Source organism: Butyrivibrio sp. AE2032 (genome assembly GCF_000702965.1).
Genome location: NZ_JNLF01000005.1, coordinates 970,172 through 1,027,842, shown reverse-complemented (window position 1 = coordinate 1,027,842; position 57,671 = coordinate 970,172). Strand labels below are relative to the sequence as shown.

General features: G+C 49.4%; 49 protein-coding genes and 1 other RNA gene (2 of these 50 running past the window's edge). 25 read left to right on the top strand and 25 right to left on the bottom strand.

The window, feature by feature from the left end; translation table 11 throughout:
* From BO18_RS22400 to guaA, 3 genes are all read right to left on the bottom strand, one after another.
* Positions 1-983 carry the 5' portion of an IS1182 family transposase gene (locus BO18_RS22400; RefSeq protein WP_034448571.1) on the bottom strand. 562 nt of this gene lie to the left of the window's left edge, so 983 of the gene's 1,545 nt are visible here — the first part of the coding sequence; its start codon is at positions 981-983; its stop codon lies beyond the left edge, outside the window.
* Between the two features lie 196 nt (positions 984-1,179).
* Entirely contained in the window at positions 1,180-2,124 is a 945-nt protein-coding gene (locus tag BO18_RS22395; RefSeq protein ID WP_034449791.1) for an NAD(P)H-binding protein, read from the bottom strand.
* Positions 2,125-2,468: 344 nt separating this feature from the next.
* Entirely contained in the window at positions 2,469-3,449 is a 981-nt protein-coding gene (gene guaA / locus BO18_RS22390) for a glutamine-hydrolyzing GMP synthase (RefSeq protein ID WP_081861203.1), read from the bottom strand.
* Between the two features lie 125 nt (positions 3,450-3,574).
* On the opposite strand from guaA, the gene pyk reads away from it, so the two are divergent.
* Positions 3,575-4,990: a pyruvate kinase gene (gene pyk, locus BO18_RS22385; RefSeq protein ID WP_034449789.1), complete on the top strand. Its 1,416-nt coding sequence runs from the start codon at positions 3,575-3,577 to the stop codon at positions 4,988-4,990.
* A gap of 37 nt (positions 4,991-5,027) precedes the next feature.
* On the opposite strand, the gene BO18_RS22380 is transcribed toward pyk, so the two are convergent.
* Positions 5,028-6,575: a hypothetical protein gene (locus tag BO18_RS22380; RefSeq protein ID WP_034449787.1), complete on the bottom strand. Its 1,548-nt coding sequence runs from the start codon at positions 6,573-6,575 to the stop codon at positions 5,028-5,030.
* 204 nt (positions 6,576-6,779) lie between these two features.
* Between BO18_RS22380 and BO18_RS22375 the strand changes: the two genes are divergently transcribed.
* The 11 genes from BO18_RS22375 (at position 6,780) to BO18_RS22315 (ending at position 18,440) form a co-directional block, all read left to right on the top strand.
* Entirely contained in the window at positions 6,780-7,943 is a 1,164-nt protein-coding gene (locus tag BO18_RS22375) for a carbohydrate ABC transporter permease (RefSeq protein WP_081861202.1), read from the top strand.
* Positions 7,944-7,945: 2 nt separating this feature from the next.
* Complete coding sequence (locus BO18_RS22370) at positions 7,946-9,001, top strand: carbohydrate ABC transporter permease (protein WP_081861201.1); 1,056 nt, start codon at positions 7,946-7,948, stop codon at positions 8,999-9,001.
* A gap of 53 nt (positions 9,002-9,054) precedes the next feature.
* Positions 9,055-10,872, top strand: coding sequence for a hypothetical protein (locus BO18_RS33355; RefSeq protein ID WP_051689060.1), 1,818 nt, complete (start codon positions 9,055-9,057; stop codon positions 10,870-10,872).
* A 21-nt stretch (positions 10,873-10,893) separates the two neighbouring features.
* The gene (locus BO18_RS22350; RefSeq protein ID WP_034449781.1) at positions 10,894-12,237 is read left to right on the top strand and encodes an ABC transporter permease; all 1,344 of its coding nucleotides are present in this window, start codon (positions 10,894-10,896) and stop codon (positions 12,235-12,237) included.
* A 74-nt stretch (positions 12,238-12,311) separates the two neighbouring features.
* Positions 12,312-13,331 carry a transglutaminase domain-containing protein gene (locus BO18_RS22345; RefSeq protein WP_034449779.1) on the top strand — a complete coding sequence of 340 codons (1,020 nt, stop codon included), beginning with the start codon at positions 12,312-12,314 and terminating at the stop codon, positions 13,329-13,331.
* 100 nt (positions 13,332-13,431) lie between these two features.
* Positions 13,432-15,186, top strand: coding sequence for an indolepyruvate ferredoxin oxidoreductase subunit alpha (gene iorA / locus BO18_RS22340; protein WP_034449778.1), 1,755 nt, complete (start codon positions 13,432-13,434; stop codon positions 15,184-15,186).
* Positions 15,180-15,755: an indolepyruvate oxidoreductase subunit beta gene (locus BO18_RS22335; protein ID WP_034449777.1), complete on the top strand. Its 576-nt coding sequence runs from the start codon at positions 15,180-15,182 to the stop codon at positions 15,753-15,755. Before iorA ends, BO18_RS22335 begins: the two co-directional genes overlap by 7 nt.
* Positions 15,756-15,758: 3 nt before the next feature.
* Positions 15,759-16,172: a PaaI family thioesterase gene (locus tag BO18_RS22330; RefSeq protein ID WP_034449775.1), complete on the top strand. Its 414-nt coding sequence runs from the start codon at positions 15,759-15,761 to the stop codon at positions 16,170-16,172.
* Positions 16,173-16,199: 27 nt separating this feature from the next.
* Positions 16,200-17,501 carry a phenylacetate--CoA ligase family protein gene (locus BO18_RS22325; RefSeq protein ID WP_034449774.1) on the top strand — a complete coding sequence of 434 codons (1,302 nt, stop codon included), beginning with the start codon at positions 16,200-16,202 and terminating at the stop codon, positions 17,499-17,501.
* Between the two features lie 18 nt (positions 17,502-17,519).
* Positions 17,520-17,942: a hypothetical protein gene (locus tag BO18_RS22320; RefSeq protein WP_034449772.1), complete on the top strand. Its 423-nt coding sequence runs from the start codon at positions 17,520-17,522 to the stop codon at positions 17,940-17,942.
* A 183-nt stretch (positions 17,943-18,125) separates the two neighbouring features.
* Positions 18,126-18,440 (top strand): hypothetical protein, encoded by a 315-nt coding sequence (locus BO18_RS22315; RefSeq protein WP_034449770.1) that lies wholly within the window; start codon positions 18,126-18,128, stop codon positions 18,438-18,440.
* Between the two features lie 333 nt (positions 18,441-18,773).
* On the opposite strand, the gene BO18_RS22310 is transcribed toward BO18_RS22315, so the two are convergent.
* The 3 genes from BO18_RS22310 to BO18_RS22300 all read right to left on the bottom strand — a co-directional run bounded on the left by BO18_RS22310 (position 18,774) and on the right by BO18_RS22300 (position 23,629).
* Positions 18,774-20,087, bottom strand: a complete 1,314-nt coding sequence (locus BO18_RS22310; RefSeq protein WP_034442651.1) for an IS4 family transposase — start codon at positions 20,085-20,087, stop codon at positions 18,774-18,776.
* A gap of 232 nt (positions 20,088-20,319) precedes the next feature.
* Positions 20,320-21,885 carry a sodium:solute symporter family protein gene (locus BO18_RS22305; protein WP_034451599.1) on the bottom strand — a complete coding sequence of 522 codons (1,566 nt, stop codon included), beginning with the start codon at positions 21,883-21,885 and terminating at the stop codon, positions 20,320-20,322.
* Between the two features lie 106 nt (positions 21,886-21,991).
* A complete protein-coding gene (locus tag BO18_RS22300) occupies positions 21,992-23,629 on the bottom strand; it encodes a class I adenylate-forming enzyme family protein (RefSeq protein ID WP_034449768.1) in 1,638 nt (545 codons plus the stop codon).
* 156 nt (positions 23,630-23,785) lie between these two features.
* On the opposite strand from BO18_RS22300, the gene BO18_RS22295 reads away from it, so the two are divergent.
* The 3 genes from BO18_RS22295 (at position 23,786) to BO18_RS22285 (ending at position 28,438) form a co-directional block, all read left to right on the top strand.
* Positions 23,786-25,528: an ABC transporter ATP-binding protein gene (locus BO18_RS22295; RefSeq protein ID WP_034449766.1), complete on the top strand. Its 1,743-nt coding sequence runs from the start codon at positions 23,786-23,788 to the stop codon at positions 25,526-25,528.
* The gene (locus BO18_RS22290) at positions 25,521-27,497 is read left to right on the top strand and encodes an ABC transporter ATP-binding protein (protein ID WP_330379618.1); all 1,977 of its coding nucleotides are present in this window, start codon (positions 25,521-25,523) and stop codon (positions 27,495-27,497) included. Before BO18_RS22295 ends, BO18_RS22290 begins: the two co-directional genes overlap by 8 nt.
* Before the next feature lie 62 nt (positions 27,498-27,559).
* Positions 27,560-28,438: a hypothetical protein gene (locus tag BO18_RS22285; RefSeq protein ID WP_034449765.1), complete on the top strand. Its 879-nt coding sequence runs from the start codon at positions 27,560-27,562 to the stop codon at positions 28,436-28,438.
* Positions 28,439-28,504: 66 nt separating this feature from the next.
* On the opposite strand, the gene scfB is transcribed toward BO18_RS22285, so the two are convergent.
* Genes scfB through BO18_RS22270 form a run of 3 tightly spaced genes read right to left on the bottom strand, consistent with a single transcriptional unit; the run spans position 28,505 to position 31,543 of the window.
* Positions 28,505-29,902 (bottom strand): thioether cross-link-forming SCIFF peptide maturase, encoded by a 1,398-nt coding sequence (scfB, locus tag BO18_RS22280; protein ID WP_242856600.1) that lies wholly within the window; start codon positions 29,900-29,902, stop codon positions 28,505-28,507.
* A 51-nt stretch (positions 29,903-29,953) separates the two neighbouring features.
* Positions 29,954-30,100: a six-cysteine ranthipeptide SCIFF gene (gene scfA / locus BO18_RS22275; RefSeq protein WP_034449761.1), complete on the bottom strand. Its 147-nt coding sequence runs from the start codon at positions 30,098-30,100 to the stop codon at positions 29,954-29,956.
* Between the two features lie 57 nt (positions 30,101-30,157).
* Positions 30,158-31,543: a DegT/DnrJ/EryC1/StrS family aminotransferase gene (locus tag BO18_RS22270; RefSeq protein ID WP_034449759.1), complete on the bottom strand. Its 1,386-nt coding sequence runs from the start codon at positions 31,541-31,543 to the stop codon at positions 30,158-30,160.
* 114 nt (positions 31,544-31,657) lie between these two features.
* Here BO18_RS22270 and BO18_RS22265 point away from each other — a divergent pair, with 114 nt between their 5' ends.
* The 5 genes from BO18_RS22265 (at position 31,658) to BO18_RS22250 (ending at position 38,558) form a co-directional block, all read left to right on the top strand.
* Positions 31,658-32,023: a BlaI/MecI/CopY family transcriptional regulator gene (locus BO18_RS22265; RefSeq protein ID WP_034449757.1), complete on the top strand. Its 366-nt coding sequence runs from the start codon at positions 31,658-31,660 to the stop codon at positions 32,021-32,023.
* 51 nt (positions 32,024-32,074) lie between these two features.
* On the top strand, positions 32,075-34,543 hold the full coding sequence (locus BO18_RS22260) for a M56 family metallopeptidase (RefSeq protein ID WP_034449755.1): 2,469 nt from the start codon (positions 32,075-32,077) through the stop codon (positions 34,541-34,543).
* Between the two features lie 197 nt (positions 34,544-34,740).
* Positions 34,741-34,950: a transposase gene (locus tag BO18_RS35745; RefSeq protein WP_242856599.1), complete on the top strand. Its 210-nt coding sequence runs from the start codon at positions 34,741-34,743 to the stop codon at positions 34,948-34,950.
* Positions 34,865-35,980, top strand: coding sequence for an IS256 family transposase (locus BO18_RS22255; protein WP_330379675.1), 1,116 nt, complete (start codon positions 34,865-34,867; stop codon positions 35,978-35,980). The genes BO18_RS35745 and BO18_RS22255 overlap by 86 nt, the downstream gene beginning before the upstream one ends.
* 625 nt (positions 35,981-36,605) lie before the next feature.
* Entirely contained in the window at positions 36,606-38,558 is a 1,953-nt protein-coding gene (locus BO18_RS22250; protein WP_034449753.1) for a hypothetical protein, read from the top strand.
* A 174-nt stretch (positions 38,559-38,732) separates the two neighbouring features.
* Here BO18_RS22250 and BO18_RS33350 read toward each other — a convergent pair whose 3' ends face one another.
* Positions 38,733-39,578 (bottom strand): zinc ribbon domain-containing protein, encoded by an 846-nt coding sequence (locus BO18_RS33350; protein ID WP_051689059.1) that lies wholly within the window; start codon positions 39,576-39,578, stop codon positions 38,733-38,735.
* A 345-nt stretch (positions 39,579-39,923) separates the two neighbouring features.
* On the opposite strand from BO18_RS33350, the gene BO18_RS22240 reads away from it, so the two are divergent.
* Genes BO18_RS22240 through BO18_RS22230 form a run of 3 tightly spaced genes read left to right on the top strand, consistent with a single transcriptional unit; the run spans position 39,924 to position 44,402 of the window.
* Entirely contained in the window at positions 39,924-40,193 is a 270-nt protein-coding gene (locus tag BO18_RS22240) for a hypothetical protein (RefSeq protein WP_034449751.1), read from the top strand.
* Complete coding sequence (locus tag BO18_RS22235) at positions 40,190-43,132, top strand: CapA family protein (protein WP_034449750.1); 2,943 nt, start codon at positions 40,190-40,192, stop codon at positions 43,130-43,132. The genes BO18_RS22240 and BO18_RS22235 overlap by 4 nt, the downstream gene beginning before the upstream one ends.
* A gap of 16 nt (positions 43,133-43,148) precedes the next feature.
* Positions 43,149-44,402: an NAD(P)/FAD-dependent oxidoreductase gene (locus BO18_RS22230; RefSeq protein ID WP_185752548.1), complete on the top strand. Its 1,254-nt coding sequence runs from the start codon at positions 43,149-43,151 to the stop codon at positions 44,400-44,402.
* Between the two features lie 16 nt (positions 44,403-44,418).
* On the opposite strand, the gene BO18_RS35035 is transcribed toward BO18_RS22230, so the two are convergent.
* From BO18_RS35035 to BO18_RS22195, 9 genes are all read right to left on the bottom strand, one after another.
* On the bottom strand, positions 44,419-44,592 hold the full coding sequence (locus BO18_RS35035; RefSeq protein ID WP_185752547.1) for a DUF6472 family protein: 174 nt from the start codon (positions 44,590-44,592) through the stop codon (positions 44,419-44,421).
* Positions 44,593-44,621: 29 nt separating this feature from the next.
* On the bottom strand, positions 44,622-44,933 hold the full coding sequence (locus tag BO18_RS22225) for an FtsB family cell division protein (RefSeq protein ID WP_034449746.1): 312 nt from the start codon (positions 44,931-44,933) through the stop codon (positions 44,622-44,624).
* 136 nt (positions 44,934-45,069) lie between these two features.
* The gene (locus BO18_RS22220; protein WP_034449745.1) at positions 45,070-45,312 is read right to left on the bottom strand and encodes an RNA-binding S4 domain-containing protein; all 243 of its coding nucleotides are present in this window, start codon (positions 45,310-45,312) and stop codon (positions 45,070-45,072) included.
* Positions 45,302-45,925, bottom strand: a complete 624-nt coding sequence (recR, locus tag BO18_RS22215) for a recombination mediator RecR (RefSeq protein WP_034449743.1) — start codon at positions 45,923-45,925, stop codon at positions 45,302-45,304. Before recR ends, BO18_RS22220 begins: the two co-directional genes overlap by 11 nt.
* Positions 45,926-45,927: 2 nt before the next feature.
* Positions 45,928-46,266 carry a YbaB/EbfC family nucleoid-associated protein gene (locus BO18_RS22210; RefSeq protein WP_034449741.1) on the bottom strand — a complete coding sequence of 113 codons (339 nt, stop codon included), beginning with the start codon at positions 46,264-46,266 and terminating at the stop codon, positions 45,928-45,930.
* Between the two features lie 47 nt (positions 46,267-46,313).
* Positions 46,314-48,635 carry a DNA polymerase III subunit gamma/tau gene (dnaX, locus tag BO18_RS33345; RefSeq protein WP_051689058.1) on the bottom strand — a complete coding sequence of 774 codons (2,322 nt, stop codon included), beginning with the start codon at positions 48,633-48,635 and terminating at the stop codon, positions 46,314-46,316.
* A 63-nt stretch (positions 48,636-48,698) separates the two neighbouring features.
* Positions 48,699-48,799: signal recognition particle sRNA small type (gene ffs / locus BO18_RS34070), an RNA gene on the bottom strand.
* Between the two features lie 96 nt (positions 48,800-48,895).
* A complete protein-coding gene (locus tag BO18_RS22200; RefSeq protein ID WP_034449738.1) occupies positions 48,896-50,140 on the bottom strand; it encodes a serine hydrolase in 1,245 nt (414 codons plus the stop codon).
* 6 nt (positions 50,141-50,146) lie between these two features.
* The gene (locus BO18_RS22195) at positions 50,147-51,820 is read right to left on the bottom strand and encodes a formate--tetrahydrofolate ligase (RefSeq protein ID WP_034449737.1); all 1,674 of its coding nucleotides are present in this window, start codon (positions 51,818-51,820) and stop codon (positions 50,147-50,149) included.
* A gap of 284 nt (positions 51,821-52,104) precedes the next feature.
* Here BO18_RS22195 and BO18_RS22190 point away from each other — a divergent pair, with 284 nt between their 5' ends.
* A complete protein-coding gene (locus tag BO18_RS22190) occupies positions 52,105-52,371 on the top strand; it encodes a Veg family protein (RefSeq protein ID WP_051689057.1) in 267 nt (88 codons plus the stop codon).
* Between the two features lie 155 nt (positions 52,372-52,526).
* Positions 52,527-53,477 (top strand): 4-(cytidine 5'-diphospho)-2-C-methyl-D-erythritol kinase, encoded by a 951-nt coding sequence (gene ispE, locus BO18_RS22185; RefSeq protein ID WP_034449735.1) that lies wholly within the window; start codon positions 52,527-52,529, stop codon positions 53,475-53,477.
* On the opposite strand, the gene BO18_RS22180 is transcribed toward ispE, so the two are convergent.
* The 5 genes in view from BO18_RS22180 to argC are tightly spaced (at most 12 nt apart) and all read right to left on the bottom strand, a layout consistent with a single transcriptional unit that may run on beyond the window.
* Positions 53,474-54,007 carry a GNAT family N-acetyltransferase gene (locus BO18_RS22180; protein ID WP_034449734.1) on the bottom strand — a complete coding sequence of 178 codons (534 nt, stop codon included), beginning with the start codon at positions 54,005-54,007 and terminating at the stop codon, positions 53,474-53,476. The genes ispE and BO18_RS22180 overlap by 4 nt on opposite strands.
* Positions 54,008-54,931 carry an ornithine carbamoyltransferase gene (gene argF / locus BO18_RS22175; protein ID WP_034449732.1) on the bottom strand — a complete coding sequence of 308 codons (924 nt, stop codon included), beginning with the start codon at positions 54,929-54,931 and terminating at the stop codon, positions 54,008-54,010. It abuts the gene before it with no gap.
* Positions 54,932-54,943: 12 nt separating this feature from the next.
* Positions 54,944-56,317, bottom strand: a complete 1,374-nt coding sequence (locus BO18_RS22170) for an acetylornithine transaminase (protein ID WP_066738423.1) — start codon at positions 56,315-56,317, stop codon at positions 54,944-54,946.
* Complete coding sequence (argB, locus tag BO18_RS22165) at positions 56,301-57,245, bottom strand: acetylglutamate kinase (RefSeq protein WP_330379616.1); 945 nt, start codon at positions 57,243-57,245, stop codon at positions 56,301-56,303. The genes BO18_RS22170 and argB overlap by 17 nt, the downstream gene beginning before the upstream one ends.
* A gap of 2 nt (positions 57,246-57,247) precedes the next feature.
* Positions 57,248-57,671, bottom strand: the final stretch of a protein-coding gene (gene argC / locus BO18_RS22160; RefSeq protein WP_034449730.1) for an N-acetyl-gamma-glutamyl-phosphate reductase. It continues 653 nt past the right edge of the window; the window shows 424 of its 1,077 coding nt (coding positions 654-1,077); the start codon falls outside the window, past its right edge; it ends in the stop codon at positions 57,248-57,250.

The following is a 57,671-nucleotide window of genomic DNA, read 5'->3' as shown; positions in this document are numbered from 1 at the left end:
AGATAGTCGTAATTCTCTTCGCTCTCGTAGCCTGCATCGGCAATCAGATTGCCGAAGTTCCTGCCGTAGTTTCTGTTAAGCTTGTCCAGAAAAGGAATAAGAGTACGCATATCTGCTCGTTCAGCTGATACATCTATTCCAACTATGTATTCGCTCTCAACGGCTGCCTGGATATTATATCCCGGCTTTAACTGACCGTTACGCATATAGTCTTCTTTCATGTGCATAAAGGTTGCATCTTTATCTGTCTTGGAATAACTGTTTCTGCCTTTAAAGGTGGCCCGGGCAGTCTCGTACTTTTGTTGTCTGGTCTTAAAGTCTTCTATTGTTTCTATCTGTTTTTGTAATTCTGTCTTTCTCTTGCCTGAGCCATAAACAAATTCAGTTCCCTGGCAGTCTGCTATCAGCACAAGATCACTCAGCACTTTCTGAAGATACTGAGCCGTGATGTATTCGGGAACAACAGTGATGCCCAATTCTTCTTTGAGATATTTGGTTGCCTTTATCTGGAGCTTTGCTTCGCTCTTTTCAATAAAACCACGCCATACAAAGGAATACTTGTTGGCATTGGCTTCTATCTTTGTTCCGTCTATAAACAGGTTCTCAAATTGTATCTCGTCAGCTTCAGCCAACAGATTAACCAGCTGAGTAAGCAGGCCTTCTACACAATGCGTTAGATGCTTTTGGCGGAATCTTGCTATGGTATTGTGGTCAGGAACATTTTCTCCTCTGAGCAGATACATAAACGCCAGATTTAACTTACAGGCCTTTTCTATCTCTCGCGAAGAATAGATATGCTGCGAATATGCATATACCATTATCTTGAACAGAGTCTTCGGTTCGACTGCAGGATTTCGTCCTTCGGACGAGTAGGTCAGGTACAATTCTTTGTAATCTATCTCCTCTAAAACCTGATCTATGAGTCGCACTGAATCGTCTACGGGAATTAAACATTCGGTTTGAATTGGAAGTGACAGTTGAATATAGCTCCCGTTTTTGCTATAGTCAGACTGTAATGTTAGAGTTTTTTTCACAATTCAATTCTAACAATAAACGGGCCCTTCGGGACCCGTTTTCTTTTGAAATAGTTAGGGGCTATCTCGTTTTGTTTTGAGACAGCCCCTTTCTTAGTTTATGACTCATTAATGAGAGTAATAATGTTTGCACGTGTTTTCAGCTTTAAGCGTCTTTAGAGTGACGGTCTCCGACCTGGAAGTCGTCAGCATGTTCGAACATGTAAAGTACGGTGATAGGTTCCTGACCGGTCAGCTTCTGGAAATCATCCGTCTTGATCGCCATCTTGCCTTCACGTATAGCCTGTGCGAATGTTACCATTCCGTCTGAAGAATAAGGTGCCTCGCTGCCTTCCTTGAAGACACCGTCCGTCGTTCTCGGTACGCCCATTGCATCGAAAACCCGGTAGTTTTCTTCATCTGTAAGTTCCTTGTAAGATACGTTGTTGCCTGTAGCCTGGTTGCCGTATTCGATGAATTTTGAGATGGTCATAAGCTCAGGTCCGTTGATGTTGAGAACAGCGTGATTATATTCGCCACCGCGATGGAGTGCATAAGCCAAAGCCTTAGCGCAGTCTTTTCGCGATATATAAGCCATAAGACCGTCGCCCTGGCTGTTCTTCAGGACGCTGTCCATATGGACGAATGTGAAGTAGTTGGTGATCATTGCTTCCGCATACTGCGAGTTGCGCAGGAAGATGAAATCCAGTCCCTGCTCTCTGATATAGAGCTCTGTGTAGATGTGGTCCTTTTTCTCTACTGAAGGGTTTGTCTCGTCATCAGCATTTACGAGCGATGTGTAGATGATCTGCTTAACACCTGCTTCTTTGGCTGCATCAACTACATTGCGGTGAGCATTCTGTCTCTTCGCGCCTACAAAAGGCATAGAGATGAGAGCAAGTCTCTCAGCTCCTGCAAATGCTTCTGCAAGGCCTTCTTTGTGATTGAAATTCGTGACTCTGGTCTCGATCCCGATGTCCGCATAAGGCTTAAGCGCATCAGGATTATATCCGCAGAAAATAAGGTTTTCCTTATTCTCAAGTTCCATCAAGATCTTGGCTGCTTCAGCTCCAAGATTGCCATCAACTCCGGTAAGTAAAAGTTTGCCCATGATGCACCTCCTGAAAAGAATTAAAGCTCATGCTTATGATCACATTATACCTTGTTCTGAACATATAGGACCAGTTTACCTGGGTCTAAGTGAATATTATGAGAAAACTGATTACATGAAGGACTGCCCTTATCACCAATAGTTTATTTAGTTAAAATTTTATCGACCAAGGAACACCCTTGATCAAGGTAATTATACCATCCCGGGTAAAACACTCTAAGCTAAAAAGAAGCTCCTGAATTACCAGGAGCTTCCTTAGTTTTTGTCTCATTGAAAAGAGTAATATTGTTTGCGAGCGACTTCCGCACAAGCGAAGCGCGGAGGACCTTAGCGAGCAAATAATATTACTCGTACTCTACCGTTGCTGTCGGCTTCGGAGTGTAATCGTAAAGTACACGGTTGATGCCGGGAACCTCGTGGGTGATACGGTCTGTGATGCGGCACATGAGATCGTAATCGATGGGCTCTACTGTAACCTGGACAACATCGACCGTGTTGATGGCGCGTACGATGCAGAGCCACTCGAATGCTCTCTTGCCGTCCTTGATGCCCGTGGACTTGAAGTCGGGAACGACAGTGAAGTACTGCCATACCTTGCCTGCAAGGCCGGCCTTTTCGAATTCTTCTCTGAGGATGGCGTCAGATTCCCTGACTGCTTCGAGTCTGTCTCTTGTGATGGCGCCGGGGCATCTTACTCCCAAGCCGGGACCCGGGAAGGGCTGACGGAATACCATTTTGTCGGGGAGACCCAATGCGGAACCTACTACACGGACCTCGTCCTTGTAGAGATACTTAACGGGTTCAACGAGCTCGAAATCGAGTTCCGGAGGAAGTCCGCCTACATTGTGGTGAGCCTTGATGCCCTGTTCGCTCTCAAGGATGTCGGGATAGATGGTGCCCTGTGCGAGGAATGCGATGCCGTCGAGTTTTGCAGCTTCTTCAGCAAAGACCTTGATGAATTCTTCGCCGATGATGTGGCGCTTCTGCTCGGGATCCGTTACGCCTGCGAGGAGATCTAAGAATCTGTCGACTGCATCAACGTAGATGAGATTTGCGCCGAGCTCGTCTCTGAAGACCTTGCATACCATCTCAGGCTCACCCTTTCTGAGGAGACCGTGGTTGACGTGTACGCAGACCAGGTTGGTTCCTATGGCCTTGATCAGGAGTGCTGCGACTACCGAGGAGTCAACACCGCCCGAAAGAGCGAGAAGGACCTTCTTGTCGCCGACCTGTTCTTTTATCGCTGCGATCTGGTCGGCAATGAATGCGTCAGCCATTTCTTTTGTAGTGATTCTTTTCAGGGATTCCGGTCTTACGTCTGCCATATGCAAAGCCTCCGATGTAAAATATATTGACTCAAACATTTTACAATATTGTGCAGAAGTTTGGGACAGCAAATGATACAATCAGGCAGAACTTTTTGAGATACATTAAGGAGATTTATTAATATATGCGCAAAACCAAGATCATATGTACGATAGGACCTGCTTCCGACAACGAAGAGACACTGACAAAGATGTGCGAAGCGGGAATGAATGTCGCAAGACTGAATTTCTCACACGGTACGCATGAGCAGCATCAGGAGAAGATCGATCTGATCAAGAAGGTCAGGGCAAAGCTCAACCTTCCGATAGCGATCATGCTCGATACCAAGGGACCTGAGTACAGGATCAAGACCTTTAAGGACCATAAGGTCGAATTAAAGGACGGTGCCGAGTTCATCCTCACGACAGATGATATCGAGGGAGACGAGACACGCGTTTCCGTCACATACAAGATGCTCCCGAGTCAGCTTAACAAGGGAGACAGGGTCCTCATAAACAACGGCCTGGTCATCCTTGAAGTAAAGGAGATCAAGGGCGCGGACGTCATCTGCAATGTCATCGTCGGCGGAACATTGTCCGACCAGAAGTCCATGAACTTCCCCAACAAGGTAATGCAGGGTGGTTTCCTGAGCGAACAGGATAAGAAGGATCTTATCTTCGGCATCAAGAATGATATCGATTTTGTCGCGGCCTCCTTTGTCTCACGCAAAGAAGACATGATCGAGATGCGCGAATTCCTTGACGCTAACGGCGGATCCGACATTGAGGTCATCGCGAAGATCGAGAACCGTGCGGGTGTAGACAATATCGATGAGATCTCCGCATACTGTGCCGGCATCATGATCGCGAGAGGCGATCTCGGCGTTGAGATCCCGTTTGTTGAGGTCCCCAGCGTTCAGAAGAGGCTCATCAAGCGTTGCAGGCTCTTAGGTCGCCGCGTTATCACCGCGACCGAGATGCTCGAGTCCATGATCAACAACCCGAGACCGACGAGAGCCGAGATCTCCGACGTTGCAAATGCAGTATACGACGGCTCGTCCGCCATCATGCTCTCCGGAGAGTCCGCTGCCGGCAAGTATCCTGTCGAGGCCGTAAAGACCATGTCACAGGTTGCCGAATTTACGGAAAACCACATTAACTACAAAGAGCGTTTCGCAAAGCAGGAGTTTAAGATCCGCAATAATCTCGATGCCATCTCACACGCAACATGCCAGATGGCCATAGACGTGGGAGCAAAGGCGATAGTCGTTCATTCGAGGAGCGGAGTTACGGCGAGGATGGTATCGCGTTTCAGATGCCCGATCGACATCATCGGCATGACAACATCCGAGAGGATATGGAGAAGGCTGAATCTCAGCTGGGGCGTTATCCCGATCCTGAACGAGGAATTCAATTCAACGGATGTAATGTTCTATCACGGCATGAACGTTGCCAAGGAAGTCCTGTCCCTTAAGACTGACGATAACGTCGTAATGACAGGCGGACTTATCAACGGAAAGGCCGGAAACACCAATACCATCAAGGTGGAGACGGTCAGCTGATAACGGACCGGCATTTTAAGAAAACAACTGATTTATATCAGTCATACAAGCACTCGACGACAAGCCAACGGGTGCTTATTTCCTCCTTGTAGATCGAAGTGACGGTGTTGTCATAGACCACCCTGTATCTGTCTGAAGCGGCGTAAAGATCATCGGCGAACCATTCGTCGGTCGTACCAGGCAGAAGATCTAAAACGAGCGCGTCGCAGCCGTATTTGCCGACGAATTCATCCATGTCTTCGATGTTGTCGATCATCATCTGCCCGGAGATATAGTCCGTGCCGGAGAAACTGGCCATGTAAAGATCGGAACGGTTGTCTATGTGTACGGGGATCCCGTAGAAGGCGAGCCACGTTCCCGTGTTGAAGGAGTTGTATATCCTCTTGTAGCCGTTCTGCTTGACGCACCCGATGACGCCTTCGTCATATGCCGCTATGGCGCTGGCCGTAGACATTGTGTTGGTCGGGATGAACTTTATGACAGAAAAGACTGATATGAATGCGAAGTAGAATACGCAGAACGCTGAGAGTATGTAGAATGACGCGTTGCTGAACTTTATCTTTTCGAGATTGATGCGGAAGATATTCTGGTTGAACCAGGTAAGGAGGCTCTGGATCTCTTCCGTGCAGAGAGCCAGCAGGAAAAGGGCAGTGAAGTTCATGAAGCGGCAGTATTTGCAGGAAATGACTATGAACATGCAGAAGATGCAGAGCCTGGTTATGGCATTCTTGTCGAAGGCCTTTACTCTGCCGTCAACGGCAAATGCGACTATCACGAGAAGCAGTACGGCTATCTCCCATATGGCAAATGTCTTCGGAGCCCACTCGATGTTATATGCCCAGACATCCTTGCCGTCTGACTGGACGAGGGCATATGCCCATACCTTGATGCCCAGAGGATTGAGGAGTGAACAGACGAATGCGCCTGCGGCTGCCGCAAGGTATATGAGCGCTGTTTTGAACTGCCTGAAGATGAGCTCGATAACTATGAATACCGCAAATACAGCAAAAAGGAGCGGTACCATGCCTCCGTGGATCCAGGCGAGAGCGAAAGCCGCTCCGCAGAAGGAAAGCGATTTGAACAGTATCTTCTTTTCGGAGAGCATCACATAGACCACGAGCAGGAACGCGAGTTCCGAGAAAAGATGGGGTCTTGCGTTGTAGTTGGGGAACGAAAGGAGTCTTGCGACCACCGCGACCGCCACGATTATCAGGGGATGGACCTTTGCCGAGTGTTTTTTGAAGATGATCCCTGCTATGGCATAGTTGAAGCCTGCACAGACTCCGATGACGCCCGCAAGTCCCAAGAGCTTATAGGCGATGCCGACTATGTAATACCAGCCGATCTCGTGGGGCCACCAGTTGAGGCCTTCATGCCAGCTGTATATCTCCTCCGGAATGAACCTGCCGCTCGCAAGGCAGTCCAGACCTATCTTTATCTGGATGGCTGCATCGCCCACATAGTTGCCGATCATGTCGGTGTAGAGAAAAGGGCAGTATATCAGTACAACCGCACAGATAAGGAAGATGTTCCGGGCATTGAGCGGCCTTCCGTTTCTGTAATCGAGAGCATTCTCGTGCTTCATAACGTCTCCATAAAGCGAAATCTTTACCAAAATTATACTCTTTGGAGCGTTATAAAGGATATACTTACTGTAAAAGACCGCAAACCCTTTATTTGATGCCGTTTTGATGCCGATTTGCCTCAATTTGCACCAAAATCAGGATTAGATATAATGTAGCGCGATAGTATAATTCGATTGAGGTGTGGGGAACACTGTTTACTTTGTATGGATAATAGGACTGAAAATCAAAACCGCATAGAAGACAAAGGGGAAGTCACCGGCATAAGACCGGGGTCTGAGGTTGCAAAGACTGAGAAGGCCAAGCCCGCAAAGACAGCCGTCAGGCTGCCTGTAAAGACTCTTTCCGAAGAGGAGAGGGACGCTGCCCTTATCAACAGACCGAAGGCCAAGGATGTTACACCCCTGGCAAGCAAGAAGCTCGCTCCGAAGGATATTCCCGTTTTCGAGGATACTCCCGAGAGGCGTGAGAAACTCGAACTCCGCAAGAAGAGGCATTTCAAGAGGAAGCTCCGCGACTGGGGCATCTTTACGGGTTACCTGACACCGAGTTTTGTCGGCGTGCTCGTTTTCTTCTTCCTGCCGCTGCTCATGCTGCTCAAGACTTCATTCCAGAAGTCTCCAACGAATTCCGATTTCGTCGGATTCCGCAACTATGAGAGAGTTCTTACCAACGATGCCTTCATTTCCGCATCGCAGAATACGCTTACTTTCGCGCTCATTTCCGTGCCGCTGGCAGTCGTTCTCGCACTGCTCGTCGCGCTCCTGCTCAATTCGGGACTTCCGGGAAAGAGCCTTTTCAGAAGTTTCCTGTTAAACCCCATGATGGTGCCTGTAGCATCAGTCGTGCTTATCTGGCAGGTATTCTTCAGCTATAACGGCGTCGTAAACGGCATCACTGCCCAGCTTTTCGATAATGCCGAAAAGATAGACTGGCTCAAATCGTCCTACGCGCAGATAGTAATAATGCTTTTGTTCCTATGGAAGAACTTAGGTTACAACATGGTGTTGTTCCTGGCTGCCCTCAACAGCATCCCGCATGAGATACTTGAGTCTGCCTCGATAGACGGCGCCGGCCCGGTCAAGAGATTCTTCGCGATCAAGCTCCATTATCTGTCACCGACGATATTCTTCGTAGGCATAATGTCGCTTATCAACTCATTTAAGATATTCAGAGAGGTCTATCTGCTTACGGGCGACTATCCGTTCGATAACCTCTACATGCTCCAGCACTTCATGAACAACTCGTTCACGCACCTCGATTACAGCAAGCTTTCCGCAGGTGCGATCGTAATGTGCATAGTAATGATAATAATCGTAGGCGGTCTGTTCTTCGCAGAATCCAAGTTCGATAAGGATGTGGAGGAATGACGATGGACGAGATCAAGCGTACACAAAGAAGAAGAGCAGCAACTCTGGCGCGCCGCAACATCTATGTTGAGACAAAGCAGCCCGAGACATTCATCACATCACTCAATCCCGAGGCAAGGGAAGCTTTTTTCGCTTCAGAGAAAAAGAGGATCGCCCTTAACCTCAGGAAGCGCAGGATAACGAAAGGGATAATCACCGGTATCGGAGTCGCTGTCGCCATATTCATCTCGGCACTGGCACTCGTCCCGATCTTTTTTACTTTCCTTAATTCGTTCATGTCTTCCGAAGAGATCGTATCGAATTACCAGGTCGTATTCCAGAGCATGTCCGGACACGCGACCCAGGGCGCCACATACATGTCCAGGACACCTGTCCTGAAGCTCATACCTGAGGAAGTCACGATAAGCCAGTACACGACACTGCTCTTCATGAATCCGGAGTATCTGTTCAAGTACTGGAACTCGATCATACTGACGCTCCCCATCGTTGCGGGACAGATGATCGTAGCCTGCCTTGCTTCTTATTCATTTGCAAGATACAGAAGGAAGAGGAGAGAGGTGCTGTTCTTCTCGTACATCATCCTCATGCTCATGCCGTTCCAGGTAACGCTCGTTCCGAACTACATGATCTCGGACGCGCTCGGTATCCTTGATACCATCTGGGCGATCATACTGCCGGGTATTTTCTCGACTTTCGCGATCTTCCTTCTCACCAAATACATGCGCCAGATCCCGTCGGGATATATCGAGGCGGCAACGCTCGACGGCGCGTCGGAATGGCAGATATTCACGAACATCGCGCTGCCTTTGTGCAAGAACGCGATATTCGCTCTGACGATATTGCTCTTCATCGATTACTGGAACATGGTCGAGCAGCCGCTCGTTCTCCTGACCGATGTGGACAAACAACCGTTGTCGGTATTCCTTTCACAGATAAACGAACCGGAACTGGGAATCGCATTTGCGGCATCGAGCGTCTACATGATCCCGCCGCTGCTGATCTTCTTCTGGGGTGAGGATTATCTCGTCGAGGGAATCTCAAGGTCGGGAATCAAATAAATAAACAATATGCGCAGGGAAGCACATACGTAAGATACGGAGGAACAAAGAAGATGGCAAAGGGTAGCACTAGAAGAGCCAAGGTCGTAAAAGCGATGATCGCTTTTGTATTGATCCTTGCATTGCTGACATTCTTCTCGAACACGATAATGAACCTGACGATACCGAAGGTTATGGGAACATATGCCTCCAGAGGCAATCTCTCATATTCCAATTCCGCCAGAGGTACGATAGAGGTCGAAAACCAGACGGAAGTCAAAGGTCTTGAAGGCAGGACCGTCGATCAGGTAATGGTTACCAACTACGACCAGGTGGAGAAGGGAGACGTGCTCCTGACACTGAAGTCGCTGGAGGATTCCGAGGCACTTGAGTCAAAGAGGGAAAGCCTTAAGGAACTCGAGAGAGAAGCGGAATATGAGGCAAGATCGCCTTCAGACACCACGGATTTCTCACCTTACCGCGATGCCATTAACTCCGCCAAGACTTCCCTGTCTGAAGCAAAGGACACGCTTTCACAGGTACAGAACAAGTCCGCCGTTGAGAACGAGAACAGAAAGATAATCGATGAAGAGTCCGCAAAGGCAGTATCCCTTGAAGCATCGGTAAAGGCTGCAGCTGAAACAGTCGAAGACATTCAGAAGCAGATCGACGCGATTGATGCTGCGATCGCACCTCTTCAGTCACAGATAGATGTTTATGTCGCATTGGGCACTCCCACTCCGACACCTTCTCCCGCACCCGGAGAAACAACTCCTCCGGTTACGAACACCGAAAACACCGGTGATACGGGTGATGCAGGTGATGCCGGAGATGCAGGCGACACGGGCGATTCAGGTGATTCCACAACTCCTCCGCCGTATGTTCCCAATCTCGATGCGGACGGATTAGACAAGAATTCACCCACATATGAGATGGATAAGCTCATGTATAAGATCGCTCAGTACGAAGAGCAGAAGGAAGCCCTTGAATCGCAGCTCGAATCAGCTCAGGCACGCCTTACCGAGGCATCAGCAGAGCTCGCAGAGTGCCAGGGCAAGATCAACGAGGCACAGCAGGCCATCGATGCACTCGGACAGCTTCCTTCGGAGTCTGCTGCGCAGAATGCCGTAACTTCCGCCCAGAATGCAGTAAATTCAGCCCAGAAGTCATATAACGACGCACAGACACAGGCAGGCATTACTGCTGATAAGAATAAAGACGCCATTGCAGACCGTAATGCAAAGATCGAAAAACTGAAGAAAGAGATCGAGGAGCTCGAGAAGGCATCCAAGATCAAGGAGATCACGGCCCCGGTTGCAGGTTATATTTACAATTTCTCCGTCATGTCCGGTGATGAACTCACCGCAAAGACGATCGTCACATATATCCTTCCCGTTACGGACAGGATCTGCTCGGTAACGTTCAGCTTCACGGCTTCCGCGGCACAGAACATCTGGGTCGGAATGCCGCTCGAGGTAACATCAGGATTCATCGAAGGATGCACGGTATCCTCCATGAAGCCCGATCCGAACGATCCTAGAAACACGAGACTCGTCAAGTGCATCGTCGACGGCTCTGATGCATGGCCCGGAGAGGAAGTTACCGTTAACGCCGGAAGAGGCAACGACAACTACAAGTGCGTCGTTCCGAGCAGCGCGGTCAGCGAAGACAACAGCGGATCCTTCGTATATGTTATCATCGGTTCCTCCACTCCACTCGGCGATAAGTATGTCGTAAAGAGAGTAGACGTAACCGTTGAGGCAACTGACGGTGCGGCATCAGCCATCAAAGGTGAAGGTCTTGATAAGTACGATGTCATGATCGTAGTCAGGGCAGAGAAGCCGCTCGAAGACGGACAGAGAGTAAGACTCGAAGACTATACCGCCAAGTAAGCCCCGTAAGGAAAGACAGAAATGCGAGTAGTAGAAAAGACAAAAGAGATCTGGAGCAAAGAAAAGGAGAATACCAGGAAGAACTTCCTGAAGCTCATCCTTGCAGTTCCGTTCTGGATCATATTGGGAGCGCTGGTCCTGATCGGGATAGGCGTCGGAAGAACGATCTTCCTGAGCGGCTCAAGACCCGACCAGCATGTCGCAGAGATCTGGCAGAGCAACTCTGAAGTATCGTTCAGGCACATGAGCGTCTATGCCGGCGGCATAAGGGCTTCAGGTGACACTTCGCCCATGACGTACATAGCAGGCGGCAAGTCGATCCATTATGCTGATATACCGATCATCAGGAAATCTCTTCAGAGTACGGCCGATACCGGTTCCGGCGCTTCAGGCAAGAATCTGGGCTATGTCGAAGGCAAGCTCAGAGGCTGGGAGGACTGCTATTCCTCCACGGTAATGGCTACAGTCTCCGCCATGGAGTTCAAAGACGGTAAGGAAGTAACGACAGGTACCGCCAATGCGCAGCTTGTTGCCGTAGGCGGAAACTACAAGGCATTCCACCCCTACAGATACATGTCAGGCGGATTTCTTCCCGAGATCCCCGTGGATATGAACCAGATAGTCATCAATGACGTTCTCGCCTGGAAGTTCTACCGTTCATACGATGTTGTCGGAAACAAGATCATCATAAACAACCAGATGTTCACCATCATCGGCGTTGTTGAGGAGAAGAATACCAAGGTTGCTGAACTTGCAGGTGAGCAGGAAAACCGCGCGTTCATCTATTTCGGCGCACTCGGCACCATATTCGGCAGCAAGAACAGTTCCGGCAGCGATGAATTCGGCGATTACGGTAACTACGGTGATTACGGCGGCTATGGCGACTACGGAAACTATGGTGACTACAGCGGCAGCGGTTCGGGCACGACGGATTCCGAGGCGGACTATGCGATCCAGTGTTATGAAGCAATGCTTCCCGAGCTCGTAAAGGGCGTAGCGGTAACGGACTTCAAGAATGCGCTTCCGTCATATTCGCTCACGAATCCCCAGGTATATGTATCGAACGATACCGGCAGATTCGGCGTTTTCAGGATCCTCGATACGATGTTCCCGTTGGGCGAGACCGACAGGGCGAGGATGGGATATGAGTTCCCTTATTGGGAGAGAGCCGCACAGCTCACAGAGGACAGGCTCTTCTACGATTATATGATCACCGCTTTCGGCATCCTTCTGTTGTTTGCCGGCATCGTCATGATCGCTCTCAAGTTCCGTGCCAAGAAGACCGTTGATCCCGATGATCTCAAAGCAGATGACATCGAAGACATGAATGAGAAGGCCGAAAAGGAACTGATACTCAAGGCCTGAACATTACGGATAGAATAATCCTGATTTTTTACTTATAATTCCCTTTAGGCGTCATGCCTGAAGGGAATTGTTTTATGCGGAAGATAATGGCTGAACTGATATCCGTTGTTTTGGCACTGGCATTTGTTTTTGCATCTGCCGGCTGTTCCGCCCGTGAATACGACTATAAGCTGGAGACGACAAATGCTTCGGCGGCGAATACCGCGGCATATCAGTCAGAAGCCGTTCTTTATTCCCGAAAAGAATTCGACAGCAGGAGATATCCTTATTTCGCCATGCTGAGCGAGACGGAGAAGGATGTCTATTCTCTGATCTACGAAGAGCTTTCCCAAGGAAACAGGAAGTTCGAATGTCCTGTGAATGCGGACTCCGACCAGCTTTCAAAGGCGGTTGACGCAATGCTTAATGACCATCCCGAGATATTCTGGCTGGATAACAATTACGGGTTTACATACGATCCGGCAGACGGCTCCATCAAGGAAATAACGTTCAAGTTCTTTGACTTCGCAGATACGCCCGAAAAGCTCGAAAAGGCGAGGGCTGAGTTCAATTCCGCGACGGATTCCCTGGTTGCCGGAGCGCTTACTTATTCAACGATTGCCGAACGCGAACTGTATTTCCACGATTATATCTGTGAAAACACCGAATACGACGAGGAAGCGCCGTACAATCAGAGTGCTTATTCCGCACTTGTGCTTCACAGGTCTGTCTGCGCCGGATATGCCAGGTGCTTCCAGTATCTTATGCAAAAGACGGGTGCGGCCTGTTATTACGTATCCGGCAGAACCGAAGGCCTCGTCACCGATACGGGAGAGGAAGGTGACGGTATGAGCAACGGCCGCCATTCGTGGAACATAGTCCTCATTGACGGTGAATTCTACAATATCGACTGCCTGTGGGACGATACGGCAAGCGATGTTTACGGCAACCTGATATATCCTTTCTTCAATCTGAGCGATGAAGCTCTGATACATCACGCGCGTTCAGGGATGTCCGTATCTCTTCCGGACTGCAACGGCACCGATTTCAAGTATTCCAACAGGTTCGGCGATACCGTCGAAGCGGACGAACTCGTGTTTACCGACGCGGCATGAAATCCCCCGAAAACTCCATGTGCTTATTTAAAGAAGAGTATTTTTAGCGTATAATTAACAGATTGATTATAAACATATTCATTTTGTAGGAGATGTAAAAATGAAAGAACTAATGCTTGGAAACAAGGCTATCGCAAGAGGTCTCTATGAGGCCGGCGTGGCAGTTGCAAGTTCGTACCCCGGCACTCCCAGTACTGAGACTACCGAAGAGGCTGCCAAGTACGATGAGATCTACTGCGAATGGGCACCCAACGAGAAGGTCGCAATGGAGACCGCTTTCGGTGCAAGCAGGGCAGGCAAGAGATCTTACTGCGCCATGAAGCACGTAGGACTTAACGTCGCTGCCGACCCGCTCTTCACAATGAGCTACACCGGTGTCAATGCCGGAATGGTCATCCTCGTAGCTGACGATCCCGGAATGCACTCTTCCCAGAATGAGCAGGATTCAAGGCACTACGCTATCGCTGCAAAGATGCCTATGTTAGAGCCCGCCGATTCCCAGGAAGCAAAGGACTTCGTGATCGAGGCATACGATATTTCCGAGCAGTTCGATACTCCCGTACTCATCAAGATGTGCACGAGAGTTGCTCACTCCCAGTCCGTAGTTGAGACAGGCGAGAGGATCGAAGTTGCCGTCAAGCCTTACGAAAAGGATGCAGGCAAGTACGTAATGGTTCCCGCAAATGCAAAGAGACGTCATCCCATCGTTGAGGAGAGGACAAGAAAACTCGTGGCATTTGCCGAGGAGTCTTCTCTTAACCGCGTTGAGGAAGGTTCTGATACATCAATGGGTATCATCACTTCCTCCACTTCATATCAGTACGTTAAGGAAGTATTCGGAGACAAGTATCCGGTATTGAAGATCGGACTTATCAATCCGCTTCCCGAGCAGAAGATCAGGGACTTCGCCGCAAAGGTAGATAAGCTCGTTGTAGTTGAGGAACTTGACCCCATCATCGAGACACACTGCAAGACATTGGGTCTTGAAGTTACAGGCAAAGACATTTTCCCTTTGATCGACGAGTTCTCCCAGGGCCTCATCGCTGCTAAGCTCGGACTTCCTGAAAAGCCCGCATGCAAGCCCATCGAAGGACTTCCCGGAAGACCGCCGGCAATGTGCGCAGGCTGCCCTCACAGAGGAATGTTCTACGTTCTTTCCAAGCTCAAGCTCACGGTCATGGGCGATATCGGATGCTATACATTGGGTGCCACCCCTCCGCTCTGCGCTATCGATACGACAGAGTGCATGGGTGCGTCCATCAGCTCACTCCACGGATTCAATAAGGCTCTTGGCGCTGATGCTGAGAAGAAGACTGTTGCCGTTATCGGTGACTCCACCTTCATGCATTCAGGCATGACAGGCCTTGCAAACATCGCATATAACCAGACAAATTCAACTGTCATCATCCTTGATAACTCCATCACGGGCATGACGGGACACCAGCAGAATCCCACGACAGGCTTCAACCTCCGTGGCGATCCGGCAGGCAAGATCGATTTGGAAGCTCTCGTCCGCGCAATGGGTATCAACAGAGTACGAGTAGTCGATCCTTATAACCTCGCTGAGGCTGAAGCAGCAGTCAAGGAAGAGCTCGCAGCTGAAGAGCCTTCCGTAATCATCTCCAGAAGACCGTGCGCTCTCCTCAAGAAGGTAAAGCGCGGAGAGCCTATCCAGGTTAACCCCGACAAGTGCAAGTCCTGCAAGGCATGCATGAAGCTCGGATGTCCTGCGATCTCCTTCAAGGACGGACACGCAAAGGTAGACGTAACACAGTGCTTCGGCTGCAAGGTATGCAGCGAGCTCTGCAAGTTCGGAGCTTTCGAGACATTGAACGGGGAGGCAATCACATGGTAACAAGCATAATGATAGTAGGCGTCGGCGGACAGGGTTCGCTCCTCGCAAGTAAGTTATTGGGTAGAGCCGCTATGGACAAGGGCTACGACGTAAAGGTCTCCGAGGTTCACGGCATGAGCCAGAGAGGCGGAAGCGTAGTTACTTACGTCAAGTTCGGTGACAAGGTAAATTCCCCCATCATCGACAAGGGCGAAGCTGACTACATCATCTCTTTCGAGCTTCTGGAAGCTGCAAGATATGTTCAGTTCCTAAAACCCGGCGGACAGATCGTCACTAACTCACAGCAGATCGATCCCATGCCCGTAATCGCAGGCACGGCAGAATATCCGTCTGATCTTATCGCAAAGATGGAAGCTGCAGGAGCCAAGGTAGACGCCATCGACGCTCTCACGATCGCCGAGCAGGCCGGTTCATCAAAGGCAACGAACATCGTGCTCATGGGTGTCTTCTCAAAGTACATCTCCGAGATCAGCAAGGAGGAGTGGATCAAGGCCGTTGAAGCTTCTGTTCCCGCCAAATTCCTTGAGCTCAACATGAAGGCCTTCGAAATGGGCCTCGCAGCAGAGTGATATATGGCTAACAGTCTAGAAGAAGTAAGAAAGTTTTTCGAGGGCGACAAATACGCCACCGAAGCAACCGGAATAGTTATCGAAAAGGCTGAGAAGGGCCACAGCGTAGTGAGCCTTGAGCCCGACGGAAGACACCTTAACGCTGTCGGAGGTCTCATGGGCGCAGTCTATTACACAATGGCCGACTTCGCGTTCGCCGTTGCAGAGAACTGCATTCTGGATTCCGATACGATCACGGTAACCCAGGCTACGCAGATGAATTTTTTAAGGTCCTGGCACGGCGGCAAAGTCACATGTACAGCCGACATCGTCAAGGACGGAAGATATATCTGTTTATACGAGGTAAAGGCCTTCGACAAGAACGGCACTGAACTCGCACTTATCATCGTTAACGGTTTTAAGACCGCACGAAAATAAACATCCCGCTTAAGGAGGGACCATTTTATGATTTGGAACGAAGCAAAGGAGTGCATGTCGCGTGACGAACTTGAAGCGCTTCAGAGCGCAAGACTCGTCAAGCAGGTAAACCGCGTTTATCACAACGTTGAGTATTACCGCAAGAAAATGCAGGCAGCCGGTTTGGAACCCGGCGATATCAAAGGTATCGAAGACCTTGATAAACTTCCGTTTACCACTTACGCAGATCTTAGAGACACATACCCCTTTGGTTTGGCTGCAGCACCCAGATCAGAACTGGTCCGTGTTCACGCATCATCCGGTACTACCGGAAAGCCCAAGATCGCCGTCTACACAAGACGCGATATCGATATCTGGGCTGAGTGCGTTGCAAGATGTCTTTCAATGGCAGGGATCACCAAGGATGACATCATCCAGGTAGGTTACGGCTACGGCCTCTTCACAGGCGGTCTCGGAGCCCACTACGGTGCAGAGTACCTCGGCGCTCTTGTTCTCCCTATGTCCACAGGCAACACACAGAAACTCATCGACATGATGATCGACTGTGATGTTACATCAATTGCCTGCACACCTTCTTATCTCCTGCACGTTGCGGAAGACCTTGAGAAGGCTGGTCTTGTAGATAAGATCAAACTCAAGTCCGCTATCTGCGGCGCTGAGCCCTGGACGGACGAGATGCGTGACCAGATGGAGTCAAGACTTCACATAAAGGCATACGACATCTACGGCCTCACAGAGATGATGGGCCCCGGCGTTGCATGCGACTGCGAATATCACAAGGGTCTCCATATCTGGGAAGACCACTTCCTTCCCGAGATCATCGATCCCGCCACACAGAAGCAGCTTCCCAAGGGTTCTGACGGTGAGCTCGTTATCACCAACCTCACCAAGGAAGGCATGCCTCTCATACGTTACAGGACCAAGGATCTCACATCCATCGAATACGACAAGTGCGAATGCGGACGTACGATGGCAAGGATCCAGCGCTTCAGAGGAAGATCCGACGACATGCTCATCATCCGCGGCGTAAACGTTTTCCCTTCACAGGTCGAGGCAGCACTCCTCACGGTAGAGGGAACCACTCCTCACTATATGCTCGTAGTAGACCGTGTCGACAACACCGACACTCTGGAAGTCCAGGTTGAGGTCGCCGAGAATGTCTTTACGGACGAGATCAAGTCTTTGGAGAAACTCTCCAAGGCAGTACACGACAAGCTCAAGATGGCCATCGGTCTCAATGCAAAGGTCAAGCTCGTTGAACCCAACGGCCTTGAGCATTTCGACGGCAAGAGCAAGCACGTTACAGACAAGCGCAAGCTTTATCAATAATACAGGGGAGGTACCGTTATGTTCGTTAAGCAGTTATCGGTTTTTCTTGAAAACACTGAAGGCAGACTTGATCAGGTATTGAAGATCCTTGCCCAGGGCGGTATCGACCTGCTTTCCGCAAGTCTTGCAGATACAATGGAATACGGCGTACTCCGCCTGCTCTCCAAGGAACCTGACAGAGCAAAGCAGATACTGAAGGAAGCCGGCTTTGCGGCACGTATCGATGAGGTTATCGCCGTTGTCGTTCCCGATGCGGTAGGAAGCCTTGCAAAGGTCGTTGCCATGATACATGCGGCTGGCATCAACATCAGCTACATCTACGGTCTTTCGATCGATGGTGAGGGCGCGCCCATCGCCATCAAGACGAATGACAATGCCAAGGCTGAAGCTATCCTCAATGCAGCAGGCGTAAAGACGCTCGGCATGGAAGATCTGCAGTAAGATAAGTTATTAATTCGATTTTTGAAGGAGCTGTCCCGTTGGGGCGGCTCCTTTTTGTATGTGACTTGAGATGAGACTTTTTGAGAAAACAGTCTCACTTAGATTCATCTGCAACATTTCTTTTTATTTATCTGTGTAAATGGTATAAGTGCAATTCAGGACATGTTTTCGGAGGTGCTTGAAATGACTCAGAATAAAAGGAAATGGTTGTTTGTAAAGATAGCAGCCGCAATAGCAGCAACTGCTGTTTTTGCAGTGCTGTTTGTAATTCCGTTCAACTTTAAGGATGAGGAAGGCGGGTATACTTTTTCGCCAATTGTCCCATGGTATGTGATCCGGGAAGAATATGATTATTTCAAGGAACCTTCAAACGCTCCATTGATTGGCACCTGGGATTTTCCTGACAGATCTGTAAGGCACAAACTGATAGTTTTCGGCAAAGAATACAGATCAGACATGTACCTGGAATATAAGGATGGCCGGGTAATAAAGATGTGATGGATTGCTAAAACTGATTACGATCATCTGCTTTTTGAAGGAGCTGTCCCGCCGGGGCGGCTCCATTTTTGCATGTGACTTGAGATGTGACTTTTTTCGAGAAAATAGTCTCATTTTCAGTCACACGTGGTGCAGGCAAAGTGAAGGCAACAAAAAAGGCCCGCCACCCAAGTGCAATGTCATTAAGTTAAGACGACGTTGACTCAAAGAGATCACAAAAACAAATAAAAAAAGAGACTGGAGAAGTGAAATCTTCAGTCTCTTTTCATTTTTCAGGCAGCGCAAACAGACAGATTGAGTCTGCCTTTTGGTTTCTTTCGATTGTCTGCTGTGCTATGCTACGCGGTAGAAGAATCTTTGCAATACTTCACCAAGCACAAACCTGTTTCGTTTACGGTTAGGTCTTATTGGGATTAGACACTTGGCAATTGCGGATTCTACATAAGGCGGCGATGTTTGTCCGTGCAGGAACAGTCTACATACGTGCGTTGCAACTGAAAAGTTGCATTTGTAAGTGTACTTTCTTTGTTTCTTTGAAATGGCTACGTGCGAGGTAATCACTTCAACAAAGTTGTACAGAGTAAGCCGTGCGAAGATCTCTTGCCGGATACACGCCGTCTTTTTTGAATGGTATTTAAGAAGTCCTATTGTGTACTTAAGATCCCTGAAAGATGTTTCAATTCCCCATCTGGAAGCATACAGTTCCTTTAATTTTTCAGGAGGATACTTATCTCCAGGAAGATTTGTAATAACTGTTTCGTAAGTGTTTGAAGATATCTTAAATCTGACTATTCTGAATTTAAGTGTGTAGAAAACAAGCGGATCAGCCTTGCGGGAATATTGCGGGAGATAGTCAAAAGGACTGGAATTGGCAATGTATCTAAAGTGATTACGGTCTTTAATCAGTTGTTTAACTTCATTCGTTTGCTTTCTTGTTAAGTTCAAAACTATGCTTTGGTCAAAACAATCCTCATTGGGAAGATCAAATCCGTTCTTTATTCCATAATTACCGTCTTTTATACGGATAAGAAAGTACCAGCCTTTCTCCTGAATATGAGCAAGATTGTTGTAGGACTCATAGCCTCTATCTGCAATAACCAGTGCCAAATGTATATCTGAACGGTCTACTAACTGTTGCAGAGCTGAACACTCGTCTCTCTGAGCACCATTCTGGATGACCACGGCTCTGTAAAGATGCTGGTTTAGGTCGTATAACGCATTGATATGCAGACTGTTATAGGGATCTTGTGTTCTTGAACCCGGAAGATATGTCAACTTATCGTCAGGATTGGTTGGCAAACGAACATCAGAACCGTCTACCGCAAGCACCGGCATATCGCCAGAATTAACTGTAAGTCTGGCAGTAAACTTGTTGAACACTGCTTCGAAGGCTTCTGGCTTCAGTTTGTCCCGTTGCTGTACAAATGCTGAAACTGACGGTATATCCGAAGTTCCTTTAAACATATCGATCAGTTCGTTGGGCAAACTCTTGCATTCCATGTTGATTATTCCGGAAATAAGCTTTTGCAGAGAGATTTTCCGGGTTCTGGTAAAGTCGCGATCAGGGTTAACGCAATAGGCTTCGGGTGTACCGGCAACTTCGGCTACGGCTGATGAAAGCAGTCTCTTTACGTGTTTAGGTTTCATGTAGCACCTCCTTGAAATCAGGTTTTCCTAATTCCAAGGGCCTCTTTGAATCTTCCATATAAGGATTCAAAGAGGCCGCACACTTTGGTGTGCGTGTCAACCCTTTAGTAAAAAAATCCTCAAAAAAAAGACCCCCATACCTTTGCGGTATGAGGATCTTCGGGATTACTGTCTTAACTTAATGACATTGCACCCAAGTGACAGGCCTTTTAAAAGCTTCAAGTAAAGTCTATTACGCTTCGTCAGCCGGTGCATTCTCGGGAAGCGAATACTTCTTCTCGACAGTGACCTTCTCGTCATAGCAGGAGAAGATGCCGTCGACCTTGTCCTTGGCAAGCTTAGGTGTGATAAGGCTTACGAGGGGTACGATAATGAGGCCTGCAACCATTGTGACTGCGCCTGCATTGATAGGTGAAGCGATGAACTTCAGGAACATGTTGGCAACAGTGAAGCCGACACCGAAGATGAAGCATACCCATACGGAGAGCTTTGTTGTCTTCTTCCAGTAAAGACCCCAGAGGAAAGGCGCGAGGAAAGCTCCTGCGAGTGCGCCCCATGAATAACCCATGAGCTGAGCGATGAATGTCGGAGGGTTAAGTGAGAGGAGTACGGATACTGCGATGAAGAAAACGAGGAGGAGACGCATCGTAACGAGCTGTGTCTTTTCTCTCTTCTTCTTGTCTTCGTTCTTCTTAGGCTTGATCTGCTCGATGAGGTCCAAAGTAACTGTTGAGCTCGATGTGAGAACGAGGGAAGACAGTGTGGACATCGAAGCGGAAAGAACGAGCACGATAACGACACCTACGAGAATGGTAGGGAGGTTCTCGAGCATGGTGGGGATGATGGAGTCGTACATGACTGAGCCGTCATCCTTGTAGATAGCGGGATTGCCTTCGTAAAGTCTTGCGAAACCGCCTAAGAAGTAGCAGCCGCCTGCAACGATGAATGCGAAGATAGTGGAGATGATGGTTCCTGCCTTGACGGACTTCTCGTCCTTGATGGCGTAGAATTTGCCGACCATCTGGGGGAGACCCCATGTACCGAGGGATGTAAGGATGATTACACCAAAGAGGTTAAGAGGGTCAGGTCCGAAGAATGATGTGAACGCACCCTGCATGCCTGCCGTAACGGGAAGGTCGGACTCTGACTGTGAAAGCGTGGTGAGAGCGCTGAGGAATCCGCCGTTGTTGTTAAGGACTGTAGCGATTACTGCCGTGATGCCGAAGAGCATGATGATACCCTGAACAAGGTCGTTTACGACTGTTGCCATGTAGCCGCCTAAGATGACATAGACGCAGGTAAGAGCTGCCATTACGATGATGCAGACCTTATAGTCGATGTTGAAGGCCATGTTGAAGAGTCTTGAAAGGCCGTTATAGACTGAAGATGTATAAGGGATAAGGAAGATGAAGGAGATGAGGGCTGCTGCAACTCTTAAAGCCTTGCTGTCGAATCTCTTTCCGAAGAAGTCAGGCATCGTCTTGGAGTTCAAGTGCTTTGTCATGACTCGCGTTCTTCTGCCGAGGATGATCCACGCGAGAAGCGAACCTATGACGGCGTTTCCGATACCGATCCATGTCGATGCCACACCGTACTTCCATCCGAACTGTCCTGCGTATCCAATGAATACTACCGCGGAGAAGTAGGATGTACCGTAGCCGAAAGCCGTGAGCCAGGGGCCTGCGTTTCTGCCGCCCAATACGAAGCCTTCAACGCTGTTTGCCTTTTTGCGTGTCATGATGCCGATTCCGATCATGACGGCGAAAAAGACTACCAGAAAGATAATCTTGATTGCCAGATCCATGTTTTGTTCCTCACTTTTGCTTCTTCCACCCTCAAAATGATAAGAAGCGTTTTTATTCAAAAAATAAGCCTTGTGCCTAAAAAGACACAAGGCTTACATTTTAAGACTGATTTTCCTGTTCTACAAGTCTTTCCGCACCATATCTTTTGCGGAGAACAGGTTTTTCGATCTTTCCGGTGGCGTTTCTCGGAACGTCAGCTAAGATGATCTGCTTCGGCCTCTTGTAACGGGGAAGCTGTGTGCAGAACTTTTCGAGCTCTTCAACGGTGCAGTTGCTGCCGGGTTCGATCTCAACGATGGCACCTGTGATCTCGCCTAATCTCTTGTCGGGAAGACCGATTACCGCAACGTCCTTTACCTTAGGATATTCCTGAAGGAAGTTCTCGATCTCGACAGGGTAGATGTTCTCACCGCCGGATACGATAACGTCCTTCTTACGGTCAACGAGGAAATAGAAACCGTCTTCATCCTGGCGTGCCATGTCGCCGGTGAAGAGCCATCCGTCTCTCAAAGTTTCCTTTGTTGCTTCAGGGTTTCTGTAGTATTCGAGCATTACGCCGGGACCCTTGACGCAGAGCTCACCGACCTCGCCTTGAGGTACTGTGTTGCCGTTCTCGTCAACGATCTTGCACTCCCAACGGTAACCCGGAACGCCGATGGCGCCAACCTTGTGAGTATTTTCGAGTCCAAGGTGAACGCAGCCGGGGCCGGTGGATTCGGAAAGACCGTAGTTTGTATCGTACTGGTGATTCGGGAAGTAATCCTTCCAGTGACGGATGAGTGACGGAGGTACGGGCTGTGCGCCGATGTGCATGAGACGCCACTGATCGAGCTTGTAATCAGAGAGCTTCAAATCGCCACGGTCAAGTGCATCGAGGATGTCCTGAGCCCACGGTACGAGGAGCCATACGATAGTGCACTGCTCGTCGGAAACTGCCTTTAAGATAACGTCAGGCTTTGTGCCTTTCAGAAGAACAGCCCTGCTGCATGTCCACAAGGAGCCCATCCAGTGGAATTTGGCGCCTGTGTGGTAGAGGGGCGGGATGCAGAGGAAGCAGTCGTTCTTGCCTGTCTCATGGTGTACGGCTTCCATCTCAGCAGCCTGTGTAAGGCTTCTGTGAGGGTGAAGGATCGCCTTGGGGAATCCTGTCGTGCCGGATGAGAAGTAGATGGCTGCATAATCTTCTTCAGTAAGTTCGATCATGGGATCTCTTGAGGAATAGTCAGCAACCTGCTGCCAGTAATTCTCTGCGAATTCGGGAGCCTGACCGTCACCTACATAGAGGAGAAGTCTGTCCTTTGCGAGCTCTTCTGCATTGATATTAAGTCTGTCCACGAACTCCGGTCCGAAGAACATGACTGAGATCTCTGCAAGATCAGCGCAGTATGAGATCTCGTTTGCCGTATATCTGAAATTAAAAGGAACTGCTATGGCACCGGTCTTTAAGATACCGAAATAGATAGGAAGCCACTCAAGGCAGTTAAACATAAGGATAGCTACTTTGTCGCCTTTTTTGATCCCGCGTCCGAGGAGCATGTTTGCTACTCTGTTCGACTTTTCGTCGAAGATCTGCCATGTGATCTCGTGACGGTAAGGTGTGGACTTTGTCTGCTGGACAAGGTCGAATTCCTTGAAAGAGATCTTTCTCGTTTCTTCCATTGCGGGATTGAGCTCGATAAGAGCCACTTCATCGCCATGCTCTCTGGCATTGCGTCTCAATAAATCTGTTACAGGCATTATTATTCCTCCCTGGCGCTTTACCTTTATTTAAATAAAGCCAAAGACAATAATATCATCGCAGCCGATGTTCGTCAAAAAACAAAATAATAAAGTACACTTTATTTTTATAGTGATTTATAATATGGTGTCTTATTATTATTCGGGGAAATATTTATGATCAAAAAACTGATGCAGTCTATTCGCCAGTACAAGAAACAGTCGATACTGTCACTTGTATTCATCATCGGCGAAGTAATTCTTGAAGTTCTGATCCCGTTCTTTACATCGGACATGGTAAACCAGATACAGGCCGGCGCCCAGATGGATACCATATTAAGGATCGGAGGAATCATAACGGTTGCAGCCATCTTTTCTCTGGTGTGCGGTGCTCTGGCCGGCAATTATTCGGCGAAAGCTTCTGCGGGATTTGCAGGAAACCTCAGAGCCGATATGTTCGAGAAGGTTCAGAAATTCTCTTTTAAGAATATAGATAAGTTTTCCACATCGTCTCTCGTCACGAGAATGACGACCGACATCACTACCGTTCAGAACGCATACATGATGCTCATAAGGATCGCCATAAGAGCGCCCTTCATGTTCATCTTTGCCATCATCGTTGCATACATCCTCGGCGGATCTCTTGCCACGACATTCCTTATCGTTGTTCCTGTTTTCGGTATCGGACTGATACTTATCGGAAAGTATGCAATGCCTGCTTTCCGCGCGGTCTTCAAGAAGTACGACAAGATGAACGAATCCATCGAAGAGAACGTCCGCGGCATGCGTGTAGTCAAGGGCTTTGCCAGGGAAGAATACGAGATGGAAAAATTCGGCAAGGCTTCCGACAACATCAGATGGGATTTCACCAAGGCCGAGAGGATCGTAGGACTCAATTCACCTCTGATGGAACTTTGCCTGCACTTTAACGTTGTCTTTGTTCTTTACATAGGTTCCAAGATGGCCGTAACAAGCCAGGGCACCACGATGAACATCGGTCAGATCTCCGCTCTCATGACATACGGATTCCAGGTCCTCATGTCGCTCATGATGGTATCGATGATCTATGTAATGCTCACGATGTCCGTTGAGGCGGCTAAGCGTATCGTTGAAGTGCTGAACGAGGAGCCTTCGATCACGAATCCCGCCGAGCCCGTCATGGAAGTTCCGGACGGATCGATCGATTTCGAGGATGTCGCATTCAGATATTCCGAGAAGGCTGCAAGAGATGCTCTCTTTGACATCGATCTTCATATAGACAGCGGAATGTCCGTCGGTATCCTGGGCGGTACGGGTTCGTCCAAGACGACTCTCATCCAGCTCATACCGAGGCTCTATGACGCCACCGCGGGTGTGGTCAAAGTAGGCGGCATTCCGGTCAGGGATTACGACGTAAAGACATTAAGAGATGCGGTATCCGTAGTGCTTCAGAAGAATGAGCTGTTCTCCGGTACCATCGCGGAGAATCTCCGCTGGGGCAACGAGAATGCGACTGACGAAGAGATAGTAGCGGCATGCAGGATAGCACAGGCCGATGAGTTCATCTCACAGTTCCCTGACGGATATAACACATACATCGAGCAGGGAGGAACCAATGTATCCGGCGGCCAGAAGCAGAGACTCTGCATAGCGAGGGCCCTTCTCAAGCAGCCGAAGATACTTATCCTCGACGACTCGACATCCGCTGTCGATACCAGGACTGATGCTTTGATAAGAAAGGGTTTCATGGAGTATATCCCTGAGACCACAAAGATAATTATCGCCCAGAGAGTTGCTTCCGTTCAGGAGTGTGACATGATCGTCATCATGGACGGCGGTAAGATCATGGGCACCGGAACTCACGAGGAACTCCTTATGACAAGTGAGATCTACCGTGAGATCTATGAAGAACAGACGAAGGGAGGATCAGGTGATGAGTAATAAGCCCAATGCTCCCAAGAAGCCGGTAGAAGCGGCACCCGCTCCGGGCGGAAGAGGAAGAGGTCCCGCATCGATGTCCCAGATCATGGGATCCATGGACAGCCTTAAGCGTGTCCTTAAGATGTATATCAAACAATTTCCCGTACTCTCGGTTATTGTTGCGATCTGCGTTATCTATAACGCTGTTGCCGGATCCATGCCTGCCGTATTCCTTCAGAAAGTTACGGCAGTCCTTACTGAAACTGTCGAGACAGGCGACTGGCAGACCGCAAAGATCAAGATCGTATCTTTCCTTATCCCTCTGATCATAATATATGCGCTTGCTGCCATCGTCAGCATACTCCAGTCGCAGCTTCAGGCGTACATGACACAGAAATTCCTGCATAAGCTGAGAACCGATCTTTTCGACAAGATGCAGACTCTGCCTCTTAGATATTTCGATACTCATAAGCACGGCTATATCATGAGCCATTACACCAATGATATCGATACTTTGAGACAGCTCGTCTCCATGGCGATCCCGACGATCCTCAGGGCAGGCGCGGTCATCATCTCGCTGTTCATCATCATGATCAACTACAGCCTTTGGATGACGCTTATCATGGTATTGGGCATCATCGCCATGATCTTCGCCACGGGAAAGGTCGGCGCAGGTTCCGCAAAGTACTTTGTCAGACAGCAGAAGGCGGTTGCTGCCACCGAAGGTTATATTCAGGAGATCATGAACGGTCAGAAGGTCGTAAAGGTCTTCAACCACGAGCAGAAGGTTTCCGAGGAATTCAACAGGCTCAATAACGGGCTCGCTGACGACAGCGGCAAGGCTAATACCTATGCCAACATCCTTGCGCCCATCATCGGCAATATCGGCAATATCGTATACGTTCTCCTTGCTGTAGGCGGCGGTCTCATGATGGTATTCGGAGTAACCAATATCTCCATCTCAGGCCTCCCGATGGGCATCGACGTTATCGTTCCGTTCCTTAACGGCAGTAAGCAGTTCATGGGCAACATCAACCAGTTCACGATGCAGATGAACGCCATCGTCATGGCCGGTGCCGGCGCGGAGCGTGTTTTCGCTCTCCTTGACGAAGAACCTGAGACCGACGACGGTTACGTAACGCTCGTTAATGCCGACATAGCTGCAGACGGAACGATCACGGAAGCTGACCATCCGACAGGACGCTGGGCATGGAAGCATCCCCATAAGGCTGAGGGTACTATCACGTATACTGAACTCAAGGGCGATGTAACGCTCAACGAAGTTGACTTTGCCTACGTTCCCGAAAAGCAGGTCCTCTACGATGTATCCGTTTTCGCCAAGCCCGGACAGAAGGTAGCCTTCGTTGGCGCCACTGGTGCGGGCAAGACCACGATCACGAACCTCATCAACCGTTTCTATGACATAGCAGACGGTAAGATCCGCTACGACGGCATCAACGTCAACAAGATTAAGAAGAAGGACCTCAGAAGATCACTGGGTCTCGTTCTCCAGGAGACGAACCTCTTCACCGGTACCGTTATGGAAAATATCCGTTACGGCAGACTCGATGCAACCGATGAGGAATGTAAGGACGCGGCTAAACTCGCCGGCGCAGCTGACTTCATCGAGCGTCTCCCTGACGGCTATAATACGATGCTCACCAATAACGGTGCCAACTTCTCACAGGGTCAGAGACAGCTTCTCGCCATCGCGAGAGCGGCAGTTGCTAATCCGCCCGTCATGATCCTCGACGAGGCAACATCCTCGATCGATACCCGTACTGAAGCCATCGTTCAGCGCGGTATGGACAAGCTCATGGAAGGACGCACGGTCTTCGTCATCGCGCACCGTCTTTCCACCGTTATGAACTCGGATGTCATCATGGTACTTGACCACGGCAGGATAATCGAGCGCGGCTCGCACGAGCAGCTCATTGCCGAAAAGGGCACGTACTATCAGTTGTACACGGGTGCATTCGAACTCGAGTGAAGTGAATGATATAATTATCTGATGAAGAAAAAAGCGTCAGTGGGAATAAAGGAAAAGATAATATGAAGAAACAATTGACCATCATCCTTACAGCAACTGTTTTTTCATTGCTCCTGTCTTCGTGCGGCTCACACGGCGGCAGCGGTAACAAACCCAAGCCAACGTTACCGTCGTCGACCACCTATGAGACTGTCTCGGTAAGGACCCCTTCTCATGATCTTTCCAAGGTCGATGTCATGGAGACGTTCGACGATTACTATGTTCCCGATTACGATGAACCCTGGGGTGCCACACAGCATCTGAACATGGCGAACGGGGACGTCGATAATTTCTTCTGCTACTATACGCTCGACTACAACGGTAATCAGGTCAATGAGAACCTGAACTATGTATCCACCATCAGCAGACCCATGATAATCGAGTATCCTGCAGATGAGGACGGCTATGTAATATATGAGGTTACATATACACAGACTTTCCCGATCTGTACCAAGGAACCTACGAGCGCATATAATTCTTTCTTCTCATATCACGGCGTCGGTTTCGTCGATTTCTATTCCGGGACTAAGTTTCCTGTGGTAAACCTGTCGACGCAGATCGACAGCTACGGCGTAACCGGCAACTACATCCAGAACGGCAAGAAGTTCCATATCAGCTGCTATGAGTTCCGTGAGACGGAAGTGCTCGACAGTTACGCGACAGACGCAGGCGACGGCATGGTCATAAGGGAAGAGTACATCAAACTGACCCAGACTTCGTACTTCATCGTTCCCGAAGGCTACGACGGGATCCTTATGTATGTCTACGTTGCTGACGATACCGATACGCCTCTGGAGAAGGTCCTCGAAGACAACACACCGTATTTTGTCGGGCCGACTCTTTTCGGTATCGACGAAAACCCCGACGATCACGTCTTCTTCGGAATAAACGCACCCAGATAATGAGGTGCTTATCGGACCCGGCGCCGATCGGACCGTTCTTTGACTGATTCGCGAAAAAAGGAAATATTAACCGTTGCCCGGCTGCTCAAGCCCTGAAGTCAGGAGCTTGACGGCTATCGCGCACTCAATCCTCTTGCGGAAGATATCGCATCCCATCTCATAGACACCGTTGATGTCGCCTGACGCGTGATAGGAGTTTGCAGCGCATCCGCCGGAGCAGTAGAGCTTGGCCCAGCAGTCCTTGCATTCCGGACGGCTGTAAGCGTTGCATGAAGCGAATTTGTCGCGGAGTTCCGTGTTCTGGACGCCCTCGTAGATTGAGCCCATCCTGTATGCCTCATCACCGACGAACTGGTGGCAGGGGTAGAGATCGCCCCAGGGCGTGACGGCGAGATATTCAGTGCCTGAACCGCAGCCGGCGATCCTCTTGTAGATGCAGGGACCGCATGTGAGATCCAGCATGTAGTGGTAGAAGGTGAATGGTCTGCCTTCGTTATAACGCTCGACCATGAGGCGGGCGAGATCCTCGTACTGTCCGAAGATGACGGGCAGATCTTCCTTTGTAATGGCTGAAGGACTCGACGGATCGGTGACTACGGGCTCCATAGAGAGCTCGTTGAAGCCTAAGTCGAGCATCTGTTTGATGTCGTTCAGAAAGTCAGTGTTGTAGTGCGTGAACGTGCCGCGCATGTAATAACTCTTGTCGCCCCTCTTTGCGACGAACTTCTGGAAGTTCGGAACGATCCTGTCGTAGGAACCGTGGCCTGCGTAATCTACTCTGAAGCGGTCATTTACCTCTTTGCGGCCGTCTAAAGAGAGAACGACATTATGCATTTCTTTGTTGCAGAATTCGGTGACTTCATCGTCCAAAAGAATGCCGTTGGTCGTAAGAGTGAAGCGGATATTCTTGTTGTGCAGCTTTTCCTGTTCACGTCCGTAGGCAACGAGCTGTTTGCAGACGTCCCAGTTCATGAGGGGTTCGCCGCCGAAAAAGTCTATGTCGAGGTTCTTGTGGAAACCGGAATTCTCTATGAGAAAATCGATTGCGCGCTTGCCGACCTCATAGCTCATTATGGCGCGTTCGCCGTGGTATTTGCCCTGGCTCGCAAAGCAGTAGGAGCAGTTGAGATTGCAGGTGTGGGCGACATGAAGGCAGAGAGCCTTTATCTTGATGTTCTTTTTCCTGAAATCCTTTGCCAGGTGTTCGTATTTGTCGGGAGCATAGAGCTTTCCGGCGGTCTTCAGGTCATCGATGTCTGCGATGCATTCCTCAGCGTCTTCTCTTGAGATGCCGTGCTTTTCGACAGCTTTCGAGATGACTTCTTCAGCAGGCATGTTCTCATACCAGCGGATCATGTCATAGGCGACCTTGTCGACCATGTGAATGGAACCCGAATAGCAGTCGAGTACGATGTTAAGACCGTCAAATTGATAGCAGTGGATCATGTAAACTCCCGATTTCATAAAAAAGGTCCCACGTAAAATGGGACCTTAAGTGTTTAAGATAAACTCAGCTTATTTATTGAGCTGCTCGCATGCCTGATTGGCAACACCGCAAGATGTCTTGCATGCGGACTGGCAGGATGTCTGGCACTCGCCGCAGCCGCCTTCCTTAGCTGACTTCTCGAGATCTCTTGTCTCAACAGTAACGATTCTTGTCATGTTAATAATCTCCCTTAGAATTTAATACGTGAATTATACTTTGAAGGACCTTTACAGTCAAGGCAGAACGGGTATCAGTCCGTTGTAGTTCCTGCCTCCGCCCATGAGCAGATGGATATCGCCTCTCGAAAGGATCTTCAGAGTCTCTTCGGTTATCGTCTCACCTGGCATGAGAAGAGGGATACCGGGCGGGAATCCGTAGATGAATTCTCCCGATACGCGTCCGATCGCTTTTTCCGGTTCGAGTTCTTCGCAGAGCAGGCGGTATCTTGCCGCTTCCTGCAGAGTGGTCTTGAACCTCGGATACGGTCTTGATATGAACTGCGCCTCGATGTACTGGCCTTCCATGGCTCCGTCGGTCGTTATGACCGCGTCGCAGAACCGCTTGAGTGATTCCTCAGTATCTCCTATGCCGGTCATGGCGATGAGGTGGGAAGGGAAGCTCACTTCGCATTCTATGTTGAAGGTTCCTCTTAAGTACTCGAAAAGAACATCGCCCAGTCCCATGAGAACGAATTTGGATCTCTCCCTGACAGGTGCCTCCCAGAGCTTGAAATTGCGGAGTCCCTTAAGGTTGCTCTCGGCGTATGAGATTGCATTCTCCCACGGCTTCAGGATCGAAGAACCCTTGGCGTTAAGGCCGGCAAGACATTTCGACACGCCCTGAAGGAGCACGTAGGAAGGACTCGAAGTCTCGAAGATATCAAGTCCTCTTCTAATGAGAGACACATCGACGGGACATCCCTCATGAAGGAGCATCACCGCTGTCTGGGTAGGGGATGAGAGGGTCTTGTGAAGGCTCTTTATCACGATGTCGCCTCTGCTGTCCGGCCCGAAAAAGGCATCGTCCAGACCCAGGTGCGCGCCGTGTGCGCAGTCGGTGATGAGGAGGGCGTCGTATTTTCTCGTAATGCGGAAGATCTCCTCCGTGTCGGACTGGACGCCTTCGTATGTCGGTGAAGTGATGATGACAGTCTTTATCGAAGGGTCCCTTGCGAGATTACGTTCGATGTCTGACGGGGCAACGGGTCCTGCAAAAGGCAGTCCGATGTCAAATGCCGGCATCAGCGGAACGATCGTGGATCCGGTGAGTTCTATAGCGTTCCAGACCGCCAGATGGCAGTTCATGGCGGTAAGGATCTTTGTGCCGGGATTGAGAATGGAAGCGCTCCAGATTGCCGCAAGTATCAGTGCGGTCGAGCCGTTTACCGAGATGAATGCGTTTTTCGCTTTCCAAAGCGAGGCGGCGCAGTCTTCCATATCCTTCAGAAGCCCTTTGGGTGAGTGGAGATTGTCGAAGCCGCCGATCTCGGTGATATCGCGCATGAATGCCTGGGATACAAAGTCCGGATTGCGCTTGCCGCCCGGCATATGCATCGGCAGAGGGTCAGTTCCCAAGTAGAGCTTCAAAGCTGCTCCGAGCCTGTCGTTGTCGTACTTCATCCCTTTGTCCGTCCTTTTAATTGTAAGGTAACACAAAAGAAGACTATAAAAAAGTTGACATCAATATTCTACACGTGTAGAATTATGGAAAAATATATAAGGGAGATTATGTCTATGAAAGAAAATTCAATCGGTGACAGCGAATATAAGCTGATGGAACTGATCTGGGAATATTCACCCGTATCTTCAGGTGATCTTTCAAATATCTGCGAGATGGTGCACGGCTGGAAGAAGACCACGGTCTACACCATGCTAAAGAGACTGGCAGACAAAGGCTTTATTAAGAACGAGAAGTCCGTTATCACTTTCCTCGTCGGCCGTGACGAACTTCAGCAGCAGCAGAGTGAGGAGCTCGTCGAAAAGAGCTTCAAAGGATCACTCCCCATGTTCGTAAATGCCTTCCTGGGCGGCGGCAAGAAGATGAGCAAGGAAGATGCGGCCAAGCTGATCGACATGATCGAGGAGCATACCGAGGAATAATGTTTTCCTTAAACGAGGGTTACATAGAGGGAATAGAGGAACAGTTTTTCTATGAGCGAGATATTCTATAAAGTCCTGGAGATGAGCCTGTACGGCAGTATTGCCATCCTTGCGGTTCTACTTTTCAGGCTCATATTCAAGAAATGCCCCAAGCGCATCCTGATCCTTTTCTGGATCATCGTCGGACTGAGGCTTGTGATCCCGTTCAATTTCAATTCCCCGACGAGCGCTCTCAATGTGGGAAGATTCTTCACGCCGGTAATACAGGAAGATGAGAATTATGTTTACGATCCCGAGACCAGGATCAGGGAGATCACGACTGTTGACCATTCCGTTCAGGAGACTGTTCAGACACCGGCCGTAACACTTGCAGATGACGGCAGCGGGAGTCAGGAAGTTCAGAATGTAACCAAGCCTGCTGCACAAACATCTAAGATCTCGGCAAAGGACGTCATAGCAGTGATCTGGTTTGCTGTTGCTGTATCCATGCTCGTGTTCTCGGCAATAAGGTATGCATTGTTCTATTCCAAGGCCAGATGGAGTTCGCGCTCTTTTGACGGAAGATACTACATGGCAAACAACATCGATTCGCCCTTTGTTGTCGGCATCTTCAGCCCGAAGATATTCTTCCCGATAAACATGGACGATGACGAGCGCGAATATGTCCTGAATCACGAGTGGACACATATCAAGAACAAGGACGGCGTGACCAAGCTCGTCAGCTACATAATCCTCAGCATTCACTGGTTCAATCCTCTCGTATGGATCGCTTTCTTCATGCTCTGCGCCGACATCGAAATGAGAGTCGATGAAGAGACGACGAGCAACTTCAGCCTTTCGATGGTAAAAGAATACTGCAAGTCACTGGTAAGGCACGCGGCTGATGACAACAGGGGAGCTTTCATGCAGAGCACCGCATTCAGCGGCATCGGCTTCGGTGGGATGGAGACCAAGCTCAGGGTAACTAATCTTCTTGACAGCAAGATAGATTCCAAAGCCCTGCAGATCGTATCCATAGTCGTCACGATGGTGTTCGCTTTATTGGTTTCAGCCGCATCAGCTGAGCATCAGCCTTGGGCAAGGAAAGCACCGGTTGTCCCTGAACCTTCAATGACAGAAAGCATTGCTGCCGGCGGGGTTACAGAAGAGTCCACGGAAGAAACATCAGAAGAACTGACTTATGCCAAGGCATATCTGGATATCGTTGAAGCAAACGGAAGCGATTCAAAGTATAAATATCTGCTTATCTATGCGGACAGCGATCTTATTCCGGAACTGGTCGTAGAGAAGCTTAATGCCGGAAGTGAACTTCAGTCGGAAGTAAGTCTCTATGCTTTCAGGGACGGAAAGACCGTACCGGTTTTCGAGAATATGATCAAAAGTCCTGAAGGCGGCGATGAATACGTTTATTATCCATATGGAGATCTCATCGTCAGAAGGACCACTCAGCCAAGCGGTGAATCGGTTGAATACAAAGGCTATACGGTTGACGCACTTATAAACGGAGAAGACCCCGAACATACCGGTGTTGCTGATTATCCCGTATATTCCGTCGACGGCAGTGAGGCAGATCTTGATAAATTCAACCTGACTTTCCATATAGATCAGCTGTTTCCCGTCGAAGGCAGATACTTTGCTGCTGATATGATCAACATACTTAATAACGAGCATAACCCGGATTATGTTCCTGTTCAGACGGAAGAGACTTTAACGGATGAGACCACGTCTGAGACTTCAGAAACATCGGAGACATCAGAGACCACCAGTGTCCCGGAGGCGTCACAGGGTCCGACTTTCGATAATCTTACAGAAGGAAGCATCATTAAGTTCAACAAGAAAGGCAGTTCCGAATTCTACCTTGAGGGCGATTACGGCTCTGTCAACGTAAACCTGCTTTCGAGCAAAAAAGCGGTATTCAATGTCAACGGTTATGAGTTTACCGAAGACATCCCGGAGCCTGATAATGCATTTATGTATCTTATCAGGGCATACGGAAGGACTCTCATATATATCCAGTTCTTCCCGGCAAACACCGATCCTGCTATCTATGTCTATGATATCGGCGATCAGCGTGTCACCTTTGCAGGGTCAGTCAATGACATCTATATCTACTACGATCCGTTCGTTATCTACGGTATTGTCTGTGTCGAGTGCTACGGGACAGACCCCCTCGTCGACATCATCAGGTATTACGAAGTATCGCCCGACAACTTCCTTCCTGTGGCCGCCAGCGGCAGGATCACTACGTTCGCTTACAGAAGGACGCTCCTGTCAGCAGCGGAATACACCGGATATGTTGTAAGGGACGGCCACGTTTACTGGGATGAGCCTGTGACGATAAAGGAGCGCGACATTGTCGTCCTGGTCGAGACCGATGATAAGAGTTATATCGATGTAAAGTACGGAACCGACGGAACGGTCGTAAGACTTGACTTTACCTCCTGGCATGACAGGTTCTATGTTGAAGGCAACAGCAGATGGCTCTACGTCGCGATCTCGGATATGTTTGTTCCGCTGTGATGCGGAGTTTTCCAGGCTTTTAACGGCTGGGGTACAAGTCGGCCACGTTTCATAGAGGTATCGAAAAGAAAAGTATTCCCGATATTTCGATACCCTGGAGGCCGCGCCCATATAATTGTGTAAATTCAAAATAAAAGAGCCGTGTGGCTTAACCTTGTATAATTAGTTTGTCCAGAACAATTAAGGAGGTTAAGAACATGGCTCAATTGAATATTACTTTAACACAAGAGGAAATTCTACTTTTAATGTCTCAGGATCGTGAAGGTGCATTCAAGAAATTGCTTCAGGAAAGTCTGAATCAGATTATGCAGGCGGAATCAACTGAACAGCTTAAAGCACAACCGTACGAGAGATCTGAAGAACGGACAGACAGACAGCAGGAACGGTTCCTACACCCGAGAACTTAAGACACGGATAGGCAGCATAGAACTGACTGTCCCAAGGCACAGGAACATTCCGTTTAAGACCTTGATCTTCGATAACTATTCAACCAGTGAGGCAGCTCTTGTAAGTACAATGGCTGAAATGGTTGTAAATGGCGTATCCACAAGAAAGGTAGCCACTGTAATGGAGACCCTTTGCGGAAAAGCGTTCTCAAAATCCACAGTATCTGAAGCCTGTAAGGAATTGGATAAGAGAGTCACAGAGTTTAAAGAGAGACCTTTGGTGGATGAATACCCGTTCGTTTCTGTAGACGCAACATATTTCAGAGTAAGGGAGAATCACCGGATAGTATCCAAAGCCTTGTTTATAGCTTATGCATTTAATACCGGTGGTGTAAGAGAAATTATCGGATTTGAAGCATACCCCTCAGAGACAAAAGAATACTGGGAAGACTTTATGCGAAAGCTCCAAAAGAGAGGACTCAGAGGGGTAAACATGTTTATCTCGGATTCTCACGAAGGGATAAAGTATGCATTCCATAGAGTCTATCCCATGGTTCCCTGGCAGCGATGTCAGCACCACTTCCTCAAGAATATTGTGAACAGCATTCCCAAGTCGTACAGGTTAGGAATAAGCTCAGAACTTGTCAGCATGTTTAACAGCAAGACCATAGAGGAAGCCAGAGCCAAGAAAAATGAGATATATAACGATTACAAGGATATAGCTGAAAAGGCCATGAGCTGCTTAGATGAAGGGTTTGAAGATGCAATGACAGTGATGGTGTTTCCGGAGAAAATGAGGCGAGAACTAAGGACATCCAACCATATAGAGCGATTGAACAAAGAGCTTAAGAGAAGATCTAATGTGATTGGAGTATTCCCCAACCAGGAATCACTTATCAGACTTATGGGCTCAGTGCTTCTGGAACGAAACGATCAGGTGAAGAAAATGGAACATAGGGCCTTTTACAAGCCAAGTATAGAAAAAATAAAAGAATTGATTCCAAAACTTGAACAGATAGCCAAGGAGCAGATGGCCACCATGGTGGCCTGAGGGAGCAGGAACGAGGCGCGCTGACAACAACTCCTCATTCCGCTACGCTCCACTCAGAGTTGTTGTCAAAGAACTACGAATTATACTAAGGAATGAATTTACACAAAACTTTGGACTTGACTACCCTGGATTATGGTGGGTATCGTAAATGGAAATTTTCTTCCAAAAACGATACCTCAGTTCTTCGGCAAATATCGTTTTTTAAGACTTTTCCCTGAAAACGATATCATGGTTCTTCAGCAGATATCGTTTTTGAAGATTTTTTTCCGAAAACGATATCATGGTTCTTTAGCAGATATCGTTTTTAAAGATTTTTCCTCGAAAACGATATCATGCTTGCCACAAGGTATCAGAAATGAAGATTTCATCCTGATTCCGATACCGACAAGTGGCAGCGTCTTCCACAGGAACACTTGAATTGAGTTCAGGCACCAATTCCGGCTTTACCAAGCTTCTGAAGCCGCTGGCATTCCCTGCCAAATCACCTCATTTTTCACACTCCGAAAAAATAATTCTACAAATGTAGAAAAAAGTATTGACATCTGTTTTCTACAAATGTAGAATGGCCGCGTGAAGAGAATTCTACAAACGTAGAATACTCAAAAATAAATCGGAGGATAACAAAATGAAATCTATAGTTAAACCTATCAAGAGGGGAACAGTTACAGAACTTACAAAGAGCACAAAGCTTCCGGCATTGGCATCGGTAATGCTCACAGGCGCTATCGCCATCGCGGCAACAGGATGCTCGGCAGAAGTAAAGGCAGATGGCATCACGATCGAGAGCCTGGTCGTATCAGGATCTGCAGGGGAATCCATTGAGAGTGCAGTAAACGCATCCCTCGACGGCAAGGTATTGTACCAGGTCGGTGAGGCAGATCCCGATCAAACAGCAGCAGTAAATGATATTCCTGAAGATATTAATAAACCGACAGTTGCAGTTGATACGGTAACACCGGTTCCCGGACAGGATACGGACACCACAGTTCCCGGACAGGATACGGACACCACAGTTTCCGTCAAGGATACCGATAAGGATACCGTAACTCCCACACCCGTTGTCACAGAGGCAGTATCAGTTGACAGCAAGTCTGAAGATACACAGGCCAAGACCGGTTTTGCGAAGATCGCGGAGGGCACGGTCTATCATTTCGAGAACAACGCAGGCGGTTTCAGTCTTAAGGGGGATTTCGGTACCGTAGATCTTTACTACAGCAATGATCTGCTTGTTTACAAGTTAAACGGCGGAAATGAATGCAGGGTAGACGTAAGTTCGACAAGATGCTATTGCGATGCATATCTGTTCAGAAATAACGGAAAGACTTTTATCTATGTGGAGACGGTAAGAGGATGCGACAATAACGATCTTAACGTCTATGAAGTAACAGATACTTCCATCTGCCGTGTCGGTGTACTTTCCGGTTTTGCCATCTCAGGTCCCACATTTACGACAACATCTTCCTTCAAGGGTTATGACGACGGCGGAAGATACGGCCACATGGCTTCCGAAAGAAAGTTCAAGGTATCCGCCAACGGCATGCCGGTTCCTGCAGATAACTACAGCAGTCTCTCATCTGCAGCCATAAAAGCCGCAAAGGATCTGTCAGGTTACATCGTTAAAGACGGCAAGGTTACAAGCAGACAGACGACGATCAAGAACGGAGAATCCGTTGAGCTCGTAGCACTTAACGAAGTCGAGTACATCGACCTTAAGGATGCAAGCGGAAATACGGTGCGCGTTGATTTTACCGAACAGTGCTGTGAATACTACGACATGAACGACTACCGCTGGATCTACAGGGCTATACACAGCATGGTCACACCCGTATACGGCAGGGAAGCCATAATGTATCTCAAGGACGGTGATGTGTTCGAGTTCAATTACGGCGGCGGAAACTGGTGGACTACAAGCTATTACGGTTCTTTCATGGTCGAGACCTTATACAGCGTGAATGCAGGTCAGGATGTCATCAGGATCACATACAATGAAGATACATACGATATGCCGGTAGGTAATGCCAAAGACGGTCTTATCCTGACCGATGCCTACCTCCTGGATATCGGCTACAAAGCCTTCATATATGTCGATACATGCGATGCCAACGGCTATTCCACTCTGTACGTTTTCAATATCTACGAGAATAACTGCCTGGACTGCGGTACGTGCAAAGGCCTTTCGGTTCTCAGTATGAACAGCACAACTTGCTTCCCCTGCTGTGAGGAGAACGCCTCAGACAGCAAGCTCTCAGGAACAAGATTCTTCAAGGTTTCCGAAAACGGAATGCCCATCCCGGCTGACAACCACACAGAGTTTGACGCATTTGCAGCATTAAAGGCAACAAATGACATGACAGGCGTTATCGTCAGGGACGGCATTGCAACATCCGAGACAAAGACGATCAAGGCAGGCGATATTGTGGAACCCGTTGAACTCGATGAGGTAGATCACATCGATTTCAAGGATTCGGAAGGCAACATCGTAAGAGTGGACTTCGTTCCTCTTCTCAACGAATACTACGACATGAACGATTATCACTGGATGTACAAGGCAGTCATGACAATGGTAGAGCCTGCATAAATTAATCAGTCACCCTCCATATCCTGGAAGCACAAAGGGGCTGTCTCAAAGCGAAGAGCATGAGACGGCCCCGAAGCTTTTCCGGGATAGTTTGCGTAAGGTCTGTATAAGAGGAAACGAAAAGGGCGCCTCATCTTGAGACGCCCTTTATGATCAGATTAATAAACCGTCAGATCAGCTCGGATTGATTACCGTGAAGCTGTAGCCTGATACGACATCGGAATCCTCATAGATCGTCTTCTGCATCTGAAGAGCAGTGGAGAGGAGTAGCGTATAAGGTGAGAGCTTGCCATTAAGGAGTTCAACGTCTGAACCGTAGCTGATAGCCTGAGCCTCGTCATCGGAGAGCAGCATGTACTGCGAAACGAGGAAGAGGGATCTTACGCCGACGTTCATGTGAACGAGCTTGTTGTTGATCGTATAAGTGGGGTTCGAAGATGTTGAAGAGCTGGACAGTCTGCTGCTGAAGGAAAGACCAAGAGTGGATGTCGTGCCCAGAGTGCTTGTCTCTTCCTGGATGAAGAGAGGCTTGCCTTCGATACCGACCTTACCTACTTCGTGGAAGAGGGCGATGATGATAGCTGATTCTTCATCAAGCTGAGGCATGATCGTATCTTTGATCCTCAGGAGCTGCTTAGCAACAGCAACGCTTCTGATGAGGAGACCCTTCTCACAAGCAAGGGGGCCCTTGATCTCAGCGGGAGCTGTAAGCCAGGAAGTTCTGTTCTCGAGGAAATCGATGAAGTGATCGAACTCTGTCTTTCTCTTTACGATGGCTGCCTTGAGCTGGCCATAGAGAGTATCAACGTTATCTTTATTAACTTCGATCATCGGCATGATACCGGCAACCTTATCGGACTTGCCCGTAGCTGCAGCAGATACTGCTGCTGCCTGAGGAGTAACTACCGGTGCATCACCACCGCCGGCACTCTCGTCTGCTGATGTGAATGTATACTTACATTTAGGGCATCTTATGGCCTGATTGGCAATGACCATACCGCAATCGGGACATTTCTTCATATTGGTGACCTCCTGTATCACGGATGCTCAAAGAATCCGCAAATAAAATTTCTATTTCATTTTACAACTTGATTTTTACACAATCAATAAGAAAAGTTCCTTTAATTAAAAGTTTTATAGTTATTTTCAATAAAACCATATATAAATGGTGGTTTTTGCTTTTTGTTAATATTCTCTGGAAAAAAAAGACACTGACGAGGGGGTGTCAGTGTCTTAAGGAGGGTGTTATGAAGTAAGGAACAATTACTTTGAACAACCTTATATTACCATGTCAAATATTTACTTTAAGATTCAAAAAAGGCAAAATAGTGGCAAAGAAATCAGGATATGGGGAGGGCGCCGGTTTTGACTCTTGAAGGCAGGCTTTTTGTCGCTAACAGACTGATCGAGATCAAAGAGGTTACTACCGCGGATACGGACGCCTCTTATTCAAAAAGGCTCGAAAAGGCGCTGGTCGAGCTCTGCAGACAGCTGGATATTCCGGTACCCATGTGGATGAAGAAGAATACCAAGGAATTTGCGGCTTTCGGGCAGACGATATTCTTCCGCGAGCAATATACGGAGAATGTAAGGTTCGACCGTTTTCAGATAAAGGTTGTTGACGATCCATCATGAGGAGCGCGGCGCTGACACAGGATAACCGGAGTGCCTATTGGGACAATATCAAGGGTCTTCTGATCCTGACTGTTGTCCTCGGCCATCTGCTGAGCAACCTTCAGGGCATGTCCGGCAGCATCGATGCCACCGTAAACTACATATATCTGTTCCACATGCCTGCTTTTGTTTTCGTGTCGGGCTATTTCGGCAAAGGGGAAAAGGCTTACAGTTTTGAGAGGATTGTAAGACTCGTATTCCTGTTCTTCATATTCAACAGTATCACGGTATTTGCGGAAGGGTATACGTCCCTTCTTGAACCTATATATTCATATTGGTATCTGATAGCGCTCATCTTCTGGAGGCTTACGGCGCACAGGATAGCAAAGTTCAGAATAATAAATATCCTATTGTTTACAGCGGCGATACTTATAGGTTTCTTTGCGGCGATCGACAATCATTTCGCCGCCGCAAGGGTGATCGGCTTCTATCCGTTCTATATGCTCGGGTATCAGCTGAGCAGTAAGGACAGCTCGAAGCTTGCCGGCAGGAAGTATTCGGAAAGAGGCCTTATCGGTCTGGCATTGCTCCTCGGTGCGGCCTGCATCGCTTTCGCGACGCAAACATTTATCGGATATCCCGACAATTCACTGATACTCGGTGCTTATCAGGAGCCACTCGACGTGTTCAGAAGAATAGTGATGTTCATAATAGCGATAATCGTCATCTATGCGATAAGGCACATCACACCCGATAAGAATATCCCTCTCATTACGATGTTCGGACGCAATTCACTGTGGATATTCATACTTCACAGGCTGCCCGCCGTATGGCTCAGCAGGCTCATGGCGTTCTTACCCGTGCCGTTCGTCTTTGTTACGGCGGTGCTTTCCGCGGTTGGCCTGTCGCTTGCATTCGGCAACGATTTTGTCTCAGGCACAATGAACAAGTTCCTAAAGTCGGGAACGGATATATTCACTTCGGAGAACAGAAAGATAACTCCGGCAAAGGTCCTGGCGCTCCTGGTGGCGCTCGGATTTGTCGCTGTCGCACTGATAAATGCTTTCACGGGCCTCGGAGCCTTTGAAAACACTGACCCCTCAGACGGCGGTGACGTAAACGGCGAGCGTGCCGGTGAAGACATCATTTACCGCGTTATGACGGATGAACAGCAGGCTGCGTTCGATAACGCATTCAGGATCACTTTCGCGGGCGACCTCATCCTTCTGGAAGATCAGGTGAATCTCGGATATACAGGCGACGGTTATGACTACAGCGATGTTTTCGAATACGCAAAGCCCTACATATCTTCTGCGGATCTGGCGGTTGGCGTCTTCGAAGGCCCTATGGCAGGCGCTGACAAGGGCTATTCCTCGAGCAACTTCTACGACAACAAAAGGCTCTTCCTGAATTTCCCCGATGAATTCGCTTCAGCGGTGAAGGATGCGGGATTTGACCTGGTGACGACAGCGAACAACCACCTGCTCGACAAAGGCCCTGAGGGCGCACTGAGGACGCTTGACGTGCTGGACAGGACAGGCCTCGATCACACCGGTTCATACAGGAGCCTCGAGGAGAAGACAAAAGAACGCGTAAAGCTCGTTGAGTATGACGGTATAAAGATAGCTGTGCTCTCGTATACATACGGAAGCAATTACACCGATCCTTCAGAGTTCATCGACGGGCAGTATTCCTACATGACATCCATAGTCAGCGGCACGGAAGGCGAGACGTTCGAAAAACTCAAGGCAGAGGTGGAAGAGGATTTCAAGGCTGCCAAGGCTTTGTCTCCCGACCTCATAATGGTCCTTCCGCATAACGGAACGCAGTTTACCAACGAGCCTGATGAGGAGCAGAAAGTCTGGTTTGAGATATTTAAGGAGAACGGCGCTGACATTATCCTTGGCGACCACTCGCACGCCGTTCAGCCTGCTCTCGTTGAAGACTATAACGGCAGGAAGGTGTTCACGGCATATTGTCCGGGCAATTTCGCTAATATCTACCGCGGTGACCAGGGCGATACCAGCATGCTCATCGACGTCTATATCGACCGCGGCTCAAAGGAGATCATCGGAGGCGGCATAGTCCCGCTCTATACCTATGCTCCAGCTGACGGAAACTACCGCGCCGTACCTGTATATGATATTGCGACGGATCCTTCTGTCCGTGCCGGTCTTACGACAGACGACATTGAACGCGCTGAAGAAGCCAACAGCATTATCACTGAAGTGGTCTTCGGAAACAGCATGCCGATCTCATCAGTCACGTACCGTTATTATTTCGATAAGGACGGGTTCATCCGCTCAAAGGCAACGGGTCTGGTCATTACGGATGCCATGAAGGAAGGCACTCTGTATAAGGCCATGAGCGGGGCGGACAGCATCTGCTTTGTCGGCGACAGCGTGACAGAAGGCACCAAGAATGGCGGATGTCCGTGGTACGAGCCTGTGGAAGAGTATTTCCCCGGCAAGAATATCTCGAACTTTTCCAAAGGCGGATGCACGATCTCTTATATCATCGACAATATTGATTCCATACCGGCGGCAGATCTTTATGTCATTGCGATCGGCACGAACGATGTCCGTTACCGCGAAGAAAGTTTCTGCGCCATGACCGCAGAGGATTTCATAACCCGTTACGGCGAACTTACGGACAAGCTCCTGGAAAAGTCGCCTGACGCCGGATTTGTTCTGATCGCACCCTGGTATTCGACTGACGGCGATAAGTACACGCCTCTTACCTATGCCGAAAAGACGGCGCTCAACGATGAATACTCCGCAGCGCTCGAAAGATACTGCGCGGACAACACATTCATGTACATCAATGTGAACGGACGCCTGAAGAGCATACTCGACACATCGCCCGACAGGACTTATCTGCTCGATCACATCCATCCGAATGCTTCAAAGGGTGTTGTGCTCTATTCGGAATCCGTCCTGTTGTCGGGCAATGAAGGCTGAAATTAAGGAGTTTTCTGTGAGCAGCGGGAGTATCAGGATAGGCATAATCGGAGGCGGTGCGGCAGGGCTTTTTGCCGCGTGCCAGATCAAAAGTCTTTCCGCAGGAAGAGATATCAGGGTCAGCCTGATCGAGAAGAACAGCATTCCCGGCAAGAAACTCACCGTAACCGGTCACGGACGATGCAATATCACCAACCGCAAGGATGTTTCCTTACTTAAAGAGGGCTATCACGAAGCGGTGAATTTCATATATCCGGCGTTGAAAGAATTCGGACCTGAAGACACCATCTGTTTCATGGAAAATGAACTGGGGTTAAAGCTCAAGGAAGAGGACAACAACAGGATGTTTCCCGTATGCGACAGCGCGGTTGTTGTCAGAGATACAATCCTTGACTATCTTAAGGGCAGTACGGAGATCATCTGTGATGCCAAAGTAATGGAAGTAAAGAAGGACGGAGTCTTTAAAGTCAAAACGTCAAAGGGAAGTTTTGATTTCGATGCCATCGTGCTGTCCTGTGGCGGTTCTTCCTTCCCGAAGACGGGTTCGACCGGTGATTCATATAAGATAGCCGGAATGTTCGGGCATACGATAGTTCTTTTAAGAGGAGCGCTCGCTCCGGTGAGGCTTGAGGACGGTTCTCTCGGTTTTGCATCCTCGTTGAGCGGAGTGTCAGTTACCGCAAAAGTCTCGCTTTTGTGCGGCGAAAAGGTTACTGCTTCCCGTACAGGAGAAGTCCTCTTTGCGGATTTCGGGCTTACAGGTCCTGCCGTGATGGCTATATCCAGAGAGGTGCCTGCAGACATAAGCGGAATGAATGTCAGCATTGAGATGGATCTTATCCCTTCACTTTCTGATGAGGAGTTCGACAGGGAACTGCAAAAACTCATAGGAGAACATGCCGATACAAAGATGGCAACGCTCCTTTCCAGATTCGCTCCCGCATCGGTAGCGGCTGAGATATGCTCAAAGGCAGGGATCTCCGGACTCTATGCCCAGGGATTTACAAAAGAAAACCGAAAAAAGCTCATAAGAGAGACAAAGCACTTGAGATTAGGACTTAAGGATGTTCCGCAGATCGAAAAGGCCTACGTCACGAGGGGCGGAGTATCGCTCAAAGAAGTTGACCGCAAGACGATGCAGTCGAAGAAAGTTGAAGGTCTTTACATAATAGGTGAAGCTTTGGATATCGACGGTATCAGCGGTGGTTATAATCTGCAGGCATGCATGAGCGAAGCTTATCTGGCAGCCAGGAGTATCCTGGAAATATAAATTGAAAAACGTCAGGTCACATCTGGTGCCTTACGGTCTTATATTCGTCTCCGTCTTTGTAAAAGGGACAATCCTTGCATTTGAGCTGCGACAACCTGATGAGTTCATCCTCGTCGAGATCGAGGTCGCAGATGACTTCTCCGGTATATTCATCGGTATAGGAATACTGACAGGTTGCGCAATCAGACATGGGTTTGCTTCCGTAATGGGGTGAACAGATCAGTTGTACTTTTCGCCCGTGACTCTGAAGATGACCTCACCGGGATAGACCATGTCGAGCTGTGCTCTTGCAACGCTCTCGACGTAAGACTCGTCTTTGCCGAATTCTTCCTGGGCTCTGATCTGCTTGAGTCTGTCCGACAGTGCTTCGGACTGGGCGATGAGGGATGCGTTCTCTGCGAGGAGACGTTCCTTCTGCCTGTGCATGTTGATATATCTCGTAAGGCATAAGATACCGACGACAACGCATAAGATGCATATGAGCGCCGTGAGGAAGGATATTCCGCCTGATTTACGTCTTACTTTACGCAAAGCTCTGCCCCCGAAAATAAAAAGATATACGTTTATTATTGCGTAACCCCGGGTGCAAAACAACAGCCCGGGGTCAAACTTAAAATACTTGTAATATTAGTTGTAACAAAGAGTGGTAAATGAACCTTTTGAAGCCTCATTCGAGGAGCTCGTACATGGAGGCCGCCTCGTCTTTTCTGACTGTCTCGGGGAGTGCCGTCACCTTGAACTTTACCTCTCCGCTTCCGAAAAGGATGCAGACGATGTCACCGACCTTGAGCTTGACTGAAGGTTTGGCAGGCTTGCCGTTGACTGTGACTCTGCCTGCCTGGCAGACGTCGTTTGCAACGGTCCTGCGCTTTATTACTCTCGACAGCTTCAGGAATTTATCAAGTCTCATTCTTTTCTCCCGTCATGGTGATCCTGCCCTTGAGGGCTGAAAGAAGCGTCAGGTCATCCGCATATTCTATGTCAGAACCCATCGGAAGGCCCGATGCCAGTCTGGATACCTTGATGCCGGAAGGCTCGAGCATCCTTGAAAGATAGAGGGCGGTGGCGTTGCCTTCCGCCGTCTGGTTGGTTGCCACGATGACTTCAGTGATCTCGGAATGCTCCGTAAGACGCTTTATCAGATCAGGGATAGTCGTATCCGAGATGCTCATGGACTTCATGGGATTAAAAACACCGTGAAGAACATGGTAAAGCCCCTTATACTCGTGTGCACGCTCGAAAGCCGACACGTCCTTGGGCGACTCAACGACAAGGACTGTCGTCTTGTCCCTCATGGGATCAGAGCAGATAGGGCAGGGGTCAGAGTCCGTGAAATTCTGGCAGCAGGAGCATCTTTTGGTGGAGTTCCTTGCCGCTGTTATGGATGATATCAGCGCCTGCGCATCCTTCTCGTCCATAGCGAGGATGTAGAATGCAAGGCGCTGGGCGGACCTCCCTCCGATACCCGGAAGGCTGCTCAGCTGCGCTATCAGATTCTGGATCGAAGGTGAATATCTTGCCATGATCAGAAGGGCATCTTCATGCCGCCGGTGATCGCTCCGATACGCTCCTGGTTGGTCTTGTCGATCTGCTCAAGAGCCTGGTTTGTGGCAGCGATGATGAGATCCTGGAGACCTTCGATATCGTCGGGATCGACGACATCCTTTGCGATCTCGACGCTCTCAAGCTGATGCTTGCCTGTAACAACAACCTTAACAAGTTCGCCGCCTGCCGTGCCAGTGAAACGCATTTCCTGGATCTCAGCCTGAGCCAGCTCGATCTGTCTCTGCATCTTCTGGGCCTGAGCCACTACCTGACCCATGTTGCCGCCCATTCCCATTCCGCCGCGGAATCCTTTTGCCATGTTAAATAACCTCCGAAATAAATATGTAAGTTTAGTTTATATCTGTCTTAATCTTCGTCACCGAAATGAACATCGGTGGGGATGCCCATGCTCGTGGACCGCTCGTTCAGATCGTCCAGTCTCTTGTCCTGTCTGCTCTCCCGGTTCTTCTTTTCCTGGTTGGCATACTGGGTGGAAGTGCAGAGGAAGAGGTGGTCGACGCCGAATTCATCCTTGATTCCGGCAGAGATCTGCCTGAAAGTCGAGGACCTCTTCAGGTTGTCCATGCGCTTGGTGTCGCTGTCCTCAAAGACTATGTATGCTGATGTGCCGTCCTTCCTGAAACTTGCGTGTTCCAGTATGACAGCGATGTTGTCGTTTGTTTCCTTGAGCCTAGACGTGATGTTTGACCATCTCAGCGCAAGATCCGCGTCCTCACCGGTAAAGGCGGGCGCCCTGACGGGTTGTTTTGATCTGCCGTCGACAATGAGTCCGCTCTTGTCGGCCTGCTCCGCAAGCTGTGAACGCGGCTTTGCCGGCGCTTTCTTTTCCGGTTCTTTTGCGGGTTCCTCATCAGATCCCAGGTTTCCGGTCAGATCCGCAAGGAAAGAAGAGGAAAGGTGGGAGAAGATGCCGCCCTGTGAAGGCTCACCGGATGAAGGTACTGCCGGTTCGTCCGGCTCGTCAGTGCCGAAACTCAAAGGTGCTTCGGGTTCTTCCTGGACATAAGAGAATATGGTCGGTTCGGATTCCCTGTCGTAAGAATCGTCAGCGGGAATGTAATCGTCACCGTCTTCATCTTCGTTGTCGCCGCCGTCATCGTTTTCGGGAACCTTGGGTTCCTCAGAAGTCTTTTTCAGGAAAGAAAAGATGGATCCCGTTTCTTCTTCGGGCTTGGTCTCCTCGTTCGATCTCATCTCGCTTGCAAGAGACGTGAAGGAGAATACGCTCGAAGGAGCAGAAGAAGGCTGCGGCCTGTAAGGAGCGGGCGCTGCGGGAGCCGGCTCCGGCTCGGGTTCTTCAGCCGGCGCCTTGTAAGGGGTCGCCGTTGCGGAAGGCTTGGGCCTGTAGGGAGCGGGTGCGACGAAGGAAGGCTTCTTTTCAGAAGTCTCTTCAGAAGAGTCACCGGAAGACTTGTCCGCAGTCTCTTCTGTTTTCAAAGTTTCCTCTTTTTTATCCTCAGCCGGTTTTGCATCTTCAGCGGGCTTTTTGTCATCAAGGGTGAGTTCCTTTGCCTTTGCCGCCTGATTCTTCTCAAAATCGGGAATGACGATCGGAGTTACGGGAAGATTGGACTTCCTGCCGCAGAGCCTCATGAGCATGAGCTCGAAGCTCGTGGGGATGTCGGGAGATTTCCTGAGCTCCGCATATTCCTTTGAAAGATAACTGATATATCCGGTCAATGTATCGGCGCTCACCTTTGCGGCTGTCTGATACATATCCTTGATGGTCTCTTTGGGATAAGGCAGATATACGATAGGATCGGCCTTGACCCTGATGATGAGAAGGTCCCTGAAATATGCGGCGAGATCCAATGTGAAGCGCGCCTGGTTCTTTCCCGAGGAGTTCAGCTTCTCACACAGATCGATGAGTTCATCGAATCTTGAATCTATGAGGCAGTTGGCCATCTGGAAGAGGAACGAACTGTCGACCGTACCCGTGATCTTCTCGACGTCCTGAGAGGATATCTCATTGTCGCTGCCTGATACGGCGGAGATCTGGTCCAAAAGGGACAGGGCATCACGGAGAGCGCCGTCTGATCTGGATGCTATGAGACGCAGCGCATCATCGGAAGCCCTGATGCCGGACTTGCCGCATACTTCCCTTAATCTTCCCGTTATGAGATCTAACGGGATCCTCTTGAAGTCGTATCTCTGGCATCTCGATATTATGGTTGCAGGGATCTTGTCCGACTCCGTGGTAGCGAAAAGGAAGATGACGTGCTTCGGAGGTTCCTCGATGGTCTTGAGAAGTGCGTTGAACGCACCCTTTGAGAGCATATGGACCTCGTCGATTATATATACCTTATATGTTGTCCTGGTAGGGGCGAAATTAACTTCCTGCAGGATGGGCCTGATGTCGTCGACACCGTTATTGGAAGCGGCGTCCATCTCTGTGACGTCGAGGATCGAGCCGTCAAGGATGCCCTTGCAGGTCGGACACTCGTTGCACGGATTGCCGTTTACGGGGTGTTCGCAGTTGACGCTCCTTGCGAAGATCTTGGCGATTGTGGTCTTTCCCGTGCCGTGCTGGCCGCAGAAGAGATAAGCATGTGCGAGCTTCCCGGAAATAACCGACTGCCTCAGAGCACCGACGGCAGCTTCCTGACCTACGACATCGTCAAAAGTGAGCGGTCTGTATTGTCTGTAGAGAACGATATGATCTTCCATAATTAGCCCCTTGAGCTCTATTTGAAAACGATAATAAAAAGAGTCCGTCCCGCCCGAACTGCCGTCGGTAAGGCTTGACCCGCGGCGCACTCCGTAAACCGCTTACTGCTGCTTCCTTCCGGACCTGACAGGGTTCACAGCCCGAAATCGCACGGGACCTTGGCCGGCGGCAGACCGCACGGGACGAACTCATGAATTATCAAACAAGAGAATTATATCATAAAAGAAAAAGATAGCACTTCGATTATGGGGACAACCGTTCACGAATAGCAGGTTTCCAAAAACTTCTGCGTGTAACCGCCGATCGTGGCGATCGCGGTGCCTGCAGCGTCGGGTGTTGCCGCCTCTACGTAGACTACCAGAGCGACGGGTTCATAGTAATCAATGATGGCGCATTCGAGATAAGCGCTCCTGTCGGTGTTCCTGCCGAGAACGTGGAGGATCCTCGTATCCTGCGGAAAAGCCGCGGCCAGAGGTGTTTCTATCTCGCTTGATGCCATGTCATTTATCAGACGCTGGTTGACCTGCGGATTGTTGATGAATACCTTGTACATGTATGAGAGATAGTTGCCCATGTCGTAGCACGAGATCGTGCCGGGTGCACGGTATTCCTTGCCGCTGTAATCCTGGTAGATGATGGAGTCCTTATAGGAGATGTATCCGCTGATCTCATTGACCGATTCGATGGCCTCATCAAGTCCGCCCAGTTTCTCAACGACATAGCCCAGCGCGATGTTGTCGTTTTTGGCTATGGCGTAGTTCAGCATGGTCCTCATGTAGAACTGCTTGCCCTGTCTGAAATTGCTGGCTATGTATGAGGAACTGCGGGTTCCTTTGACGCTGCCGTCGTAGGTCACGATCTCCGAAAGAGGTCCGTTGACACCCGAAAACCGGTCGTAATAAACGATCGAGAAGGGGATTGCCATCGCGCCGGAAGGTACGACAGGTTCGAGCTCGTCGATACCGAGGTGCTCGCCTGATGACAGCGAGACGAAATCGACGCAGATCCTCATGTTCGGATGCTTTTTCTGATAAGCGACTACTCTCTCCTTAAGTTCCTCCAAAGCCACGGCGCGCTCCTGATATGTAGCAGTCTGGACGCCCATGGGCTTGAAACTGAAGTTGCTGTCTTCTTTAAACGGCTCCGGCCAGTTGTTCTGCTCGTTATCGGCCGTCTCTTCGGGTGAAGGCGTGGGAGTGGCCGTGGCGGCGAGTACCGCATGGGGGAGCGTGGTAGTGGCGGTGGTCGTCACTTCCGTGGTCGTTTCCGTTGTCGTATGGACCGGCCTCTGATATCTCATATAGGCGGTCGTCGTGCTGGTTGCGGCTCCGACAAGTCCCGGATACATAAGGCGGTAGTTGTCCTGCGCGGAAGCTATGGAACTTACGAACACGACCGCAAAAGTCAGCACAAGCAGCACCAGTATGATTATGAGCGTGCGTCTTTTGCGGGATGTCCTTATCCCTTCGGCCTTTTTGAGAAATGTCGGATTTGGTCGCTTCATCTAATATCAGAAAAGACCCGTGATAACGCCGTTGTTGTCTATGTCGATGTCCATTGCCGCAGGGTGGGGAGGAAGTCCCGGCATCGTGACTATCGTACCTGTCAGAATGACAAGATAGCCTGCGCCCGTGGACAGATAGCAGTCCCTGACCGTGAGGGTGAAGCCTGCGGGGTTGCCGAGCTTCTTCGGATCGTCTGACAATGAATACTGCGTCTTTGCGATGCAGATCGGGAGATTGCCGTAACCCTTGTCAACGAATTCCTTGATCTTTGCAGCGGCTTCGGGGAGAATGTCGACTTTTGCCGCACCGTATACCTTGGTAGCGACCTTTGTGATCTTCTCCTCGACGGAGTCCGTGAGTTCATATGTGTAAACGGGAGCCTTGTCCCTGTTCTGTCCGAGGATGGAAACTGCTTTGTTTGCGAGGTCGATGCCGCCTTCGCCGCCCTTTGCGAAGATCTCTGCGGGAGCGAAATCAGCGCCTGTTGCCTTGCATGCCTCTTCGACGATGGCGAGTTCCTCTTCGGTATCCGAAAGGAATCTGTTCGATGCGACGAGAACGGGAATGCCGAAATTCTGCATGTTCTCGATGTGCTTCAGGACATTCGCAAGACCTGCCTTTACTGCTTCCGGGTTGGGTTCGGAGAGCTTGTCCTTCGGTATGCCTGCGTTGTATTTGAGTGATCTTACTGTTGTTACGATGACTACGAGATCAGGCCAAAGACCCAGATCCCTGCACTTGATGTCGAGGAACTTCTCGGCGCCCAGGTCAGCACCGAATCCGGCTTCGGTGACTACGATGTCGCCGAGCTTCAATGCTGTCTTCGTTGCTATGCAGGTGTTGCAGCCGTGTGATATGTTCGCGAAAGGTCCGCCGTGAACCAGTGCGGGAACGCCTTCCAAAGACTGAACGAGGTTAGGACACATCGCGTCCTTGAGGCATGTGGCGAGCGCGCCCGTCGCGCCTAACTGTCCGGCTGTAACGAGGTTGCCGTCGGTATCGTAAGCGATCGCGATCCTGTCGAGCCTTACCTTGAGGTCATCCATGTCCTTTGCGAGGCAGAGGATAGCCATGATCTCGGAAGCAGCGGTGATCTGGAAGATCTCGGGACGTGTTACGCCCTTTGTTCCGCCGCCTACGCCGACCGTAACCGCGCGAAGGCATCTGTCGTTCATGTCGAGGCATCTCTTCCAGAGGATCCTGTCCTTATCTATCTTGAGCTCGTTGCCCTGGAAAAGGTGATTGTCTATCATGGCCGCGAGCAGGTTGTTGGCTGTTGTTATGGCATGAATGTCGCCCGTAAAGTGGAGATTGATGTCTTCCATCGGAACGACCTGTGAATATCCGCCGCCGCAGGCACCGCCCTTGACGCCGAAGACAGGTCCGAGGGAAGGCTCCCTCAATGCGAGGACGGGCTTTTTGCCGATGAGCTTTAAGCCCTGGGCGAGACCGATGCTGACGGTCGTCTTGCCTTCGCCCGCCGGAGTGGGATTCATGGCGGTGACGAGGATAAGTTTGACATCGGGATTTTCGGGAAGGCTCTCCACATAATCGAGAGGAAGTTTAGCCTTGTATTTGCCGTAAAGTTCGAGCTTGTCGGTATCGAGTCCGATCTGTTCTGCTACCTTTGTAATGGGGTTGATCTTTGCACTCTGAGCTATCTCAATGTCACTAAGCATATCCGGTCTCTCCTGTCTTTTTGTGATATGAATACGATTGTATTGTAAAAAGACAGGCTTTTCAATCACGGAAGGGGTGAGAACTGTGTGAACCGTAAAGGGGTACATGTACCACCACTATATTTTGTATAATTCGTGGTGTTTTTTTACTAAATGTAGTGTTTTTCGTTGACAATATATCAAGTAAATGTTAGCATTGATGCATGTTGGAAATATTTTTGTAATGATCCTTTAAGACGTCTGAAATATTTAACAACGCTATTCTCCGGGTGGGGGTAATCCGTATGATCATCAGTTCCGATTTGGAAATGTGCAAGAATAAGTTCGAAGAACTTGTAGGCAAGCGTATCGTTTGCAAGACCAACGGCGGCCGCAAGAGGATCATCACTTACATCGGCACGGTCGAGCACTGCTATCCCAATGTCTTCACGATGCTCTGCACGAACGAAGCAGGCAAGCAGTCCATCGTATCATTCTCCTATATCGATGTTCTCACCAGAACAGTCAGAGTAGGCATCATGCCGGAGAAGGACGAAGTCGTAGCCGTCTGATATCCATCTTAAAAGACCATTTGAGGACACTGTCAGATCTGAGTATTCAGTTTTGACAGTGTCTTTTTGTCTGTATATGTTCGGCTTTTATTTATTGTAGTTATATATTAAAATAACTTTATATTCCTTACTATTCGAATGATTTGGAGATCCTTATGGATTCTTACGGGATTACAGCTAATGCAAAATTAAATCTCTTCCTGCGTGTCCGCGGGATCCTGCCTAACGGTTATCACAGCCTTTATTCCGTAATGCAGGAGATCGATCTTGCAGATGAGATCACCATCAATATCTATCCCGAGCGTCCGTCGGGTTTTGATCTCAAGTGCATCGGAAGAAATGACATCGATCCCGGCAAGAACCTTTGCAGCAAGGCAAAGGACAGGTTCCTGTCGTCGCTCCGCAAGAAGGCTGCTTCAGATCCTTCGATGCCCGGTGCAAAGCTCTGGAAGAAAAATAAATTTCCGTTCATAGAGATAATACTCACAAAGAAGATCCCTTCGGAATCCGGTATGGGCGGCGGAAGTTCAGATGCCGCAGCCGTACTCATGGTGCTCCAGGAGCATTTCGGCAATCCGTTTACGGAGGAGGAGCTTAACCAGCTCGCTGTAAATGTCGGAGCCGATGTTCCGTTCTTCCTTTACGGCGGCACATGTCTTTGCGAGAGAGTAGGGGAAGACATTACGCAGCTCAATTCACTTGAAGGCATTCCGCTCCTGATAATAAAGCCGTCCGCAGGTGTATCCACTCCTGAGTGCTTCCACGCTATCGACAGCCTGTCTCTGCCGGGGTTTGACGAGGAACGCTACAAGGCGTTTATTGACGGACTCAACAGGGAGGATGTATCAGCTCTGGACAGGTTCCTCGCAGGAGAAGATCTCCTTAAGAACGATCTTGAGATCCCGTCGATGGAGAAGGTAAAAGAGATATCTGCGGCAAGGGAAGCCCTGCTGAACAGCGGCGCGAGATATGCCAGGATGACGGGTTCGGGAAGTGCTGTTTTCGCCATGTATGAGGATGAGGCGGCTAGAGACGCAGCTTATGAAAAGATCAAGGACGATCCGAAGTTTGCCGGCTGCGATATATTCGTATCCAAGACTATCTAAGCCGGTTTGCTCGCGAAGAGACCGCGCATGTAGCCTCTCGAGTTTTCCGAATCGATGAGCTCAAATCCGCGTTTGCCGTAAAATTCCACCATGTTCTTATTTGTGGCGGCTGAGTGAAGAAGTATGCACTCGGCGCCTGAATTCCTGGCGAGCTGCACGGCTTTGGTTATGAGATCTATGCCCAGCCCCGTTTTTCTGTAGCTCTGCTTTACCGCGAATCTCGAGATGTAGAATGAGTGTCCGGCATTGAGCAGATATTCGCACGTCTTATCGGAAAACATGTAGATCATGGGGTTGGGAACTTCTTTTATGCATATCGTTCCGACTATCTTTCCGTCCTGCTCGGCCACGAGACAGGTCTGTTCCGATATCCTGTCCGCAACGCTGTCGATACTTTCGGTCATGGCCTCGAGCATGGATGCCGATATGCCGGAATCCGCGCAATAAGTAAGCATCGCGCTTCTTAAGAGGCGCGATACTTCTTCTGCGTCATTGACTCCTGCGATCCTTATTGCGGGTCTGTTCTTCATTTAGTTAAGAAAGCAGTTAACGAGGATTGCCTTGTGTGCGTGGAGTCTGTTCTCGGCTTCATCGAAAACGACGCTCTGAGGTCCGTCGATGACGTCTTCAGTTACTTCATATCCTCTGTAAGCAGGGAGGCAGTGCATGAAGATGGCATCCTTCTGCGCTACGCCCATGAGCTTGGAGTTGACCTGATAGTTCTTGAATATCTCGACTCTCTGGGCCTTCTCGGCTTCCTGACCCATGGATGTCCATGTATCCGTGTAGATTACGTCAGCGCCCTCTGCGGCTTCGAAAGGATCTTCGGTCATGACGATCTTCGAACCTGTTACCTTTGCGTCTTCCTGAGCTTCGAGAACATACTTGTCAGGGCATGTGTAAGCCTTGGGGCTTGCAACGGAGATGTCCATTCCTGCCTTTGCGCATGCGTGGAGCAGGGAATTTGCCATGTTGTTTCCGTCACCGAGATAAGCCATCTTGAGGCCCTTTAAAGCTCCCTTGTGTTCCTTGATGGTAAGGAGGTCAGCCAAGACCTGGGTGGGATGCTGGTCATCGGTAAGTCCGTTGATTACGGGGATCCTGCCGTAGTCGGCGAGGTCCTGGACATCCTGGTGCTTGAAGGTTCTTATCATGATGCCGTCGACCATTCCGGAAAGAACGTTTGCCGTATCGTATATGGTCTCGCCCCTGCCGATCTGGATGTCGTTGTTGCTGAGGAAAAGAGCCATTCCGCCAAGCTGATACATGCCGACTTCGAAAGATACTCTTGTTCTTGTCGAAGACTTTGTGAATATCATGGCGAGGGTCTTGCCCTTGAGAAGATGATGCTCGATGCCTGCCTTTGTCTTTGCTTTGAGATCTATCGCAGTGTCGAGAAGATAGTCGAGATCTTCAAAGCTTACGTCTCTGTGGAAATCTATATAATGCTTCATTTCGTTTACTCCTTAAGTTTCATCATCGTCGATAATATCGATATCCTTGGGTTTGTCTTCCGTAAGTCCCGCCTCGTCGAGTTTATCGATCTTTGCAGAGCCTACGCTCGCGGTCTTTTCCTGTATCTGCTTCTTTGAGGGAAGCGCGTCCTTGATCATTCCGAATACGCTCTTGGGTCCCTGTACGTTCTTCAGGATCTTGTCCAGAGCCTTTATGAACTGTCCTGCCTGAGCTTTCGTGATGATGAGCGGGGGCGCGAGCCTTATCGTCGAGGTGCCGATGGCACTTACTAAGATTCCCATGGAGAAGAGCTGTTCACGCATTCCCTGTGCGGTGATCGTATCATCGAACTCGATGCCGATGAGAAGGCCTTTTCCTCTTACGGAACGGATGCAGTTATACTTTGATCTCAGCTTGTTCAGCTTCTCGAAAAGCTCTTCGCTGACTTCCCTTACGTTATCGATGATGCCGTCTTCCTCGATGGTCTCCATGACTGCGTTGCCTGCAGCGCATGCCAGGGGATTGCCTCCGAATGTGGAGCCGTGGTCTCCGGGCCTCATGCCTGTTGCTGCCTCATTCGTGCAGAGCATTGCGCCGATCGGAACGCCGCCGCCCAAACCTTTTGCGACGGTCATGATATCGGGAGCAACGCCGTAGTTCTGATAGCAGAACATCTTGCCGGTACGTCCGATACCCGTCTGAACCTCGTCGAAGATGAGCAGGATGCCCTTTTCGAGGCAGAGCTTCTTTACTGCCTGGATGTATCCGAGGTCAGCCGGATGTACTCCGCTCTCACCCTGTACAAGTTCGAGCATGATGGCTGCCGTCTTGTTTGTGACTGCCTCGATCATCGCGTCGATGTCGTTGTAGGGAACATGAACGAAGCCGGGAAGGTTAGGCTCGAACGGTCTTGAGAACTTGGACTGGCCTGTTGCGGCAACGGTTCCCATTGTCCTTCCGTGGAAGCTCATGTCCGCGGTGATGATCTCGTACTTATTTATATCCTTATAGTAGAAGTAGCTTCTTGCGAGCTTGATGGCAGCCTCGTTTGCCTCGGCGCCTGAATTGCAGAAGAATACCTTGTCTGCAAAGCTTGCGCGGCAGAGCCTGTAAGCCAGTTCTGATTTCTGGGGATTATAGTAGTAATTGCAGGCATGGATGATGTTTTTTGCCTGTGAGCATACTGCCGATGTGAGCTTCGGATGCCCGTAGCCCAGACAGTTTACGGCGATACCGCCGATCATGTCCAGATACTTTTTTCCTTCCGTATCGTAGAGATAGCATCCCTTTCCTTTAACGAAAGCTACAGGGAGGAGGCTGAATACCTGAAGACAATAGTTCTTGTCAAAATCCTGGATCAGGCTGAAATCATTTTCTATACTCATAATGTTCTTTTTTCTCCTTTACGATCATTGTGCCGATGCCGTTCTTGGTAAATGTCTCGAGAATAATAGAGTGAGGGATCCTTCCGTCTATTATGTGCGCACGGTCGACACCTCGCAATACCGTATCAAGGCAGCCTTCGATCTTCGGGATCATGCCGCCCTTGATAATGCCCTCCTCGACGAGATCCTTGATGTCTTTCTCGTCCAAAACCGGAATGATATAGTCCGAACCGTCTTCCAGTTTTCTTAATACGCCGCCGACGTCAGTCAGTGTGATGAGCTTTGAAGCGCCCAAAGCAACTGCGACTTCGGCTGCTACAGTATCCGCATTAATGTTGTAGCTCTCGCCGTTCTTGCCGACTCCGATGGGAGCGATGACGGGGATGTACTCGTCATTGGCGAGCATAGAGATAACCTTTGTGTTGATCTTTTTGATCTTGCCTACGTAACCGATATCGATGGGATTGCCATCTGCATCTTCGGTCAGCTTCTCTGCCTCGATGAGATTTCCGTCGATACCGGAAATGCCGATCGCCTTTGCGCCTTTGCCGCAGAGAACGGATACGATGTCCTTGTTTGTCTTACCGATAAGAACCATCTGGGCATATCCCATGGTCTCATCGTCCGTATACCTCAGTCCGTTGACGAAGTGGGATTCCTTATTGACTTTGTTCAGCATGTCGCTGATGTCGGGACCGCCGCCGTGAACGATCACGGGGTTGATGCCGATGTATTTGAGGAGCGTGATATCATCCATGACGGACTGCTTGAGATCTTCGTTTATCATGGCATTTCCGCCGTACTTGATAACGAAGGTCTGCCCCCTCATCTTCCTGATGTAGGGAAGTGATTCGATGAGAATAGACGCCCTGTCGACGTTGTTCTTCATGTCGCCCGTGATAACGGGATTTTCTTTCTGTCCTGCCATTGTCAGATACCTCTTACTATATTCTTGAGTCCGGCCGTCTCATCGAGACCGAACATTACATTTGCCGCCTGGATTGCCTGAAGAGCTGCGCCCTTGCCGAGATTGTCCTGTGCCGTAAAGAGCTTGATGATGCCCGTCTCGGGATCGAAAACGCCGTTTACGTCGATATAGTTGGAGCATGCTACGGCTTTAACGTCGGGAAGCTCTTTTCCTGAAAGGACTCTTACGAATGTCTCGTCCTTATAGAACTCTTTATATATCTCATTTATCTTTTCGGATGACACATCATTGAATGCTGCGGAGGGCTTGGCGTAAACGCTTGCGAGCATTCCTCGCTTGAAGGGTGCCAGGTGTGGAGTGAAGGTGACCTTGATGTCTCCCGGTTTCTTTCCCGCGAGAAAAGAGCACTGCTCAGAGATCTCCGTC

Excerpts from the sequence above, each read along its gene's own strand:
- recR (WP_034449743.1), bottom strand. The coding sequence starts at position 45,925 with ATGGCAAGATATTCACCTTCGATCCAGAATCTGATAGCGCAGCTGAGC.
- BO18_RS22315 (WP_034449770.1), top strand. The coding sequence starts at position 18,126 with ATGACTCAGAATAAAAGGAAATGGTTGTTTGTAAAGATAGCAGCCGCA.
- BO18_RS35035 (WP_185752547.1), bottom strand. The coding sequence starts at position 44,592 with ATGTCTGATTGCGCAACCTGTCAGTATTCCTATACCGATGAATATACC.
- BO18_RS22320 (WP_034449772.1), top strand. The coding sequence starts at position 17,520 with ATGTTCGTTAAGCAGTTATCGGTTTTTCTTGAAAACACTGAAGGCAGA.
- BO18_RS33350 (WP_051689059.1), bottom strand. The coding sequence starts at position 39,578 with ATGAAGAAATGTCCCGATTGCGGTATGGTCATTGCCAATCAGGCCATA.
- BO18_RS22370 (WP_081861201.1), top strand. The coding sequence starts at position 7,946 with ATGGACGAGATCAAGCGTACACAAAGAAGAAGAGCAGCAACTCTGGCG.
- BO18_RS22195 (WP_034449737.1), bottom strand. The coding sequence starts at position 51,820 with ATGCTTAGTGACATTGAGATAGCTCAGAGTGCAAAGATCAACCCCATT.
- BO18_RS22310 (WP_034442651.1), bottom strand. The coding sequence starts at position 20,087 with ATGAAACCTAAACACGTAAAGAGACTGCTTTCATCAGCCGTAGCCGAA.
- BO18_RS22235 (WP_034449750.1), top strand. The coding sequence starts at position 40,190 with ATGAGGAGCGCGGCGCTGACACAGGATAACCGGAGTGCCTATTGGGAC.
- BO18_RS22335 (WP_034449777.1), top strand. The coding sequence starts at position 15,180 with ATGGTAACAAGCATAATGATAGTAGGCGTCGGCGGACAGGGTTCGCTC.
- argF (WP_034449732.1), bottom strand. The coding sequence starts at position 54,931 with ATGAAGCATTATATAGATTTCCACAGAGACGTAAGCTTTGAAGATCTC.
- iorA (WP_034449778.1), top strand. The coding sequence starts at position 13,432 with ATGAAAGAACTAATGCTTGGAAACAAGGCTATCGCAAGAGGTCTCTAT.
- BO18_RS22170 (WP_066738423.1), bottom strand. The coding sequence starts at position 56,317 with ATGAGTATAGAAAATGATTTCAGCCTGATCCAGGATTTTGACAAGAAC.
- BO18_RS22210 (WP_034449741.1), bottom strand. The coding sequence starts at position 46,266 with ATGGCAAAAGGATTCCGCGGCGGAATGGGAATGGGCGGCAACATGGGT.
- BO18_RS22380 (WP_034449787.1), bottom strand. The coding sequence starts at position 6,575 with ATGAAGCACGAGAATGCTCTCGATTACAGAAACGGAAGGCCGCTCAAT.
- guaA (WP_081861203.1), bottom strand. The coding sequence starts at position 3,449 with ATGGCAGACGTAAGACCGGAATCCCTGAAAAGAATCACTACAAAAGAA.
- BO18_RS22395 (WP_034449791.1), bottom strand. The coding sequence starts at position 2,124 with ATGGGCAAACTTTTACTTACCGGAGTTGATGGCAATCTTGGAGCTGAA.
- BO18_RS22270 (WP_034449759.1), bottom strand. The coding sequence starts at position 31,543 with ATGAAGTACGACAACGACAGGCTCGGAGCAGCTTTGAAGCTCTACTTG.
- BO18_RS22260 (WP_034449755.1), top strand. The coding sequence starts at position 32,075 with ATGAGCGAGATATTCTATAAAGTCCTGGAGATGAGCCTGTACGGCAGT.
- BO18_RS22180 (WP_034449734.1), bottom strand. The coding sequence starts at position 54,007 with ATGAAGAACAGACCCGCAATAAGGATCGCAGGAGTCAATGACGCAGAA.
- BO18_RS22330 (WP_034449775.1), top strand. The coding sequence starts at position 15,759 with ATGGCTAACAGTCTAGAAGAAGTAAGAAAGTTTTTCGAGGGCGACAAA.
- BO18_RS22200 (WP_034449738.1), bottom strand. The coding sequence starts at position 50,140 with ATGAAGCGACCAAATCCGACATTTCTCAAAAAGGCCGAAGGGATAAGG.
- ispE (WP_034449735.1), top strand. The coding sequence starts at position 52,527 with ATGGATTCTTACGGGATTACAGCTAATGCAAAATTAAATCTCTTCCTG.
- BO18_RS22290 (WP_330379618.1), top strand. The coding sequence starts at position 25,521 with ATGAGTAATAAGCCCAATGCTCCCAAGAAGCCGGTAGAAGCGGCACCC.
- BO18_RS22350 (WP_034449781.1), top strand. The coding sequence starts at position 10,894 with ATGCGAGTAGTAGAAAAGACAAAAGAGATCTGGAGCAAAGAAAAGGAG.
- BO18_RS22295 (WP_034449766.1), top strand. The coding sequence starts at position 23,786 with ATGATCAAAAAACTGATGCAGTCTATTCGCCAGTACAAGAAACAGTCG.
- BO18_RS35745 (WP_242856599.1), top strand. The coding sequence starts at position 34,741 with ATGGCTCAATTGAATATTACTTTAACACAAGAGGAAATTCTACTTTTA.
- scfA (WP_034449761.1), bottom strand. The coding sequence starts at position 30,100 with ATGACAAGAATCGTTACTGTTGAGACAAGAGATCTCGAGAAGTCAGCT.
- BO18_RS22375 (WP_081861202.1), top strand. The coding sequence starts at position 6,780 with ATGGATAATAGGACTGAAAATCAAAACCGCATAGAAGACAAAGGGGAA.
- BO18_RS22325 (WP_034449774.1), top strand. The coding sequence starts at position 16,200 with ATGATTTGGAACGAAGCAAAGGAGTGCATGTCGCGTGACGAACTTGAA.
- BO18_RS22220 (WP_034449745.1), bottom strand. The coding sequence starts at position 45,312 with ATGAGACTTGATAAATTCCTGAAGCTGTCGAGAGTAATAAAGCGCAGG.
- argB (WP_330379616.1), bottom strand. The coding sequence starts at position 57,245 with ATGGCAGGACAGAAAGAAAATCCCGTTATCACGGGCGACATGAAGAAC.
- BO18_RS22300 (WP_034449768.1), bottom strand. The coding sequence starts at position 23,629 with ATGCCTGTAACAGATTTATTGAGACGCAATGCCAGAGAGCATGGCGAT.
- dnaX (WP_051689058.1), bottom strand. The coding sequence starts at position 48,635 with ATGGAAGATCATATCGTTCTCTACAGACAATACAGACCGCTCACTTTT.
- BO18_RS22345 (WP_034449779.1), top strand. The coding sequence starts at position 12,312 with ATGCGGAAGATAATGGCTGAACTGATATCCGTTGTTTTGGCACTGGCA.
- pyk (WP_034449789.1), top strand. The coding sequence starts at position 3,575 with ATGCGCAAAACCAAGATCATATGTACGATAGGACCTGCTTCCGACAAC.
- BO18_RS22250 (WP_034449753.1), top strand. The coding sequence starts at position 36,606 with ATGAAATCTATAGTTAAACCTATCAAGAGGGGAACAGTTACAGAACTT.
- BO18_RS22265 (WP_034449757.1), top strand. The coding sequence starts at position 31,658 with ATGAAAGAAAATTCAATCGGTGACAGCGAATATAAGCTGATGGAACTG.
- BO18_RS22285 (WP_034449765.1), top strand. The coding sequence starts at position 27,560 with ATGAAGAAACAATTGACCATCATCCTTACAGCAACTGTTTTTTCATTG.
- BO18_RS22190 (WP_051689057.1), top strand. The coding sequence starts at position 52,105 with ATGATCATCAGTTCCGATTTGGAAATGTGCAAGAATAAGTTCGAAGAA.
- scfB (WP_242856600.1), bottom strand. The coding sequence starts at position 29,902 with ATGAAATCGGGAGTTTACATGATCCACTGCTATCAATTTGACGGTCTT.
- BO18_RS33355 (WP_051689060.1), top strand. The coding sequence starts at position 9,055 with ATGGCAAAGGGTAGCACTAGAAGAGCCAAGGTCGTAAAAGCGATGATC.